The 51,384-nt window shown below is 40.1% G+C and carries 60 protein-coding genes, 1 pseudogene and 1 riboswitch (1 of these 62 cut by a window edge); of the genes and pseudogenes, 50 read left to right on the plus strand and 11 right to left on the minus strand.

Going from position 1 to position 51,384, the window contains the following annotated elements:
- The 5 genes in view from OVN23_RS02765 to thiE are tightly spaced (at most 10 nt apart) and all read left to right on the plus strand, a layout consistent with a single transcriptional unit that may run on beyond the window.
- Nucleotides 1-199, plus strand: the 3' portion of a protein-coding gene (locus OVN23_RS02765; RefSeq protein WP_173217684.1) for an energy-coupling factor transporter transmembrane component T. It extends 452 nt beyond the left edge of the window; the window shows 199 of its 651 coding nt (coding positions 453-651); its start codon lies off the left edge, out of view; it ends in the stop codon at nucleotides 197-199.
- Between the two features lie 10 nt (nucleotides 200-209).
- The gene (tenA, locus tag OVN23_RS02770; protein WP_023933983.1) at nucleotides 210-902 is read left to right on the plus strand and encodes a thiaminase II; all 693 of its coding nucleotides are present in this window, start codon (nucleotides 210-212) and stop codon (nucleotides 900-902) included.
- A 4-nt stretch (nucleotides 903-906) separates the two neighbouring features.
- Nucleotides 907-1,431 carry an energy coupling factor transporter S component ThiW gene (thiW, locus tag OVN23_RS02775; RefSeq protein WP_023933981.1) on the plus strand — a complete coding sequence of 175 codons (525 nt, stop codon included), beginning with the start codon at nucleotides 907-909 and terminating at the stop codon, nucleotides 1,429-1,431.
- Nucleotides 1,431-2,234, plus strand: a complete 804-nt coding sequence (locus OVN23_RS02780; RefSeq protein WP_173217682.1) for a hydroxyethylthiazole kinase — start codon at nucleotides 1,431-1,433, stop codon at nucleotides 2,232-2,234. The genes thiW and OVN23_RS02780 overlap by 1 nt, the downstream gene beginning before the upstream one ends.
- Complete coding sequence (thiE, locus tag OVN23_RS02785) at nucleotides 2,227-2,859, plus strand: thiamine phosphate synthase (protein ID WP_172923372.1); 633 nt, start codon at nucleotides 2,227-2,229, stop codon at nucleotides 2,857-2,859. Before OVN23_RS02780 ends, thiE begins: the two co-directional genes overlap by 8 nt.
- A 163-nt stretch (nucleotides 2,860-3,022) precedes the next feature.
- Here thiE and thiD read toward each other — a convergent pair whose 3' ends face one another.
- Nucleotides 3,023-3,814, minus strand: coding sequence for a bifunctional hydroxymethylpyrimidine kinase/phosphomethylpyrimidine kinase (thiD, locus tag OVN23_RS02790; RefSeq protein ID WP_173217680.1), 792 nt, complete (start codon nucleotides 3,812-3,814; stop codon nucleotides 3,023-3,025).
- Nucleotides 3,815-3,897: 83 nt separating this feature from the next.
- Nucleotides 3,898-3,995: riboswitch (TPP riboswitch) on the minus strand.
- A 184-nt stretch (nucleotides 3,996-4,179) separates the two neighbouring features.
- Here thiD and OVN23_RS02795 point away from each other — a divergent pair.
- The 8 genes from OVN23_RS02795 to manA all read left to right on the plus strand — a co-directional run bounded on the left by OVN23_RS02795 (nucleotide 4,180) and on the right by manA (nucleotide 11,874).
- On the plus strand, nucleotides 4,180-4,575 hold the full coding sequence (locus OVN23_RS02795) for a CopY/TcrY family copper transport repressor (RefSeq protein WP_173217778.1): 396 nt from the start codon (nucleotides 4,180-4,182) through the stop codon (nucleotides 4,573-4,575).
- A 10-nt stretch (nucleotides 4,576-4,585) separates the two neighbouring features.
- Nucleotides 4,586-4,957 (plus strand): cupredoxin domain-containing protein, encoded by a 372-nt coding sequence (locus OVN23_RS02800; RefSeq protein ID WP_173217678.1) that lies wholly within the window; start codon nucleotides 4,586-4,588, stop codon nucleotides 4,955-4,957.
- A gap of 9 nt (nucleotides 4,958-4,966) precedes the next feature.
- Nucleotides 4,967-7,210 (plus strand): heavy metal translocating P-type ATPase, encoded by a 2,244-nt coding sequence (locus OVN23_RS02805; protein WP_173217676.1) that lies wholly within the window; start codon nucleotides 4,967-4,969, stop codon nucleotides 7,208-7,210.
- 206 nt (nucleotides 7,211-7,416) lie between these two features.
- On the plus strand, nucleotides 7,417-9,192 hold the full coding sequence (gene spxB, locus OVN23_RS02810) for a pyruvate oxidase (protein ID WP_267240403.1): 1,776 nt from the start codon (nucleotides 7,417-7,419) through the stop codon (nucleotides 9,190-9,192).
- A 254-nt stretch (nucleotides 9,193-9,446) separates the two neighbouring features.
- On the plus strand, nucleotides 9,447-9,794 hold the full coding sequence (locus tag OVN23_RS02815; RefSeq protein ID WP_267240404.1) for a VOC family protein: 348 nt from the start codon (nucleotides 9,447-9,449) through the stop codon (nucleotides 9,792-9,794).
- A gap of 282 nt (nucleotides 9,795-10,076) precedes the next feature.
- Entirely contained in the window at nucleotides 10,077-10,232 is a 156-nt protein-coding gene (locus OVN23_RS02820; RefSeq protein ID WP_173233699.1) for a hypothetical protein, read from the plus strand.
- 178 nt (nucleotides 10,233-10,410) lie between these two features.
- Nucleotides 10,411-10,671 carry a SemiSWEET family transporter gene (locus OVN23_RS02825; protein WP_004261618.1) on the plus strand — a complete coding sequence of 87 codons (261 nt, stop codon included), beginning with the start codon at nucleotides 10,411-10,413 and terminating at the stop codon, nucleotides 10,669-10,671.
- Between the two features lie 258 nt (nucleotides 10,672-10,929).
- Nucleotides 10,930-11,874, plus strand: a complete 945-nt coding sequence (manA, locus tag OVN23_RS02830) for a mannose-6-phosphate isomerase, class I (RefSeq protein ID WP_267240405.1) — start codon at nucleotides 10,930-10,932, stop codon at nucleotides 11,872-11,874.
- A gap of 41 nt (nucleotides 11,875-11,915) precedes the next feature.
- Here the strand turns inward: manA and OVN23_RS02835 are convergent, their stop codons facing one another.
- Nucleotides 11,916-13,256: a sodium-dependent transporter gene (locus OVN23_RS02835; RefSeq protein WP_267240406.1), complete on the minus strand. Its 1,341-nt coding sequence runs from the start codon at nucleotides 13,254-13,256 to the stop codon at nucleotides 11,916-11,918.
- A gap of 385 nt (nucleotides 13,257-13,641) precedes the next feature.
- Here OVN23_RS02835 and OVN23_RS02840 point away from each other — a divergent pair, with 385 nt between their 5' ends.
- Nucleotides 13,642-14,382 carry a MerR family transcriptional regulator gene (locus OVN23_RS02840; RefSeq protein ID WP_267240407.1) on the plus strand — a complete coding sequence of 247 codons (741 nt, stop codon included), beginning with the start codon at nucleotides 13,642-13,644 and terminating at the stop codon, nucleotides 14,380-14,382.
- A 41-nt stretch (nucleotides 14,383-14,423) separates the two neighbouring features.
- Here OVN23_RS02840 and OVN23_RS02845 read toward each other — a convergent pair whose 3' ends face one another.
- Genes OVN23_RS02845 through OVN23_RS02855 form a run of 3 tightly spaced genes read right to left on the minus strand, consistent with a single transcriptional unit; the run spans nucleotide 14,424 to nucleotide 17,069 of the window.
- A complete protein-coding gene (locus OVN23_RS02845; RefSeq protein ID WP_000400053.1) occupies nucleotides 14,424-14,945 on the minus strand; it encodes a DUF1697 domain-containing protein in 522 nt (173 codons plus the stop codon).
- 48 nt (nucleotides 14,946-14,993) lie between these two features.
- Nucleotides 14,994-16,166: an NAD(P)/FAD-dependent oxidoreductase gene (locus OVN23_RS02850; protein ID WP_267240408.1), complete on the minus strand. Its 1,173-nt coding sequence runs from the start codon at nucleotides 16,164-16,166 to the stop codon at nucleotides 14,994-14,996.
- A gap of 57 nt (nucleotides 16,167-16,223) precedes the next feature.
- The gene (locus OVN23_RS02855) at nucleotides 16,224-17,069 is read right to left on the minus strand and encodes a DegV family protein (RefSeq protein WP_267240409.1); all 846 of its coding nucleotides are present in this window, start codon (nucleotides 17,067-17,069) and stop codon (nucleotides 16,224-16,226) included.
- 124 nt (nucleotides 17,070-17,193) lie between these two features.
- Here OVN23_RS02855 and OVN23_RS02860 point away from each other — a divergent pair, with 124 nt between their 5' ends.
- The 26 genes from OVN23_RS02860 (at nucleotide 17,194) to OVN23_RS02985 (ending at nucleotide 42,504) form a co-directional block, all read left to right on the plus strand.
- Nucleotides 17,194-17,751, plus strand: coding sequence for a TetR/AcrR family transcriptional regulator (locus OVN23_RS02860; protein WP_267240410.1), 558 nt, complete (start codon nucleotides 17,194-17,196; stop codon nucleotides 17,749-17,751).
- A gap of 18 nt (nucleotides 17,752-17,769) precedes the next feature.
- The gene (locus tag OVN23_RS02865; RefSeq protein WP_000136973.1) at nucleotides 17,770-18,237 is read left to right on the plus strand and encodes a deoxycytidylate deaminase; all 468 of its coding nucleotides are present in this window, start codon (nucleotides 17,770-17,772) and stop codon (nucleotides 18,235-18,237) included.
- An 88-nt stretch (nucleotides 18,238-18,325) separates the two neighbouring features.
- Nucleotides 18,326-18,955 carry a uracil phosphoribosyltransferase gene (upp, locus tag OVN23_RS02870; protein WP_000515974.1) on the plus strand — a complete coding sequence of 210 codons (630 nt, stop codon included), beginning with the start codon at nucleotides 18,326-18,328 and terminating at the stop codon, nucleotides 18,953-18,955.
- Between the two features lie 172 nt (nucleotides 18,956-19,127).
- Complete coding sequence (gene clpP, locus OVN23_RS02875; RefSeq protein WP_267240415.1) at nucleotides 19,128-19,718, plus strand: ATP-dependent Clp protease proteolytic subunit ClpP; 591 nt, start codon at nucleotides 19,128-19,130, stop codon at nucleotides 19,716-19,718.
- A 78-nt stretch (nucleotides 19,719-19,796) separates the two neighbouring features.
- On the plus strand, nucleotides 19,797-20,045 hold the full coding sequence (locus OVN23_RS02880; RefSeq protein ID WP_000462126.1) for a YlbG family protein: 249 nt from the start codon (nucleotides 19,797-19,799) through the stop codon (nucleotides 20,043-20,045).
- A 102-nt stretch (nucleotides 20,046-20,147) separates the two neighbouring features.
- On the plus strand, nucleotides 20,148-21,308 hold the full coding sequence (locus tag OVN23_RS02885; protein WP_050221575.1) for an ABC transporter substrate-binding protein: 1,161 nt from the start codon (nucleotides 20,148-20,150) through the stop codon (nucleotides 21,306-21,308).
- A 115-nt stretch (nucleotides 21,309-21,423) separates the two neighbouring features.
- Nucleotides 21,424-22,293, plus strand: a complete 870-nt coding sequence (locus tag OVN23_RS02890; protein WP_000941427.1) for a branched-chain amino acid ABC transporter permease — start codon at nucleotides 21,424-21,426, stop codon at nucleotides 22,291-22,293.
- 3 nt (nucleotides 22,294-22,296) lie between these two features.
- Nucleotides 22,297-23,253: a branched-chain amino acid ABC transporter permease gene (locus OVN23_RS02895; RefSeq protein WP_000662286.1), complete on the plus strand. Its 957-nt coding sequence runs from the start codon at nucleotides 22,297-22,299 to the stop codon at nucleotides 23,251-23,253.
- A complete protein-coding gene (locus OVN23_RS02900; protein WP_001185997.1) occupies nucleotides 23,253-24,017 on the plus strand; it encodes an ABC transporter ATP-binding protein in 765 nt (254 codons plus the stop codon). Before OVN23_RS02895 ends, OVN23_RS02900 begins: the two co-directional genes overlap by 1 nt.
- On the plus strand, nucleotides 24,017-24,727 hold the full coding sequence (locus OVN23_RS02905) for an ABC transporter ATP-binding protein (RefSeq protein WP_000062200.1): 711 nt from the start codon (nucleotides 24,017-24,019) through the stop codon (nucleotides 24,725-24,727). The genes OVN23_RS02900 and OVN23_RS02905 overlap by 1 nt, the downstream gene beginning before the upstream one ends.
- A gap of 418 nt (nucleotides 24,728-25,145) precedes the next feature.
- On the plus strand, nucleotides 25,146-25,802 hold the full coding sequence (locus tag OVN23_RS02910; protein ID WP_000268660.1) for a CBS domain-containing protein: 657 nt from the start codon (nucleotides 25,146-25,148) through the stop codon (nucleotides 25,800-25,802).
- A gap of 107 nt (nucleotides 25,803-25,909) precedes the next feature.
- Nucleotides 25,910-27,005 (plus strand): peptide chain release factor 2 gene (prfB, locus tag OVN23_RS02915; RefSeq protein WP_261053750.1). Its coding sequence is split into 2 segments (ribosomal slippage): nucleotides 25,910-25,981 and nucleotides 25,983-27,005, totalling 1,095 coding nucleotides; the frame shifts between segments, so codons are not numbered across the junction.
- 17 nt (nucleotides 27,006-27,022) lie between these two features.
- On the plus strand, nucleotides 27,023-27,715 hold the full coding sequence (gene ftsE / locus OVN23_RS02920; RefSeq protein WP_000022265.1) for a cell division ATP-binding protein FtsE: 693 nt from the start codon (nucleotides 27,023-27,025) through the stop codon (nucleotides 27,713-27,715).
- Entirely contained in the window at nucleotides 27,708-28,634 is a 927-nt protein-coding gene (ftsX, locus tag OVN23_RS02925; protein WP_000625550.1) for a permease-like cell division protein FtsX, read from the plus strand. Before ftsE ends, ftsX begins: the two co-directional genes overlap by 8 nt.
- 183 nt (nucleotides 28,635-28,817) lie before the next feature.
- Entirely contained in the window at nucleotides 28,818-30,998 is a 2,181-nt protein-coding gene (locus OVN23_RS02930) for a PTS transporter subunit IIBC (protein ID WP_267240430.1), read from the plus strand.
- Between the two features lie 51 nt (nucleotides 30,999-31,049).
- Nucleotides 31,050-31,865, plus strand: a complete 816-nt coding sequence (locus OVN23_RS02935; protein ID WP_267240431.1) for an endonuclease/exonuclease/phosphatase family protein — start codon at nucleotides 31,050-31,052, stop codon at nucleotides 31,863-31,865.
- Nucleotides 31,866-32,263: 398 nt separating this feature from the next.
- Complete coding sequence (locus tag OVN23_RS02940; RefSeq protein WP_267240432.1) at nucleotides 32,264-33,607, plus strand: DEAD/DEAH box helicase; 1,344 nt, start codon at nucleotides 32,264-32,266, stop codon at nucleotides 33,605-33,607.
- Between the two features lie 369 nt (nucleotides 33,608-33,976).
- On the plus strand, nucleotides 33,977-35,167 hold the full coding sequence (gene metK / locus OVN23_RS02945) for a methionine adenosyltransferase (protein ID WP_173253322.1): 1,191 nt from the start codon (nucleotides 33,977-33,979) through the stop codon (nucleotides 35,165-35,167).
- Between the two features lie 447 nt (nucleotides 35,168-35,614).
- Nucleotides 35,615-36,550: a dihydroorotate oxidase gene (locus OVN23_RS02950; RefSeq protein WP_267240433.1), complete on the plus strand. Its 936-nt coding sequence runs from the start codon at nucleotides 35,615-35,617 to the stop codon at nucleotides 36,548-36,550.
- 33 nt (nucleotides 36,551-36,583) lie between these two features.
- Nucleotides 36,584-37,621, plus strand: a complete 1,038-nt coding sequence (holA, locus tag OVN23_RS02955; RefSeq protein WP_112443482.1) for a DNA polymerase III subunit delta — start codon at nucleotides 36,584-36,586, stop codon at nucleotides 37,619-37,621.
- 57 nt (nucleotides 37,622-37,678) lie between these two features.
- The gene (locus OVN23_RS02960) at nucleotides 37,679-37,981 is read left to right on the plus strand and encodes a hypothetical protein (protein WP_267240434.1); all 303 of its coding nucleotides are present in this window, start codon (nucleotides 37,679-37,681) and stop codon (nucleotides 37,979-37,981) included.
- A 99-nt stretch (nucleotides 37,982-38,080) separates the two neighbouring features.
- A complete protein-coding gene (gene sodA, locus OVN23_RS02965; RefSeq protein ID WP_112443483.1) occupies nucleotides 38,081-38,686 on the plus strand; it encodes a superoxide dismutase SodA in 606 nt (201 codons plus the stop codon).
- Between the two features lie 156 nt (nucleotides 38,687-38,842).
- Nucleotides 38,843-39,373: a YutD family protein gene (locus OVN23_RS02970; RefSeq protein ID WP_112443484.1), complete on the plus strand. Its 531-nt coding sequence runs from the start codon at nucleotides 38,843-38,845 to the stop codon at nucleotides 39,371-39,373.
- A 20-nt stretch (nucleotides 39,374-39,393) separates the two neighbouring features.
- Complete coding sequence (rlmN, locus tag OVN23_RS02975) at nucleotides 39,394-40,479, plus strand: 23S rRNA (adenine(2503)-C(2))-methyltransferase RlmN (protein WP_000804760.1); 1,086 nt, start codon at nucleotides 39,394-39,396, stop codon at nucleotides 40,477-40,479.
- Complete coding sequence (locus OVN23_RS02980) at nucleotides 40,479-40,961, plus strand: VanZ family protein (RefSeq protein ID WP_112443485.1); 483 nt, start codon at nucleotides 40,479-40,481, stop codon at nucleotides 40,959-40,961. The genes rlmN and OVN23_RS02980 overlap by 1 nt, the downstream gene beginning before the upstream one ends.
- A 1-nt stretch (nucleotide 40,962) precedes the next feature.
- Nucleotides 40,963-42,504 carry an ABC-F family ATP-binding cassette domain-containing protein gene (locus OVN23_RS02985; protein WP_000025378.1) on the plus strand — a complete coding sequence of 514 codons (1,542 nt, stop codon included), beginning with the start codon at nucleotides 40,963-40,965 and terminating at the stop codon, nucleotides 42,502-42,504.
- 54 nt (nucleotides 42,505-42,558) lie between these two features.
- Here the strand turns inward: OVN23_RS02985 and OVN23_RS02990 are convergent, their stop codons facing one another.
- From OVN23_RS02990 to OVN23_RS03005, 4 genes are all read right to left on the minus strand, one after another.
- Complete coding sequence (locus OVN23_RS02990; RefSeq protein ID WP_000731911.1) at nucleotides 42,559-43,362, minus strand: peptidylprolyl isomerase; 804 nt, start codon at nucleotides 43,360-43,362, stop codon at nucleotides 42,559-42,561.
- 306 nt (nucleotides 43,363-43,668) lie between these two features.
- Nucleotides 43,669-43,893 carry a helix-turn-helix transcriptional regulator gene (locus OVN23_RS02995; protein ID WP_173253316.1) on the minus strand — a complete coding sequence of 75 codons (225 nt, stop codon included), beginning with the start codon at nucleotides 43,891-43,893 and terminating at the stop codon, nucleotides 43,669-43,671.
- Between the two features lie 2 nt (nucleotides 43,894-43,895).
- On the minus strand, nucleotides 43,896-44,474 hold the full coding sequence (locus tag OVN23_RS03000) for a DUF3796 domain-containing protein (protein ID WP_173253315.1): 579 nt from the start codon (nucleotides 44,472-44,474) through the stop codon (nucleotides 43,896-43,898).
- A gap of 380 nt (nucleotides 44,475-44,854) precedes the next feature.
- A complete protein-coding gene (locus OVN23_RS03005; RefSeq protein WP_267240441.1) occupies nucleotides 44,855-44,986 on the minus strand; it encodes a hypothetical protein in 132 nt (43 codons plus the stop codon).
- A 177-nt stretch (nucleotides 44,987-45,163) separates the two neighbouring features.
- On the opposite strand from OVN23_RS03005, the gene rpsP reads away from it, so the two are divergent.
- From rpsP to OVN23_RS03040, 7 genes are all read left to right on the plus strand, one after another.
- Nucleotides 45,164-45,436: a 30S ribosomal protein S16 gene (gene rpsP, locus OVN23_RS03010; RefSeq protein WP_000268760.1), complete on the plus strand. Its 273-nt coding sequence runs from the start codon at nucleotides 45,164-45,166 to the stop codon at nucleotides 45,434-45,436.
- A 19-nt stretch (nucleotides 45,437-45,455) separates the two neighbouring features.
- A complete protein-coding gene (gene kphA, locus OVN23_RS03015) occupies nucleotides 45,456-45,695 on the plus strand; it encodes an RNA-binding protein KphA (protein ID WP_000379617.1) in 240 nt (79 codons plus the stop codon).
- Nucleotides 45,696-45,739: 44 nt separating this feature from the next.
- Nucleotides 45,740-46,072 (plus strand): MazG nucleotide pyrophosphohydrolase domain-containing protein, encoded by a 333-nt coding sequence (locus tag OVN23_RS03020; protein WP_267240440.1) that lies wholly within the window; start codon nucleotides 45,740-45,742, stop codon nucleotides 46,070-46,072.
- 97 nt (nucleotides 46,073-46,169) lie between these two features.
- Nucleotides 46,170-46,958: an alpha/beta fold hydrolase gene (locus OVN23_RS03025; protein WP_267240435.1), complete on the plus strand. Its 789-nt coding sequence runs from the start codon at nucleotides 46,170-46,172 to the stop codon at nucleotides 46,956-46,958.
- A gap of 30 nt (nucleotides 46,959-46,988) precedes the next feature.
- On the plus strand, nucleotides 46,989-47,507 hold the full coding sequence (rimM, locus tag OVN23_RS03030; protein WP_112443489.1) for a ribosome maturation factor RimM: 519 nt from the start codon (nucleotides 46,989-46,991) through the stop codon (nucleotides 47,505-47,507).
- Nucleotides 47,497-48,216, plus strand: coding sequence for a tRNA (guanosine(37)-N1)-methyltransferase TrmD (trmD, locus tag OVN23_RS03035; RefSeq protein ID WP_112443778.1), 720 nt, complete (start codon nucleotides 47,497-47,499; stop codon nucleotides 48,214-48,216). The genes rimM and trmD overlap by 11 nt, the downstream gene beginning before the upstream one ends.
- Nucleotides 48,217-48,227: 11 nt before the next feature.
- The gene (locus OVN23_RS03040; RefSeq protein ID WP_001196041.1) at nucleotides 48,228-48,566 is read left to right on the plus strand and encodes an ATP cone domain-containing protein; all 339 of its coding nucleotides are present in this window, start codon (nucleotides 48,228-48,230) and stop codon (nucleotides 48,564-48,566) included.
- A 30-nt stretch (nucleotides 48,567-48,596) separates the two neighbouring features.
- Here OVN23_RS03040 and OVN23_RS03045 read toward each other — a convergent pair whose 3' ends face one another.
- The gene (locus tag OVN23_RS03045) at nucleotides 48,597-48,917 is read right to left on the minus strand and encodes a hypothetical protein (protein ID WP_001216100.1); all 321 of its coding nucleotides are present in this window, start codon (nucleotides 48,915-48,917) and stop codon (nucleotides 48,597-48,599) included.
- 98 nt (nucleotides 48,918-49,015) lie between these two features.
- Here OVN23_RS03045 and OVN23_RS03050 point away from each other — a divergent pair, with 98 nt between their 5' ends.
- Complete coding sequence (locus OVN23_RS03050; protein WP_000807422.1) at nucleotides 49,016-49,231, plus strand: YdbC family protein; 216 nt, start codon at nucleotides 49,016-49,018, stop codon at nucleotides 49,229-49,231.
- 53 nt (nucleotides 49,232-49,284) lie between these two features.
- Here the strand turns inward: OVN23_RS03050 and OVN23_RS03055 are convergent, their stop codons facing one another.
- Nucleotides 49,285-49,821, minus strand: a complete 537-nt coding sequence (locus OVN23_RS03055) for a biotin transporter BioY (protein WP_112443490.1) — start codon at nucleotides 49,819-49,821, stop codon at nucleotides 49,285-49,287.
- A 293-nt stretch (nucleotides 49,822-50,114) separates the two neighbouring features.
- Here OVN23_RS03055 and OVN23_RS03060 point away from each other — a divergent pair, with 293 nt between their 5' ends.
- The gene (locus OVN23_RS03060) at nucleotides 50,115-50,438 is read left to right on the plus strand and encodes a hypothetical protein (protein ID WP_234990537.1); all 324 of its coding nucleotides are present in this window, start codon (nucleotides 50,115-50,117) and stop codon (nucleotides 50,436-50,438) included.
- A 106-nt stretch (nucleotides 50,439-50,544) separates the two neighbouring features.
- Nucleotides 50,545-51,258, plus strand: a pseudogene (locus OVN23_RS03065) (ABC transporter permease); the annotation flags it as partial.
- Nucleotides 51,259-51,384 lie beyond the last annotated feature (126 nt).

A 51,384-nucleotide genomic window follows, 5' to 3' on the forward strand; every position in this document is an offset into this window, starting at 1 on the left:
TTGGTCGCCCTTGATTTACAGCAAGGTTCTGATGACAGTCTTTAGGTGGCGCCATCTTTACCTGAGAGCCCTGTCGGCGCATGGATATGACGAACATGCACAGTTGAAGAATAGCTATCGGACTTTTTATATTCCTAAAAAAACAAAATTAATCTACCTGCTTTTCTTTTTATTGCTTCAAACCAGTCTATTTTTATAAAGGAGTTATTATGGAATTTACAGATATTGCGATGGAATTATCCAAGGAAGCTTGGCAGGCTTCCTTTCATCATCCCTTTATTTTACAATTACAAGAGGGGGATTTAGAACCTGCCGTTTTCCGCTATTACCTGATTCAGGATGCCTACTATCTGAAGGCCTTCTCAGAAATCTATCACCTTTTGGCTGATAAGACTTCAAACCAAGAGATGAAAAGACTCTTGAAACAAAATGCTCAGAGTCTAGTGGAGGGTGAGTTATTTATCCGCCAACAATTTTTCAAGGAATTGGAAATCAGCGATCAGGAAATGGAGCAACATCCAATCGCTCCAACCTGCTATCATTACATTTCTCACATTTATCGGCAATTTGCAGAGCCAAACTTGGGCATTGCCTTTGCAAGTTTGCTGCCTTGTCCTTGGTTATACCATGATATAGGCAAATCACTTAATCTTAAACCATCACCAAATCCTCTCTACCAACAATGGATTGAAACTTATATTACGGATGAGTTAGAGCAACAGATCAGAGAGGAGGGAGAGCTAGTCAATCAACTCTATCGCGAAAGTAATGAGACAGACAAGAAAAAAATGCTAGATGCCTTCCACATCAGTGTTCACATGGAAGCTAAGTTTTGGCAAATGGCCTACCAACACCAGACATGGAAGAGTGATTTACACTCCTTAGAAAAAGGAGAAGAATAGAAATATGAGAAAGCACCAATTGCAAGTTCACAAATTAACCATTTTATCCATGATGATTGCCCTTGATGTAGTCCTTACGCCTATCTTTCGGATTGAGGGAATGGCACCGATGTCCAGTGTAGTCAATATTCTAGCAGGAATCATGATGGGACCTGTTTATGCCTTGGCTATGGCTACAGTCACAGCCTTTATCCGTATGACGACTCAAGGGATTCCGCCTTTAGCTCTCACAGGAGCGACTTTTGGAGCCCTCCTTGCAGGTCTCTTTTATAAGTATGGTCGAAAATTTCATTATTCCGCTCTAGGAGAGATTTTGGGAACAGGTATTATTGGTTCTATTGTTTCCTATCCTGTTATGGTACTCTTTACAGGATCGGCCGCTAAGCTTAGTTGGTTTATCTATACTCCTCGATTTTTTGGAGCAACCTTGATTGGTACAGCGATTTCCTTTATTGCCTTTCGATTTTTAATCAAGCAGGAATTCTTTAAAAAAGTGCAAGGATATTTCTTTGGTGAAAGGATAGACTGATGCAGGCATTGACAAATCCTTTTCCTCTGGAAATGACTTCCCTAATTCACTGTATTACCAATGAGATTTCTTGTGAGATGCTAGCAAATGGGATTTTGGCTTTGGGATGTAAACCAGTTATGGCAGATGATTCCCGTGAGGTTCTTGATTTTACTAAGCAAAGCCAGGCACTCTTCATCAATTTGGGGCATTTGTCAGCTGAGAAGGAAAAAGCAATCCGTATGGCAGCTTCTTATGCAGCTCAAGTTTGTCTCCCAATGGTAGTAGATGCGGTTGGCGTAACAGCTTCAGTCATTCGTAAGAGCTTAGTTAAAGACCTTTTAGACAATAGCCCTACGGTCCTTAAAGGAAATATGTCAGAAATCCGAAGTCTTGTTGGCTTAAAACACCACGGCGTTGGGGTCGATGCCAGTGCTAAAGATCAAGAAACGGAGGATTTGCTTCAAGTCTTGAAAGACTGGTGTCAGACCTATCCTGGTATGTCATTCTTAGTTACTGGTCCTAAGGACCTCATCGTTTCGAAGAATCAGGTCGCTGTACTGGGAAATGGCTGTACAGAATTAGACTGGATAACAGGGACAGGAGACTTGGTTGGAGCCTTGACAGCCGTTTTTCTCAGCCAAGGAAAGACTGGATTTGAAGCTTCGTGTTTAGCAGTCTCTTATCTTAATATCTCCGCTGAGAGAATAGTTGTTCAAGGAATGGGATTGGAAGAATTTCGTTACCAAGTACTCAATCAGTTTTCGCTTCTAAGGAGAGATAAAAACTGGTTAGATGCCATCAAAGGAGAGGTTTATGAATAGAGAAGCACTTAGACTATATCTGGTAACCAATCGCTACCAAGATTCCGTGGAAAGATTTCTTGAAAAGGTTGAGACGGCTTGCCGTTCAGGGGTTACCATAGTCCAATTACGAGAAAAAAATCTCACAACCAATCAATATTATCAACTAGCAAAACAAGTCAAGGAAATAACAGATGTTTATCAGGTACCCTTGATAATCGATGATCGTTTGGATGTTTGTCTTGCAGTCGATGCTGCAGGTCTGCATATCGGAGACGATGAATTACCAGTTTCGGTTGCCCGACAAGTCTTGGGACCTGAAAAAATCCTCGGTGTCACCGCTAAAACAATAAAAAGAGCTCTGGAAGCAGAAACATCAGGTGCAGATTACTTGGGGACAGGAGCCATTTTCCCAACCACCACCAAGGAAAATGCGCCCATTACTCTGATATCGACCTTGAAAACAATTTGCCAAACGGTTGACATTCCAGTAGTTGCTATTGGCGGCTTGACTTCAGAGAACATTGACCAGCTTATGGGCACTGGCATAGCTGGAGTAGCTGTAGTGCGTGATTTGATGCAGGCAGAAGATATTGAGGCAAAAACCCAAGCCTTTTTATCAAAGCTGGATGACATTATTTCCTAACTAATACTCAATGAAAATCAAAGAGCAAATTAGGAAGCTAGCTGCAGGTTACTCAAAGCACAGCTTTGAGGTTGCAGATGGAAGCTGACGTAGTTTGAAGAGATTTTCGAAGAGTATAAAAACTCTCTAATTCCCTTAAAGTAGGAACTAGAGAGTTTTTTTCTTAATCTTTAAAAGTTGTATGGTTGACTGGGCCAGAGCCATGACCGAGTTGAGGAGCGTCTTGGATGGCTTTTGTGATAAAGGCCTTGGCCTTATCGACTGCCTGATAGAGAGTCTTGCCCTTGGCTAGTTCAGCCGTAATCACTGCAGCAAAGGTACACCCAGTACCATGGGTGTGACAGGTTTGAATTCGTGGGCTTTCCCAGACAAATTGGTCATCCTTGGTAAAGAGGAAATCCTTGGCACCGCCTTCGAGATGCCCACCTTTGATTACCACAGACTGAGGACCAAATTCTTTTAAAATCAGGCGACCGGCACGCTGCATGTCTTCAGGATCATGGATTGAAAAACCAACAATCTCTTCTGCCTCAGGAAGATTGGGCGTGATAATGGTTGCAAGGGGAAGTAGGTTTGTTTTTAGGTAAGTTCTGGCACTGGTACCAATCAGGGTGTCACCGCTTGTTGCGACCATAACAGGGTCAAGGACGTAGGGACAGTCCAACTTTTTAAGATAGGGTTGGATGATTTCCATGATTTCGGTAGTTGCCAACATCCCAGTTTTTACAGCCTGAGGTGGAATATCAGAAAAGACACTGTCCAATTGGGCTTTCAACATTTGAGGAGAAACGTGCTCGATTAATTGAACACCTCTGGTATTTTGAGCGACAAGACTGGTTACAACAGCCATTCCATAGACATCTCTAGCTTGGAACGACTTTAAATCAGCCATAATGCCAGCACCACCACTGGGGTCAGTACCTGCAATGGTCAAAGCAACGGGTAAATAAGTCATCTAAAACCTCCCAACCAACTGAAGTTTGTATTCTCAAGAACAAGCAAGTCTGTTTTAGGAAGGTAATAGAAGACTGCTAGTCCCCATTATCATTTCCACTTCCATCAGCTAGCATTACCTAGATTGAGTCAAAGGGTCTAACAGTTGTTAATCTCAGCTTTACGCACCCCTAGTGGTTGTTTTCTTTTTTTCTTTAGTATAGCATATTTTTATTGTTTATATAGTAATATTTGACTGCAAATCGTTTTTTAAATGATTAAAATTCTATTTTTTAAAGAAAAGATTGATTTTATAATTGACAAATGTAGATTTTAAGAGTATACTATTTAACATAATTGACAAATGTAGATTTTGGAGGTGTGATGATGCAGATTTCAGATGCAGAATGGCAGGTAATGAAGATTATTTGGATGCAAGGAGAGCAGACTAGTACGGATTTGATTAGGGTTCTGGCGGAGCGGTTCGACTGGTCCAAGTCGACCATTCAGACTCTTTTGGCTCGTTTGGTTGAGAAAGAGTGTCTGACAAGGAAAAAAGAAGGCAAGTTCTTTGTCTATTCAGCCCTTTTAACTTTGGAACAAAGTCGGGATTTACTTGTCCAAGATATCAAGGACAAGGTTTGTTCTCGTAGGATTAAGAACTTGTTGGCTGATTTGATTACTGAATGTGATTTTACTCAGGCTGACTTGGAAGACTTGGAAGCTGTGATTTCTGAGAAGAAATCAAGCGCTGTAACAAAAGTAAAATGTAATTGTATGTAAAGGAGACGTCATGTTAAATAGTATTGTAACCATTATTTGTATTGCCCTTATCGCGTTTATCTTGTTCTGGTTTTTCAAAAAGCCTGAAAAATCTGGACAAAAGGCCCAGCAAAAAAAGGGCTACCAAGAGATTCGAGTGGAGGTCATGGGGGGCTATACGCCTGAGTTGATTATCCTCAAGAAATCAGTGCCAGCCCGCATTATCTTTGACCGCAAGGATCCTTCACCCTGTCTGGATCAAATTGTTTTTCCAGATTTTGGTGTCCATGCGGACCTACCTATGGGGGAAGAGTATGTAGTGGAAATCACGCCTGAGCAGGCTGGAGAGTATGGTTTCTCTTGTGGCATGAATATGATGCACGGTAAGATGATAGTAGAGTAGGAGGAGACTATGACTGAAATTGTAAAAGCAAGTCTTGAAAATGGTGTTCAAAAAATCCGTATCACGGCAGACAAAGGCTATCATCCAGCCCACATTCAACTGCAAAAAGGAGTTCCTGCTGAGATCACCTTTCACCGTGTGACACCTTCAAACTGTTATAAGGAGATTCTTTTTGAAGAAGAAGGCATCTTGGAACCAATCGGCGTAGACGAAGAGAAAACAATTCGTTTTACACCTCAAGAATTAGGCCAACATGAATTTTCTTGTGGTATGAAGATGCAAAAGGGAAGCTATACAGTCGTTGAGAAGACTCGAAAATCTCTGTCACTTTTACAGCGTTTTTGGATTACTAGTATCTTTACTGTGCCTCTTGTGATCCTCATGATTGGGATGTCGACAGGAGGAATTAGTCACCAAGTCATGCGTTGGGGCACCTTTTTAGCCACAACACCGATTATGCTAGTAGCAGGTGGTCCTTATATTCAAAGTGCTTGGGCTAGTTTTAAAAAGCACAATGCCAACATGGATACCTTGGTTGCTCTGGGAACCCTAGTGGCCTATTTCTATAGCTTAGTTGCCCTCTTCGCTGGCCTCCCCGTTTACTTTGAAAGTGCTGCATTTATCTTCTTCTTCGTTCTTATGGGAGCCGTTTTTGAGGAGAAAATGCGGAAAAATACTTCCCAAGCTGTGGAGAAATTACTTGACTTGCAGGCTAAAACTGCAGAAGTCTTGCGTGAGGATAACTATGTTCAAGTCCCTTTGGAGCAAGTCAAGGTAGGTGACCTGATTCGAGTGCGTCCCGGTGAAAAGATTGCGGTTGATGGTGTCGTAGTAGAAGGTATCTCTAGTATTGATGAGTCTATGGTGACAGGTGAGAGTCTACCTGTGGACAAGACAGTTGGAGATACTGTTATTGGCTCAACCATCAATAATAGTGGAACACTTGTTTTTAGAGCAGAAAAAGTTGGTTCAGAGACTGTTTTGGCTCAGATTGTGGATTTTGTGAAGAAAGCTCAGACAAGTCGTGCGCCGATTCAGGACTTGACGGATAAAATTTCAGGCATTTTTGTTCCAGCAGTTGTCATTTTAGGGATTGTGACCTTTTGGGTTTGGTTTGTCTTGCTCAGGGATAGTGTAGTCGTGCTTGGAGCGAGTTTTGTCTCTTCTCTTCTCTATGGGGTGGCTGTTTTGATTATTGCCTGCCCTTGTGCCTTGGGACTTGCAACACCGACAGCCCTTATGGTGGGGACAGGTCGCAGTGCCAAGATGGGAGTTCTCCTCAAAAATGGAACGGTTCTACAGGAAATCCAGAAAGTCCAAACTATTGTTTTTGATAAGACAGGAACTTTGACGGAAGGGAAACCTGTGGTCACAGATATCATCGGCGACGAAGTAGAAGTGCTTGGATTGGCAGCTTCCTTGGAAGAAGCTTCTCAACACCCACTGGCTGAGGCTATTGTTAAGCGAGCGACTGAAACTGGACTTGAGCTTCACACTGTGGAAAATTTCCAAGCCTTGCACGGAAAAGGTGTCTCAGGGCAAATCAATGGAAAACAAGTTCTGCTTGGAAATGCTAAAATGCTGGATGGCATGGATATTTCTAGCACTCATCAAGATAAACTAGAAGAACTGGAAAAAGAAGCTAAGACAGTTGTGTTCTTGGCTGTGGACAATGAAATCAAAGGCTTGCTAGCCTTGCAAGATATCCCCAAGGAAAATGCCAAGCTAGCCATCAGTCAGCTGAAAAAACGAGGTCTTAAAACAGTCATGCTGACAGGAGACAATGCAGGTGTGGCGCGTGCTATTGCCGATCAAATCGGAATCGAAGAGGTCATTGCAGGTGTCTTGCCAGAAGAAAAAGCCCATGAAATCCATAAACTACAAGCGACTGGAAAAGTAGCCTTTGTTGGGGACGGTATCAATGACGCTCCTGCCCTTAGTGTAGCAGATGTGGGGATTGCTATGGGAGCTGGAACAGATATTGCCATCGAGTCAGCAGATTTGGTGTTGACAACTAATAACCTCCTAGGAGTGGTTCGTGCCTTTGACATGAGTAAGAAAACCTTTAATCGAATTCTGCTCAATCTTTTCTGGGCCTTTATCTACAATGTCGCCGGAATTCCGATTGCAGCAGGAGTCTTTTCAGGTGTTGGACTGGCCCTCAATCCAGAACTGGCAGGTCTAGCTATGGCCTTTAGTTCTGTATCTGTTCTGACTAGTTCACTCTTACTAAACTTTAGTAAAATAGACTAAAAGTAATGACTGGATTTCTTTGTTATAAAACAGGAGTGACAGCACTTTCAAAACTGTATTAGAATAGAGAATAGAGAGTTTTGAGCAGATTTTTAGAAAAGTCAACATAAATATGATACAGTGGAATAGTAAAAGTTTGGAGAACGTTTCCAATTCTATGTAATCGTATTCTCCAAGTCTAAAAAAATTGAAGGAGAGTTATCACTATGACTCAAGGGAAAATTACTGCATCTGCAGCAATGCTTAACGTATTGAAAACATGGGGCGTAGACACAATCTACGGTATCCCATCAGGAACACTCAGCTCATTGATGGACGCTTTGGCTGAAGAAAAAGATATCCGCTTCTTGCAAGTTCGCCACGAAGAAACAGGTGCTCTTGCAGCGGTTATGCAAGCTAAATTCGGTGGCTCAATCGGGGTTGCAGTTGGTTCAGGTGGTCCAGGTGCGACTCACTTGATTAACGGTGTTTACGATGCAGCTATGGATAACACTCCATTCCTAGCGATCCTTGGATCACGTCCAGTTAACGAACTCAACATGGATGCTTTCCAAGAATTGAACCAAAACCCAATGTACAACGGTATCGCTGTATACAACAAACGTGTAGCTTACGCTGAGCAATTGCCAAAAGTAATCGACGAAGCTTGCCGTGCTGCAGTTTCTAAAAAAGGTCCAGCTGTTGTTGAAATCCCAGTAAACTTCGGTTTCCAAGAAATCGACGAAAACTCATACTACGGTTCAGGTTCATACGAACGTTCATTCATCGCTCCTGCTTTGAACGAAGTTGAAATCGACAAAGCTGTTGAAATCTTGAACAATGCTGAACGTCCAGTTATTTACGCTGGTTACGGTGGTGTGAAAGCTGGTGAAGTGATTACTGAATTGTCACGTAAAATCAAAGCACCAATCATCACAACTGGTAAAAACTTTGAAGCTTTCGAATGGAACTATGAAGGTTTGACAGGTTCTGCTTACCGTGTTGGTTGGAAGCCAGCCAACGAAGTGGTCTTTGAAGCAGACACAGTTCTTTTCCTTGGTTCAAACTTCCCATTTGCTGAAGTTTACGAAGCATTCAAGAACACTGAAAAATTCATCCAAGTCGATATCGACCCTTACAAACTTGGTAAACGTCACGCCCTTGACGCTTCAATCCTTGGTGACGCAGGTCAAGCAGCTAAAGCTATCCTTGACAAAGTAAACCCAGTTGAATCAACTCCATGGTGGCGTGCAAACGTTAAGAACAACCAAAACTGGCGTGATTACATGAACAAAATCGAAGGTAAAACTGAGGGTGAATTGCAATTGTATCAAGTTTACAATGCAATCAACAAACATGCTGATCAAGACGCTATCTATTCAATCGACGTAGGTGACACTACTCAAACATCTACTCGTCACCTTCACATGACACCTAAGAACATGTGGCGTACATCTCCACTCTTTGCGACAATGGGTATTGCCCTTCCTGGTGGTATCGCTGCTAAGAAAGACAATCCAGATCGCCAAGTATGGAACATCATGGGTGACGGTGCATTCAACATGTGCTACCCAGACGTTATCACAAACGTTCAATACGACATTCCAGTTATCAACGTTGTCTTCTCAAATGGTAAATATGCCTTCATCAAGGACAAATACGAAGACACAAACAAACACTTGTTTGGTTGTGACTTCCCTAATGCTGACTATGCGAAAATCGCTGAAGCTCAAGGAGCTGTTGGATTTACAGTTGACCGTATCGAAGACATCGATGCAGTTGTCGCAGAAGCTGTTAAATTGAACAAAGAAGGTAAAACTGTTGTGATCGATGCTCGCATCACTCCACACCGTCCACTTCCAGTAGAAGTACTTGAGTTGGATCCAAAACAACACTCAGAAGAAGCAATCAAAGCCTTCAAGGAAAAATACGAAGCAGAAGAACTCGTACCATTCCGTCTCTTCTTGGAAGAAGAAGGATTGCAATCACGCGCAATTAAATAATTCCTCTAGCCGAAAATCAAAGATAAATTTATAGACTTCTTTATTAGCTTACTGCCGACGATTCCATCATTGAAACCATAAATTTCAATGATGGAATCTAGTGTGGAGCCTAGAAAAAGTCCCAAAGGATTTTTCGTAGTTTGATGAGCAAATATTTGCCATCAAACTTGGTTTCACCTTGTTTATTCTTTGATTTTCATAGAGAGAAACATAAAAAGATCGGAGCAATCCGGTCTTTTTATGGAGGAGAGTAAATGAATTTAAATCAATTAGATATTATTGTTTCAGATGTTCCCCAAGTCTGTGCTGACTTGGAGCATATCTTGGATAAAAAGGCAGATTATGCTGATGATGGTTTTGCTCAGTTTACGATTGGCAGTCACTGTCTGATGTTGTCACAAAATCATTTGATTCCTTTGGAAGATTTTCAGTCAGGAATCATTCTTCATATCGAGGTTGAGGATGTAGACCAGAACTACAAACGGTTGAACGAGCTTGGTATCCAGGTTTTAAACGGTCCAACTGTAACCGATTGGGGAACAGAGTCCTTATTAGTTAAAGGTCCTGCTGGTCTAGTGATTGATTTTTATCGTATGAAATAAGGGGCTTAGTTATTTGAAGATAACCTTAATTATTCTTAAAACAGAATGTGAGAATATGAACTATTGAAAGATCGGAGCAATCCGGTCTTTTTAATATAAAGAAATTGCATATAAATAGTTGACAGCGCTTTCCTAAAATCTTATAATAAAAATATAACAGTAGAAAATGAAACTGATATGGAAAGGAGAAATATGATTAAACAGCAGTAGTAAGTGGATTTTCTTATTTCATTGGAACTTGGGATTGAAATATCTCCATGAATAGATAGTAGGAGGAAAGAGATGCAAAAAAAGGATATTTATCTAATCTGTGTGACCATGATTATCTGTTCAGTTATTATAGGACTGATTATAGGAAGTTTTATTTTGCATGGTCTTGAAGATATTGCAGCAATCATTAACCACGGCTTACTGACAATCAATCAGTCCATCCATTGATTGACAATAGCTATTCATTTTTACATTTTATGGATCAAACAGATCGGAGCAATCCGGTCTGTTTCTTATTACAAGACTGTGATAGTTTACATTTTTATAATAAAATTCTTAAAGTCTTGCTTGTTTTTGTATTAAATTATAAAATAGAAAGTATAAAAGAATAAAAGAGGTTTTGAAAATGTCTGAAAAACAAATGAAAGTGTTGGGCTGGGCAGCGACATTTATGTCTGTTATGATGTATGTGTCATATTTCCCACAAATCATGAATAATCTTGCCGGTCAAAAAGGCAACTTCATTCAACCCCTAGTCGCAGCTATCAACTGTAGTCTCTGGGTTTACTATGGTCTTTTCAAGAAGGAAAGAGATATTCCACTTGCAGCTGCTAATGCACCAGGTATCGTTTTTGGTTTAGTAACAGCTATTACGGCATTGATTTAAAAAGAAGACTGGTTTCAGTTTTGTTCGTTTATGAAAATAGATGCTTCATTAAAGTAATTTTTGAATGAGAGTTGAGGGAACAAGTCCAGTTACAGCTAGCTTTACGAGAGTCTTTTATGTTCGTCTCTATCAAAGAAAAAAGTATATCGTTACTATTTTTATAAAATCTTCTCCCTACTTTATAAGATGTTAAAAAGAGTTCAAATGGAACTCTTTTTTTGCTATAATGAAGGAAGAAAAATCAGACAGGAGATCAAGATGTCAGAACCGTTATTTTTACAATCAGTTATGCAAGAAAAGATCTGGGGTGGAACCAAGCTACGTGATGAGTTTGGCTACGATATCCCAAGTGAAAAAATCGGAGAATACTGGGCTATCTCAGCCCATCCAAATGGTGTCTCTAAAGTTGCCAATGGTCGTTTCGAGGGAACAGACCTGGCTACTTTATATGCAGAGCACCGTGAATTGTTTGGCAACCGTCCAGAGCCTGTATTTCCACTTTTGACCAAAATCCTCGATGCCAACGACTGGCTCAGTGTCCAAGTTCACCCAGACGATGCTTACGGACTCGAGCATGAAGGTGAACTCGGAAAAACAGAATGCTGGTACATCATAGCTGCGGATGAAGGTTCAGAGATTATCTACGGACACAATGCCAAGTCAAGAGAAGAACTCCGCCAGCAAATCGAAGCTAAAAACTGGGGTGACTTGTTGACTAAAGTCCCTGTTAAGGCTGGAGATTTCTTCTATGTACCAAGCGGCACCATGCATGCTATTGGAGCAGGTATCTTGATTCTTGAAACCCAACAATCTAGTGACACCACCTATCGCGTCTATGACTTTGACCGTAAGGATGATAATGGTAACTTGCGTGAACTTCACCTTGAAAAATCCATTGATGTATTAAACATTGGTGAGCCTGCAAATAGCCGTCCTGTAACTGTCAAAGCTGATGATTTATGCTCAACTCTCCTTGTATCCAATGATTTCTTTGCAGTTTACAAGTGGGAAATTACTGGAAAAGTTGACTTCGAAAAGACAGCTGACTACAGCTTATTTAGTGTCTTAGCTGGTCAAGGTCAACTGATTGTTGACGGAAAAAACTATCCAATCCAAAAAGGCAGCCACTTTATCCTACCAAGTGATGTTGAAGCTTGCACTCTAGAAGGGCAAGGTTTGGAATTGATTGTTAGCCATCCATAAAATAAGAAAGGGCCTGAGTTCATTACTCAAGTCCTTTTTGATTACATAAATTGGGCGATAAAGACCACGATGATGATGATTGGAATGATGAAACGAAGAAGGAAGAGCCAGACTTGGAACAGTCCCTGTTTCCATGCTCTTTCATCGAGATGGAGTTCCTCCATGGCAAGAGCTTTTTTAAAGATATAGCCTGTAAAAAGTGAAAGGCAGAGAGCTCCAAATGGCATGAGGAGATTGGAAACCAAGAAGTCCATAGCGTCAAAGAAGGTCTTCCCAAAGATGTGAACATCCGCCATGACACCGTAAGATAGGGCTGAAGGAATTCCAAAGACAAAGGTCAAAATTCCTAAAATGGCACTCCACATGGCACGCTTGCTGTTGTCCTGGTTGGTGATATTGCCTACATTGATTTCCAGCATAACAACGGAAGAAGTGACCGTCGCAAAGAGGAAGAGCAAGAGGAAGAGGATGTAGAAAATGGTTCCAAAAGGCATCTTGTCAAAGAGTTGAGGCAAGACGATAAAGAGCAGGCTCGGTCCCCCTTCAGACTGGATATTGAAGGCTGACATGGCTGGAAAAATAGCTAGCCCTGCCATGATGGATACTGAGATGTTCATGGCTACGATGGAGATTCCTGACTGGACCAGATTGGTTTTCTTGTCCAAGTAGGATGCATAGGTCAGCATGGCTGTAACCCCTAGTGAGAGGGCAAAGAAAGATTGTCCCAGAGCATAGAGGAGACCAGCACTGGTCAGTTTTGAAAAGTCTGGTTTGAGGAAGTAGAGAACGCCTTCCATGGCATTTGGCAAACTGAGGGAACGACCGATGATGACGACAAAGATGATAAAGAGCAGAGGCATCATGACTTTCGAAGCTCTTTCAATCCCTTTTTGAACCCCACGTGATACAATAAAGATATTCAATAGGATAAAGGCTGCTTGAGCTCCTAGAGCAATGGCTGGATTTGAAATGATTGAAGTAAATAACTGAGCATAATCACCAGTTCCGCTAAGTTGGAACAATTTTCCAAACTCAATGCCTAGATAGACTAAAATCCAGCCCCCAATAACACTGTAAAACGATAAAAGGATAAAGAGGGCAAAGGCACCAATCCAACCGATAAAGTTGTACTTGCTATTCTTGCCTAGTTTTCCAAAGGTTTTGATAGCTGAGACACCAGCACTTCGGCCGAGGGCAAATTCAGCTAGCAAAAGAGGGAAACCGATTAAAATAGTGGAGATGAGAAAGACTAGTAAAAAGCCACCTCCACCGTTAGCAGCAGTCATGTAAGGGAATTTCCAAACGGCACCAAGTCCGATAGCTGAACCAGCAGATGCTAGGATAAAGCCCAGTTTAGAACCCCATTGCGATTTTTCAGACATAGTTAAACTCCTAAAATTAGTATTACAAAAGAAAAAGCTACTGCCCTTGGCAAATAGCCTCATCAGTACTCAAAGTGAGCGTTTCTTTTGATTGATAGACTTGACTATCCTATCATGTTTTCTAAGGTCTGTCAAGAAAACCATTTTCATGTTATGATAAAGTAAAAAATTTCGCAAAATCGCTTGACTCTGACCTAAGGGGAGGGGTTATACTATCAATGTAATACTCTTCGAAAATCTCTTCAAACCACGTCAGCGTCGCCTTGGATTATATATGTGACTGACTTCGTCAGTCTTATCTACAACCTCAAAGCAGTGCTTTGAGCAACCCGCGGCTAGCTTCCTAGTTTGCTCTTTGATTTTCATTGAGTATAAGGAGGAAATCATGTACCATATAAAAGAAGCTGCGCAGCTTTCAGGTGTCTCCGTCAAGACCCTGCACCACTACGATAAGATAGGACTTTTGGTTCCTTTAAAGTCGGAAAACGGCTATCGAACCTACAGTCAGGAGGATTTGGAACGCCTTCAGGTCATTCTTTACTACAAATATCTAGGTTTTTCTTTAGAAAAAATAGCAGAGCTATTAAAGGAAGAAAGGACAGATTTATTGCCTCATTTGACCAGGCAGTTGGACTATTTGACTCGAGAAAGGGAACATCTGGATACCTTGATTTCAACCTTGCAAAAAACCATTCAAGAACAAAAAGGAGAAAGAGAAATGAGCATTCAAGAGAAATTTGCTGGATTTAACTACCAAGACCATCAAAAATACCACCAAGAGGCGGTAGAGAAATATGGACAAGAAGTCATGGACCAAGCGTTAGAGCGCCAAAAAGGTCACGAAGATGAGGCTACGGCTGCCTTCAACCAAGTTTTTCAAGCTTTGGCACAAAATCTTCAAGCTGGTATACCTGTAACAGCAACAGAAAACCAAGAAGAAGCTGCTAAACTATTGCAAGCCATCCGTACTTATGGATTCGACTGCTCTATTGAGGTATTCGGTCATATCGGTAAAGGCTACGTCTACAATCCAGAATTTAAGGAAAACATTGACAAATTTGGAACTGGAACAGCCCAGTATACATCAGATGTCATTGCCCACTATGTCCAAACTCAGACAAAATAAAATCGGAGGAGTATTCTTCCGATTTTTACTAAATTCAAGCACTACTTGCTTAATAATTTTTCTACTACATTTAGTTTTCGCATAGTCAAATCTACATTAAAAAGCTTTTCAAGATAGTTGGTATGGAGTTTCTTTTGTTTTGCAGTTCTAGGGAGATAGAGGTAAAGACAATGGTTACCGATACAAATTTCTTCTTCACCGTAATCAATTTTCAATTTTTCTAAAGGGAGACTTTGAATAGATTCTTGATAAAAAATCACGTGTATACGGTCATAAAGATAGTGTTCTCCAAACGGGTTTTCTTGGACAATGTTTTCAAAATCATCCTTATTCTTAATGATTATTTTGAGATTGGCTCCAATCTTTTCCTTTATTAGAGTATGAACCTGTTCTCGTATTTCTTCGAGAGCTAAGTTACTTTCAAGAATAATATTTCCACTTTGAATATAGGTTCGAACTTGTTGAAAACCGGCTTCTGTTAAGATATCTACTAGATAAGACATTTTAGGGATAGCATTTTTTCCATTAGGAGTAACTCCCCTTAACAAGATAATATGTTCCAAAGGACTTCCTTTCTTTTGGGGCTGATTTAGCCATTAAATAATTCAGATTTAGATTGGGTTTGATCCCGCCACCCAACCAGTACAGAGGGCAGAAGTGATGTTAAACCCACCCGTGTGGGCATTGATATCCAGTACCTCGCCAGCAAAGTGGAGTCCAGGTACCAGCTTACTTTCTAGAGTTTTGGGATTGATTTCCTTGAGACTGACGCCCCCTTTGGTAACAAAGGACTTGGCAAGGGACATTTTTCCGGTCACAGGGATTTTGAGTGCTTTGATAGACTGGAGAAGTTGTTCGCGTTCCTTTTCAGTCAGTTGTTTGACTTTTTCTGGATAGCCTTGCACAAAAAATTCTGCCAAGCGTTCTGGAAGCAAAGTTTTTAAAGCGTTTTTCAAGGATTTTTCACGATTTTCTTCTAGGAATGCAGCCAAGTCCTTCTCAGAAAGTTGAGGCAAAACATCCAGTGAAAGAACTTCCCCACCCTTGACAAAACTAGACATACGCAGGGCAGCAGGGCCTGACAAACCAAAGTGGGTAAAGAGCAAATCGTGAGTGATGACATGCTTACCATAGCTTAGGGTCACATCGTACAGCGAAATACCCTGCAAGACCTTGTGTGGAAAATCTGTTAATAATGGACTCTCAGCTGCCTCAAGCTCGGTAATGGTGTGTTTAAAATGACGGGCAATCTCGTGACCAAACCCAGTAGAACCAGTCGAAGGATAAGATTTACCACCAGTTGTGACAATGAGTTTATCACAAGTGAAAGTTTGGTCTGTGGATTTAAGGACAAACTGGTCATCCACCTTTTTAACCGAAACAATCTCCGTTTGAGTAGCAACTTGACCACCTAGATCAGTGATTTTCTTTTCCAAGGCCTCGATAATGGTACGAGACTTGTCACTAGCAGGAAAGACGCGGCCGTGGTCTTCGACTTTAAGTTTAACCCCATTTTCCGTAAAAAAGTTAATGATATCATGGTTATCAAATTGGGAGAAGACGCTGTAGAGAAAGCGCCCGTTCCCAGGAATTCCAGCTAGCAGGTCGTCCAAGCTACCATTATTGGTTACATTGCAACGTCCCCCACCAGTCCCAGCTAATTTTTTTCCAAGTTTCCGATTTTTTTCGATGAGGAGGGTTTTCTGACCATAAAAGCTACTGGAAATCGTAGCCATCATACCAGCAGGTCCCCCACCGATGACAATAGTATCAAAATGTTTCATAGCTCTATTGTACCACAAAAAAACAAGAGATGAAGTCACCTCTTGTCAAGAATGCAATTAATCAATTTCATATCCCATCAGCAAACCACCATCTTCTGCATAAAAACTGCAGAGACCAGATGTTGGGAGAATTTTAATATCCGCCTGTGGGAAATTTTCACGGATTCGGTCTGAAAGCTGTTGGCAACATTTCTCGTTATTGCGTTGGGCCATGACAATACGACCACCAGCATATCCAGCTTTTATCAACTCTTCATAGGCTGCTTGAACTGATTTCTTTGGTCCTCGTGCTTTTTGTAGCAATTCAAGGGTTCCAGTTTCACTAGCTTCTCCGACCATACGGATATTTAGAAGGCCAACGACCGTACCGATAAGCTTGCTCAAACGGCCGTTCTTCACCAAGTTATCGACTTTGGCTAGGACAAAAAGTAACTTGGTTTTTTCTTGATAGGCAGTGATAGCTTCAACCACTTCTTCAAAAGATAAGCCCTGGTCGATCAAGTCATTCAATTTTTCTACGAGCAAGTCAACTTCCCCACCAGCAGACAAACTATCAATTACATGAATTTTAGTATCAGGATGTTCTTCCAGATAAATATTTTTTGCTAGTTGAGCACTATTGTGGCTGCCAGAGAGAGTACCAGTGATGGTTACTAGGAAAATATTTTTGGCACCTTCAAATGCTCGCAAATAATCATCTGGGCTTGGACAAGCTGATTTTGAAGCTTCTGCGGTTGCATACATGGTTTCCATCATTTGGTCAATGTCAAGACTGGCATCATCAACAAAGACCTGATCAGCTACTTGAATGGTTAAAGGAACACTTACAAAGGTCGTGTCAATAGCTGGTGTTGCCAGCTGACGATAATCACAACCAGAGTCAGCAATAATCTTCCAAGTCATAGAAATTCTCCATCTTTGTCAGTTATACATTGACAAAGGTTCTGTCTTTTTTTACAATTATATCATGAAAGCCCTTGAAACAAAAGCCTCATCCGTCTGTTGTGACAAGTAGAAAGAAAATGTTATGTCTGAACGTAGAATCTCTGAAAAGTCTCTTGAAAATCTCAGAAAATCAAACCAAGAATCCAATTTATTAACTAGAGAATCCATCGAAACAGCCCTCTTGCAGCTCTTAGAAAAAAAGGACTTGACCAAGATTAGTATTTCTGAATTGGTCAAACGTGCAGGCGTTTCGCGTGCGGCCTTTTATCGCAATTATGATTCCAAAGAGGAAATTTTAGAGAGTGTCTTTAAACGGAGTGTCCACAATATTATGGAACAGTTGCATCATTATGATTTAAAGACAGACCTTTATCTGGTCTGGGTTCACCTTTTCCGAGAAGCAAGAAAGGAAGCCAGAGTGATTCAACTGGCCTTGGATTATCATCTGGAAAAAATCTTTGTCCAAGCCATGCAGGAATTTTTAGAAAAATACCATGGGAAATCAAAAGGTGTCAGCTCTTATCTTCATTCCTTCTGGAGCTCGGCCATCGTCTCTGTCCTCCTAAAATGGATCAAGGATGGCATGAAGGTACCTGCTGAAAAGATAGCGGATTTACGGTTACCATTTTTTAAAAAATAGAGAAAAAGGAGAAGAGATATGACTGAAAAAAGACTAGCATGGGATGAGTATTTTGCAGCCCAAGCCTTACTAATTGCCAATCGTTCCACTTGTAAACGTGCCAAAGTGGGTGCGATTCTGGTTAAGGATAATAAGGTTATTTCCACTGGTTATAATGGTTCGGTGTCAGGGACCGAACATTGTATTGACCACGAATGTTTGGTCATTGAAGGCCACTGTGTTCGCACCCTTCACGCTGAGGTCAATGCTATCCTTCAAGGTGCAGAACGTGGTGTTCCAAAAGGTTTTACAGCCTATGTAACCCATTTTCCTTGTCTGAACTGTACCAAACAATTGCTGCAGGTCGGTTGCAAGCGCGTGGTTTATATCAACCAGTACAGAATGGACGACTATGCCCAATACCTTTATCAAGAAAAGGGAACAGAATTGACCCATTTACCACTTGAGACAGTACAGGCAGCTCTTAAAGAGGCTGATCTAATGTAAAAATTATCAAAAATAAATGGTTTAGAAAGATTTTTAAACCGTTTTTTGGTATAATAAGAAGAATAAATTGAAAGAAGGAATTCCAAAAATGGGAAAAATTGAAGTTATTAATCACCCGCTGATTCAACACAAATTGTCAATCTTGCGTCGTACAGATACTTCTACAAAAGCTTTTCGTGAGCTAGTAGATGAGATTGCAATGTTGATGGGGTATGAAGTACTTCGTGATCTTCCACTAGAAGATGTGGAAATCGAAACACCAATTACAAAAACAGTTCAAAAACAATTGGCAGGTAAGAAATTGGCCATCGTTCCAATTTTGCGTGCAGGTATCGGGATGGTTGATGGTCTCTTGAGCTTGGTTCCAGCTGCTAAAGTTGGTCACATCGGTATGTACCGTGATGAAGAAACACTTCAACCAGTTGAGTACTTGGTAAAATTGCCTGAAGATATTGACCAACGTCAAATTTTTGTGGTAGACCCAATGTTGGCAACAGGTGGATCAGCAATCTTAGCTGTCGACTCACTTAAAAAACGTGGGGCATCAAATATCAAGTTTGTCTGCCTTGTATCTGCTCCAGAAGGTGTAAAAGCCCTTCAAGAAGCTCATCCAGATGTAGAAATCTTTACAGCAGCCTTGGATGAACGCTTGAACGAACACGGTTATATCGTTCCAGGTCTTGGAGATGCTGGAGACCGCTTGTTCGGTACGAAATAAAATTAAAAGAAGAATGACTTGGAAAAGGATTTCCAGTCACGAAAGGAGGTTGAATTTTTGTTTCTGTCTAATGAAAACAGAGCAAAAATTTGACCTTTTTTGACCAATATATTATAATAGTCTTATCTTTAGTCATTTGACCAACAAAAATAAAACTCAAAAGGAGAAATAAATGATTCCTGTAGTTATTGAACAAACAAGTCGTGGAGAACGTTCTTACGATATTTACTCACGTCTTCTCAAAGACCGCATCATTATGCTGACAGGCCCAGTTGAAGACAACATGGCCAACTCAGTTATTGCCCAGTTGCTTTTCTTGGATGCCCAAGATAGTACAAAAGATATTTACCTTTATGTCAATACACCTGGTGGTTCCGTTTCAGCTGGTTTGGCGATCGTTGACACCATGAACTTTATTAAGGCAGATGTCCAAACCATCGTTATGGGAATGGCTGCATCTATGGGGACTGTTATTGCATCAAGTGGAGCAAAAGGCAAACGTTTCATGCTTCCAAATGCTGAGTACATGATCCACCAACCAATGGGTGGTACAGGTGGTGGTACTCAACAAACCGATATGGCGATCGCTGCAGAACACTTGCTTAAAACTCGTAATACCTTGGAAAAAATCTTGGCTAAAAATTCAGGTCAGTCAATCGAAAAAGTCCATGCAGATGCAGAACGCGATAACTGGATGAGTGCCCAAGAAACACTTGAATATGGCTTTATTGATGAAATCATGGCCAACAATTCATTGAATTAATGATCAAAGAAGGCAAACTCGACTGGGTTTGCTTTTTTTGGTATAATAGGGAGAGATTTCTTAGAAAGAGGATTTATCATGTTTGAAAAAGTCAATCGATCTGGCTTGATTATCTATCTTTACTATAATCGTGATGCCAAAAAACTGCAGGATTATGGAGATATTACCTATCATTCCAAGAAACATCGTTACTTACAACTTTATGTTCCAACTCAAGAAGTGGAGCAATTGGTCGGGCGCTTGAGCAAGGAAAAATTTATAAAAAAAGTCAGAGTTTGTCATATCCAAGAGCTGGAAACACCCTTTGTGGGTAACCTTTACCGATAGGAAAACGTTATCAGATAAAAATTTAAAGAAAAGTGTTGACAATTTTCTGATAATTCGATATATTCTTAACAGACTATTTAAGAAATAAGGAGACAAAAAAAGATGAAGAAAAAATTTGCCCTATCGTTTGTGGCGCTTGCAAGTGTAGCACTTCTTGCAGCCTGTGGAGAAGTGAAGTCTGGAGCAGTCAACACTGCTGGTAACTCAGTAGAGGAAAAGACAATCAAAATCGGGTTTAACTTTGAGGAAACTGGTGCAGTAGCAGCCTACGGAACATCTGAACAAAAAGGTGCCCAACTTGCTGTTGATGAAATCAATGCAGCAGGTGGTATCGATGGAAAACAAATCGAAGTAGTTGATAAAGATAACAAGTCTGAAACAGCTGAGGCGGCTTCAGTAACAACTAACCTTGTAACTCAATCTAAAGTATCAGCAATCGTAGGACCTGCGACATCTGGTGCGACTGCAGCTGCGGTGGCTAACGCTACAAAAGCAGGTGTTCCATTGATTTCGCCAAGTGCGACTCAAGATGGATTGACTAAAGGTCAAGATTACCTCTTTATCGGAACTTTCCAAGATAGCTTCCAAGGAAAAATTATTGCAAACTATGTTACTGATAAATTGCAAGCTAAGAAAGTCGTTCTTTACACTGACAATGCCAGCGACTATGCTAAAGGTATTGCTAAATCTTTCCGCGAATCCTACAAGGGTGAGATCGTTGCAGATGAAACTTTCGTAGCAGGTGACACAGACTTCCAAGCAGCCCTTACAAAAATGAAAGGGAAAGATTTTGATGCTATCATCGTTCCTGGTTACTACACTGAAGCTGGTAAAATTGTAAACCAAGCGCGTGGTATGGGAATTGACAAACCAATCGTTGGTGGTGATGGATTTAACGGTGAGGAGTTTGTACAACAAGCAACTGCTGAAAAAGCATCAAACATCTACTTTATCTCAGGCTTCTCAACTACTGTAGAAGTTTCAGCTAAAGCAAAAGCCTTCCTTGACGCATACCGTGCTAAGTACAATGAAGAGCCTTCAACATTTGCAGCCTTGGCTTATGACTCAGTTCACCTTGTAGCAAACGCAGCAAAAGGTGCTAAAAACTCAGGTGAGATCAAGGATAACCTTGCTAAAACAAAAGATTTTGAAGGTGTAACTGGTCAAACAAGCTTTGATGCAGACCACAACACAGTCAAAACTGCTTACATGATGACCATGAACAATGGTAAGGTTGAAGCAGCAGAAGTTGTAAAACCATAATAGAAAATGTTGAAATAGGGAATGAGCCTCGGACTCACTCCCTGTTTCGATGTTTAAGAACCTATCAAAAAGTGAGGGAAAACCCTCCAAATTATAAATAGAAAGAGTGAATCTTATGCTCCAACAACTAGTAAATGGTTTGATTCTAGGTAGTGTTTACGCGCTGTTAGCCCTAGGATATACCATGGTTTACGGAATTATCAAGCTCATCAACTTTGCCCATGGTGATATTTATATGATGGGAGCCTTTATCGGTTATTTCTTGATTAATTCTTTCCAAATGAATTTCTTTGTAGCGCTTATTGTAGCCATGCTAGCGACAGCTATTCTTGGTGTCGTGATTGAGTTCCTTGCTTACCGACCTTTGCGTCACTCTACTCGTATTGCTGTTTTGATTACAGCTATTGGGGTTTCTTTCCTATTGGAGTATGGCATGGTCTATCTGGTTGGTGCCAATACTCGTGCCTTCCCTCAAGCGATTCAAACAGTTCGCTATGATTTGGGACCAGTTAGCCTAACAAACGTTCAGTTAATGATCTTGGCCATTTCCTTGATTTTGATGATTTTGTTACAAGTCATTGTCCAAAAGACTAAGATGGGGAAAGCCATGCGTGCGGTATCCGTAGATAGCGATGCGGCACAATTGATGGGGATCAATGTAAACCGTACGATCAGCTTTACCTTCGCTTTGGGCTCAGCTCTTGCGGGTGCGGCTGGTGTTCTGATTGCCCTTTATTATAACTCTCTTGAGCCTTTGATGGGGGTTACTCCAGGTCTTAAGTCTTTCGTTGCCGCAGTACTTGGTGGTATCGGAATTATTCCTGGTGCGGCTCTTGGTGGCTTTGTGATTGGTCTATTGGAAACCTTTGCGACAGCCTTTGGAATGTCAGACTTCCGTGATGCCATTGTTTATGGAATTTTGTTGTTGATCTTGATTGTCCGCCCAGCTGGTATCCTTGGTAAAAATGTGAAAGAGAAGGTGTAAACGATGAAGGAAAATTTAAAAGTTAATATTCTATGGTTACTTCTTTTGTTAGCTGGCTATGGCTTGATTAGTGTACTGGTTTCAGTCGGAGTACTCAATCTATTCTATGTACAGATTTTACAACAAATCGGAATTAATATTATTCTGGCTGTTGGTCTCAACTTAATCGTTGGTTTTTCAGGACAATTTTCACTTGGGCATGCTGGTTTTATGGCGATTGGTGCCTATGCAGCAGCTATTATTGGTTCTAAATCACCAACCTACGGTGCCTTCTTTGGAGCCATGCTGATAGGGGCTTTGCTTTCAGGGGCAGTTGCCTTGCTTGTCGGAATTCCAACCTTACGCTTGAAGGGGGACTATCTTGCGGTAGCGACTCTTGGTGTTTCTGAAATTATCCGTATCTTTATCATCAATGGTGGAAGCCTTACAAATGGTGCAGCAGGTATCTTGGGAATTCCAAACTTTACAACTTGGCAAATGGTTTACTTCTTTGTCGTGATTACAACCATTGCAACCTTGAACTTCTTGCGTAGTCCAATTGGTCGTTCAACCCTCTCCGTTCGTGAGGATGAGATTGCTGCTGAGTCAGTTGGGGTTAATACGACTAAAATTAAAATCATCGCCTTTGTCTTTGGTGCTATTACTGCAAGTATTGCAGGGTCACTTCAGGCAGGATTTATCGGGTCTGTTGTACCGAAAGATTATACTTTCATCAACTCAATCAACGTTTTGATCATTGTTGTATTTGGTGGACTAGGTTCCATTACAGGTGCCATCGTTTCAGCTATTGTTCTTGGAATTTTGAATATGCTTCTCCAAGATGTTGCCAGCGTGCGTATGATTATTTATGCTTTGGCCTTGGTATTGGTAATGATTTTCAGACCAGGTGGACTCCTTGGAACATGGGAATTGAGTCTATCACGTTTCTTTAAAAAATCTAAGAAGGAGGAACAAAACTAATGGCATTACTTGAAGTAAAACAGTTAACCAAACATTTTGGCGGTCTAACAGCTGTTGGAGATGTGACTCTTGAATTGAACGAAGGGGAATTGGTTGGACTAATCGGTCCAAACGGAGCTGGGAAAACTACTCTTTTCAATCTTTTGACCGGTGTTTATGAACCAAGCGAGGGAACAGTAACCCTAGATGGTCACCTTTTGAATGGAAAGTCACCTTATAAGATTGCTTCTTTGGGACTTGGACGTACATTCCAAAATATCCGTCTCTTTAAAGACTTAACAGTTTTGGACAATGTTTTGATTGCTTTTGGCAACCATCACAAACAACATGTTTTTGCTAGTTTCTTGCGCTTACCAGCTTTTTACAAGAGTGAAAAAGAATTAAAGGCTAAGGCTTTGGAATTGTTGAAAATCTTTGATTTGGATGGTGATGCAGAAACTCTTGCTAAAAATCTTGCCTACGGACAACAACGTCGTTTGGAAATTGTTCGTGCCCTTGCTACGGAACCTAAAATTCTCTTTTTAGATGAACCAGCCGCAGGTATGAACCCGCAGGAAACAGCTGAATTGACTGAGTTAATTCGTCGTATCAAAGATGAATTTAAGATTACGATCATGCTGATTGAACACGATATGAATCTGGTCATGGAAGTAACAGAACGTATCTACGTACTTGAATATGGTCGTTTGATTGCTCAGGGAACTCCAGACGAAATTAAGACCAATAAACGCGTTATCGAAGCTTATCTAGGAGGTGAAGCCTAATGTCTATGTTAAAAGTTGATAATCTTTCTGTGCATTACGGTATGATCCAAGCAGTCCGTGATGTAAGCTTTGAAGTTAATGAAGGAGAAGTAGTTTCCCTTATCGGTGCCAATGGTGCAGGTAAGACAACCATTCTCCGTACCTTGTCTGGTTTGGTTAGACCGAGTTCAGGAAAGATTGAATTTTTAGGTCAAGAAATCCAAAAAATGCCGGCTCAGAAAATCGTGGCAGGTGGTCTTTCGCAAGTTCCAGAAGGACGCCACGTCTTTCCTGGCTTGACTGTTATGGAAAATCTTGAAATGGGAGCTTTCTTAAAGAAAAATCGTGAAGAAAATCAAGCTAACTTGAAGAAGGTCTTTTCACGCTTCCCACGTCTTGAAGAACGCAAGAACCAGGACGCAGCCACTCTTTCAGGAGGAGAACAACAAATGCTTGCCATGGGACGCGCTCTTATGTCAACACCAAAACTTCTTCTTTTAGATGAACCATCAATGGGACTTGCCCCAATCTTTATCCAAGAGATTTTTGATATCATTCAAGATATCCAGAAGCAAGGGACAACTGTCCTCTTGATTGAACAAAATGCCAATAAGGCACTCGCAATCTCTGACCGAGGCTATGTATTGGAAACAGGGAAAATCGTCCTGTCCGGAACAGGAAAAGAACTCGCCTCATCAGAAGAAGTCAGAAAAGCATATCTGGGTGGCTAAAAAGGTCCGGGGGACCTTTTTAGTCGGCAGATGAAGATTACGAAGTAATAATCATTATAGTCCAGTGGACCTTTTTAGTCGGTAGATGGAGATTGCGAAGTAATCTTCGCATAGTCTGGGAGACTAGTTTAGGTTGCGGATGGAAATTGCGAAGCAATCATCATTATAGTCCGGGGGACCTTTTTAGTCGGCGGATGAAGATTGCGAAGCAATTCTCATCTGCACTGGAAGGTTAGCTTCTGATAATTGAAATAAAATCGAATGAAGCGTACCTATCCTTCATTCACAGAGCTCGATTTCAGAGCTCTTTTTGCTAGCTTATTCATACTTTTCTGAATTTTGAAAAAGAAATGTAAGCGTTTGATAGATTTACAAAAAGATTGTATAATAGAGATAAGAATAGAAAAGGAGAAGTCTCATGGCAGTTAAAGATTTTATGACCCGCAAGGTAGTTTATATTAGTCCAGATACAACAGTATCTCATGCAGCAGATTTGATGAGAGAGCAAGGGTTGCACCGCTTGCCTGTTATCGAAAATGATCAATTAGTTGGTTTGGTGACTGAGGGAACCATTGCCCAAGCAAGTCCATCAAAAGCAACCAGTCTTTCTATCTATGAGATGAATTATCTTCTGAATAAGACCAAAGTAAAAGATGTCATGATTCGCGATGTTGTCACTGTTTCAGGTTATGCTAGTCTAGAAGATGCAACTTATTTGATGTTGAAAAACAAGATTGGTATTCTTCCTGTCGTAGACAACCATCAAGTCTATGGGGTTATTACGGACCGTGACGTTTTCCAAGCCTTCCTTGAAATTGCTGGTTATGGAGAAGAAGGAATTCGTGTGCGCTTTGTTACAGAAGATGAAGTTGGTGTCCTCGGAAAGATTGTTTCTTTGATTGCAGAAGAAAATTTGAATATCTCTCATACAGTCAATATTCCGCGTAAAGATGGTAAGGTGATTATCGAAGTTCAAATCGATGGCTCAATTGATTTACCAGCCTTGAAAGAAAAATTTGAATCAGAGAATATTCAAGTAGAAGAAATTACTCGTACTTCAGCAAAAGTCTTGTAAGAAGGGAAGCCGAAAGGCTTCTTTTTTCATGAAAAGAGGAGTAGAGCAAAAGATGGAAAGAAATGATAAAATATGCTATAATGAAATGATGTAAAAAAGGAGTATTTATGGACATTTCAGTAATTCGTCAGAAAATTGACGCAAATCGTGAAAAATTAGCTTCTTTCAGGGGGTCTCTTTGACCTAGAAGGTTTAGAGGAAGAGATTGCCATCTTGGAAAACAAGATGACAGAACCTGATTTTTGGAACGATAATATCGCGGCCCAAAAAACGTCGCAAGAATTAAATGAATTAAAAAACACTTACAATACCTTCCATAAGATGGAAGAGTTGCAGGATGAAGTTGAAATTTTATTGGACTTTTTAGTAGAAGACGATTCAGTGCATGATGAACTGGTCGAACAGTTATCAGAACTTGATAAGATGATGACCAGTTACGAGATGACCCTTCTCTTGTCAGAACCTTATGACCATAATAATGCGATTTTGGAAATTCATCCAGGTTCGGGTGGTACTGAGGCGCAGGACTGGGGTGATATGTTGCTTCGTATGTATACTCGCTATGGAAATGCCAAAGGCTTTAAAGTGGAAGTATTGGATTACCAAGCAGGAGATGAAGCTGGTATTAAGTCGGTAACCTTATCATTTGAAGGACCTAATGCCTATGGTCTTCTAAAGTCAGAAATGGGAGTACACCGTTTGGTGCGAATTTCACCATTTGACTCTGCTAAACGTCGCCATACCTCTTTCACATCTGTAGAAGTGATGCCTGAGTTGGACGATACCATTGAAGTGGAAATCCGGGAAGATGACATCAAGATGGATACCTTCCGTTCAGGTGGTGCCGGTGGACAAAACGTCAATAAGGTTTCAACAGGTGTGCGTTTGACCCACATTCCAACTGGAATTGTTGTCCAATCAACAGTGGATCGTACCCAGTATGGAAATAGAGATCGAGCTATGAAGATGTTGCAGGCTAAGCTCTATCAAATGGAGCAAGAAAAGAAAGCTGCGGAGGTAGATTCCCTCAAGGGTGAGAAAAAAGAAATCACATGGGGAAGCCAAATCCGTTCTTATGTCTTCACGCCTTATACTATGGTAAAAGATCATCGAACTAGCTTTGAAGTTGCTCAGGTAGATAAGGTTATGGACGGAGACCTAGATGGTTTTATCGATGCCTACCTCAAGTGGCGAATCAGCTAAGATAGAAAGGAACTCACATGTCAATCATTGAAATGAGAGATGTCGTCAAAAAATACGACAACGGAACGACTGCCCTACGCGGTGTTTCGGTCAGCGTTCAACCGGGGGAATTTGCTTACATTGTAGGACCTTCAGGAGCAGGGAAGTCAACCTTCATTCGTTCTCTATATCGTGAAGTAAAAATCGATAAAGGAAGCCTATCAGTTGCTGGTTTTAATCTGGTTAAGATCAAAAAGAAAGACGTCCCGCTTCTACGTCGTAGTGTTGGGGTTGTCTTCCAGGATTATAAACTATTGCCAAAGAAAACGGTCTATGAAAATATTGCTTACGCTATGGAAGTAATCGGGGAAAATCGCCGTAATATCAAAAAACGTGTGATGGAAGTTTTAGACTTGGTTGGGTTGAAGCACAAGGTTCGCTCTTTCCCAAATGAGCTCTCAGGTGGAGAGCAACAGCGGATTGCGATTGCGCGTGCTATTGTAAATAATCCCAAAGTACTGATAGCCGATGAACCAACAGGAAACCTGGACCCGGATAATTCATGGGAAATTATGAATCTCTTGGAACGGATTAACCTACAAGGGACAACTATTTTGATGGCGACTCATAATAGCCAGATTGTAAATACCTTGCGCCACCGTGTCATTGCCATTGAAAATGGGCGTGTCGTTCGTGACGAATCAAAAGGAGAGTATGGATACGATGATTAGTAGATTTTTTCGCCATTTATTTGAATCACTAAAAAGTTTGAAACGAAATGGTTGGATGACAGTGGCTGCTGTCAGCTCAGTCATGATTACTTTGACCTTGGTTGCCATATTTGCTTCTGTTATTTTCAATACAGCGAAACTAGCTACAGATATTGAAAATAATGTTCGAGTAATGGTTTATATTCGCAAGGATGTAGCTGATAATAGCGAGACTATTGAAAAAGAAGGTCAAACTGTTACAAATAATGACTACCACAAGGTATACAATGCTTTGAAGGGGATGTCTACTGTTAAGAGTGTTACTTTTTCAAGTAAAGAAGAACAATATGAAAAATTAACCGAGACAATGGGTGATAACTGGAAAATTTTTGAAGGAGATGCCAACCCCCTCTATGATGCCTATATCGTTGATACAAATACGCCAAGTGATGTAAAAACTGTGGCTGAAGATGCTAAAAAAATTGAAGGTGTGTCTGAGGTTCAGGATGGTGGTGCCAATACAGAACGCCTATTCCAACTAGCATCATTTATCCGTGTTTGGGGATTAGTTATTGCAGGACTTTTGATTTTCATTGCAGTTTTCTTGATTTCAAATACCATTCGTATTACCATTATTTCTCGCAGTCGCGAAATTCAAATCATGCGCTTGGTTGGTGCTAAGAACAGTTATATCCGTGGACCTTTCTTACTTGAAGGTGCCTTCATTGGTTTGCTTGGAGCAACTGCGCCATCAGTGTTGGTCTTTATTGTTTATCGAATGGTTTACCAATCTGTCAATAAGTCATTGGTAGGTCAAAATCTTTCTATGATTGCGCCAGAGGTATTTACTCCTCTGATGATTGCCCTATTATTTGTGATTGGAATTTTCATCGGTTCACTGGGATCAGGAATTTCCATGCGCCGATTCTTGAAGATTTAGGTAAACTAGCTACTTTTATGAGGAGATTAAATGATCTCCTTTTTTGCTACAAAAATTTTAGAAAAAAGTGTAATTTTTTTTGTAAAAGCCTTTACAAAAAAAATTAAAGTGGTATAATTAAATCATAAAAGGTGCAAACGTTTTCGTAAAACGTTTACCTAAATAAAAATAAAGGAGATTTGAATGATGAAAGATACATTCAAAAATGTCTTGTCTTTCGAATTTTGGCAAAAATTCGGTAAGGCTTTGATGGTGGTTATCGCGGTTATGCCGGCTGCTGGTTTGATGATTTCAATCGGTAAGTCTATCGTGATGATTAACCCAACCTTTGCACCACTCGTTATTACTGGTGGTGTACTAGAGCAAATCGGTTGGGGAGTTATCGTTAACCTTCATATCTTGTTCGCCCTCGCTATTGGAGGAAGCTGGGCTAAAGAACGTGCTGGTGGTGCTTTCGCCGCTGGTCTTGCCTTCATCTTGATTAACCGTATCACTGGTACAATCTTTGGTGTATCAGGCGATATGTTGAAAAATCCAGATGCTATGGTAACTACTCTCTTTGGTGGTTCAATCAAAGTTGCTGATTACTTTATCAGTGTTCTTGAAGCTCCAGCCTTGAACATGGGTGTCTTCGTAGGGATTATTTCTGGTTTTATTGGAGCAACTGCTTACAATAAATACTATAACTTCCGTAAGCTTCCTGATGCACTTTCATTCTTTAACGGAAAACGTTTTGTACCATTTGTAGTTATTCTTCGTTCAATAATTGCTGCAATTGTACTTTCAGCTTTCTGGCCACTTGTGCAAACTGGTATCAATAGCTTTGGTATCTGGATTGCTAACTCACAACAAACTGCTCCAATCCTTGCACCATTCTTGTATGGTACATTGGAACGTTTGCTCTTGCCATTTGGTCTTCACCATATGTTGACTATCCCAATGAACTACACAGCTCTTGGTGGTACTTATGACATTTTAACTGGTGCAGCTAAAGGTACTCAAGTATTTGGTCAAGACCCACTATGGCTTGCATGGGTAACAGACCTTGTTAACCTCAAAGGTACTGATGCAAGTCACTACCAACAATTGTTAGATACTGTTCACCCAGCTCGTTTCAAAGTTGGACAAATGATCGGTTCATTCGGTATCTTGATGGGTGTGATCGTGGCTATCTACCGTAATGTTGATGCTGATAAGAAACATCAATATAAAGGTATGATGATTGCGACAGCTCTTGCAACATTCTTGACAGGGGTTACTGAACCAATCGAATACATGTTCATGTTTGTAGCAACACCTATGTATCTTGTTTACTCACTTGTTCAAGGTGCTGCCTTCGCTATGGCTGATGTAGTAAACCTACGTATGCACTCATTCGGTTCAATCGAGTTCTTGACTCGTACACCTATTGCGATTAGCGCTGGTATCGGTATGGATATTGTTAACTTTATCTGGGTAACTGTTCTCTTTGCCGTAATCATGTACTTTATCGCAAACTTCATGATTCAAAAATTCAACTACGCAACTCCAGGACGTAACGGAAATTACGAAACTGCTGAAGGTTCAGAAGAAGCTAGCAGCGAAGTGAAAGTTGCAGCAGGTTCTCAAGCTGTAAATATTATCAACCTTCTTGGTGGACGTGCAAACATCGTTGATGTTGATGCATGTATGACTCGTCTTCGTGTAACTGTAAAAGATGCTGACAAAGTCGGTGATGCAGAACAATGGAAAGCAGAAGGAGCTATGGGTCTTGTCATGAAAGGACAAGGGGTTCAAGCTATCTATGGACCAAAAGCTGACGTATTGAAATCTGATATCCAAGATATCCTTGATTCAGGTGAAATTATTCCTGAAACTCTTCCAAGTCAAATGACTGAAGCACAACAAAACACTGTTCACTTCAAAGGTCTTACTGAGGAAGTTTACTCAGTAGCTGACGGTCAAGTTCTTGCTTTGGAACAAGTAAAAGATCCAGTATTTGCTCAAAAAATGATGGGTGACGGATTTGCTGTAGAACCTGCAAATGGAAACATTGTATCTCCAGTTTCAGGTACTGTATCAAGCATCTTCCCTACAAAACATGCTCTTGGTCTTGTGACTGAAGCAGGTCTTGAAGTATTGGTTCACATTGGTTTGGACACAGTAAGTCTTGAAGGAAAACCATTTACAGTTCATGTAGCTGAAGGACAAAAAGTTGCAGCAGGTGATCTTCTTGTCACAGCTGACTTGGATGCTATCCGTGCAGCAGGTCGTGAAACTTCAACAGTAGTTGTCTTCACAAATGGTGATGCAATTAAATCAGTTAAATTAGAAAAAACAGGTTCTCTTGCAGCTAAAACAGCAGTTGCTAAAGTAGAATTGTAATATACTTGAGGTTGGAAGCTGTATTCCAACCTCTTATTTTGGGAGAAAAGAATGAAATTTTTAACACTCAATACTCACAGTTGGATGGAGAAAGAAGCTGAGGAAAAATTCCAGATTTTGCTTGAGGATATTCTTGAAAAGGACTATGATTTGATTTGTTTCCAAGAAATCAATCAGGAGATCACCTCTTCAGAGGTGGAGGTCAATGACCTTTATCAAGCTTTGCCAGCAGCTGAGCCTATTCACCAAGATCACTATGTTAGACTCTTGGTTGAAAAGTTGTCTGAGCAAGGGAAAAATTACTACTGGACTTGGGCCTATAATCATATCGGTTATGACCGCTACCATGAAGGTGTGGCTATCTTGTCTAAAACACCTATTGAAGCCAGAGAAATTTTGGTTTCAGATGTGGATGATCCAACAGACTATCATACTCGCCGTGTTGCCTTGGCTGAAACTGTAGTCGATGGTAAGGAGCTTGCAGTTGCAAGTGTCCACCTTTCTTGGTGGGATAAAGGTTTCCAAGAAGAATGGGCACGATTTGAAGCTGTCTTGAAAGAATTGAATAAGCCACTTTTGCTAGCTGGAGATTTCAACAACCCAGCCGGTAAGGAAGGCTACCAAGCTATTTTAGCTAGTCAATTGGGCTTACAAGACGCTTTTGAAGTTAGTCAAGAGAAAAGTGGTAGCTATACTGTTCCACCAGAAATAGATGGATGGAAAGGGAACACTGAACCCCTTCGAATCGACTATGTTTTTACTACCAAAGAGTTAGAGGTAGAAAATTTACATGTTGTATTTGATGGTAACAATAGTCCGCAAGTCAGTGATCACTATGGCTTGAGTGCTATTTTAAACTGGAAATAATAACTGATACTCTTCGAAAATCAAATTCAAACCACGTCAACGTCGCCTTGCCGTACTCAAGTACAGCCTGAGGCTAGTTTCCTAGTTTGCTCTTTGATTTTCATTGAGTATGAAAAGAGGTTGGGATTATAAAATTCCAGCCTTTTTCTGATTAGAAAAGCTACTGGAAATAGCCTAATACTCTTCGAAAATCAAATTCAAACCACGTCAGCTTCACCTTGCCGTATAGATGTTACTGACTTCGTCAGTTCTATCTGCAACCTCAAAACAGTGTTTTGAGCAACCTGCGGCTAGCTTCCTAGTTTGCTCTTTGATTTTCATTGAGTATAAATAAGTGAGACTACTGAAATGGAATAAAATGTGGTATAATTGATAAGATAGATAGAATCGAGGATAGTATGTCATTTACGAAATTTCAATTTAAAAATTATATTAGAGAAGCCTTGGAGGAGTTAAAATTTACAACTCCAACAGAGGTGCAAGATAAGTTGATTCCCATTGTTTTGGCAGGTCGTGACCTAGTAGGAGAATCAAAAACAGGTTCGGGTAAGACTCACACTTTCCTATTGCCGATTTTCCAGCAATTAGATGAAATCAGCGATAGTGTTCAAGCAGTCATTACTGCACCGAGCCGTGAATTAGCTACTCAAATTTACCAAGCAGCCCGTCAGATTGCTGCCCACTCAGAAGTGGAAGTTCGTGTGGTTAATTACGTGGGTGGTACTGATAAGGCTCGCCAGATTGAAAAATTGGCAAGCAATCAGCCTCATATTGTTATTGGAACACCAGGCCGTATCTACGACTTGGTTAAATCTGGTGATTTAGCTATTCACAAGGCCAAGACCTTTGTGGTTGATGAGGCAGATATGACCTTGGATATGGGATTCTTAGAAACTGTTGATAAGATTGCTAGCAGCCTTCCAAAAGACCTGCAATTCATGGTCTTCTCAGCGACTATTCCACAAAAATTGCAACCATTCTTGAAAAAATACTTATCAAATCCTGTCATGGAGAAAATCAAGACCAAAACGGTCATTTCTGACACTATTGATAATTGGTTGATTTCTACTAAGGGACGTGACAAGAATGCTCAAATTTATCAGTTGACTCAGTTGATGCAGCCTTATTTGGCAATGATTTTTGTTAATACTAAGACACGTGCTGATGAATTGCATTCATATCTGACTGCTCAAGGATTGAAGGTAGCGAAGATTCATGGAGATATTGCTCCTCGTGAACGTAAGCGAATCATGAATCAGGTGAAAAATCTGGATTTTGAGTACATTGTCGCAACAGACTTGGCAGCGCGTGGGATTGACATTGAAGGTGTCAGCCATGTCATCAATGATGCCATTCCGCAAGACTTATCTTTCTTTGTGCACCGTGTTGGTCGTACTGGACGCAATGGCCTACCAGGTACAGCCATTACCCTTTACCAACCAAGCGATGACTCGGATATCCGTGAGTTGGAGAAATTGGGAATCAAGTTTACTCCTAAGATGATCAAAGACGGGGAATTTCAAGATACTTATGACCGTGATCGTCGTGCCAACCGTGAGAAAAAACAAGATAAACTTGATATCGAAATGATTGGTTTGGTTAAAAAGAAAAAGAAAAAAGTCAAACCAGGTTATAAGAAGAAAATTCAATGGGCGGTTGATGAAAAGCGCCGTAAGACCAAGCGTGCAGAAAATCGCGCTCGAGGTCGTGCAGAGCGTAAAGCAAAACGCCAAACATTTTAATAGAAATTGTTGGAGTACGGAGCTCCAACTTTTTGCTTTATGAGAACGAACTATCTAAACCGAAACACTACATTAAAGACTGCAAATTGTGTTGAAAAATGGTATAATGATAAAGTTATATAGTCCCGATAAGATGGTAGGTATTTCTATTTTTTCTTGCGAGTCGCAACTCGCAAAGAATGACGGCTCCAAAGTAGTCGCTCGTCATTCTACGGTTGCCGCTATAATGCGGTCACCCTATGCGCCTTACTAGTTTCAGAAATAAAAAAGTATTGTTTTTATTTCTTTCGCGTCGCAACTCGTAGATGATAGGGATTTCTATCAGTACTTTGTAACTCTATAACACTATTTTTAAGGGGGGACATTTTTATGTCAGAACGTAAATTATTCACGTCTGAGTCTGTATCTGAGGGGCATCCAGATAAGATTGCAGACCAAATTTCAGATGCGATTTTGGATGCTATTTTAGAACAGGATCCAGAGGCGCACGTTGCTGCTGAGACAGCTGTATACACTGGATCTGTCCACGTTTTTGGTGAAATTTCTACAAATGCCTATGTAGATATTAACCGTGTGGTTCGTGATACCATTGCAGAGATTGGCTATACCAATACCGAGTATGGTTTTTCTGCTGAGACTGTAGGAGTACACCCATCTTTGGTGGAACAATCTCCTGACATTGCCCAAGGTGTTAACGAAGCCTTGGAGGTCCGTGGAAATGTTAATCAAGACCCACTTGACTTAATTGGTGCTGGAGACCAAGGGCTCATGTTTGGATTTGCAGTGGATGAAACAGAAGAGCTCATGCCGTTGCCAATTTCACTCAGTCATAAATTGGTTCGTCGTCTGGCAGAACTTCGCAAGTCTGGGGAAATCAGCTATCTTCGCCCAGATGCTAAATCACAAGTTACAGTTGAGTATGATGAAAATGACCGTCCAGTACGTGTGGACACAGTCGTTATTTCAACTCAGCACGATCCAGAAGTCAGCAACGAACAAATTCACAATGATGTCATTAGCAAGGTTATCAAAGAGGTTATTCCAGCCTCTTACTTGGATGAGCAAACAAAATTCTTCATCAATCCTACTGGTCGTTTTGTAATCGGTGGACCTCAAGGAGACTCAGGCTTGACTGGTCGTAAGATTATCGTGGATACCTATGGTGGCTACTCTCGTCACGGTGGTGGTGCCTTCTCTGGTAAGGATGCGACTAAGGTGGACCGTTCTGCGTCATATGCAGCTCGTTATATTGCAAAGAATATCGTTGCAGCAGGTCTTGCTAAGAAAGCAGAAGTGCAATTGGCTTACGCTATCGGTGTTGCCCAGCCTGTTTCTGTCCGTATCGATACCTTTGGTACAGGAACAGTAGCTGAAAGCAAACTTGAAAAAGCGGCTCGTCAAATCTTTGATCTTCGCCCTGCAGGAATTATCCAAATGCTGGATCTCAAGCGCCCAATTTACCGTCAAACAGCGGCTTATGGACACATGGGACGTACAGATATTGATCTTCCGTGGGAACGTTTGGACAAGGTAGAGGTTTTGAAAGAAGCAGTCAAATAAAATATTAAGAGGGGAACTTCCTCTCTTTTTTATAGTTTTTAACTATACTGGGATACTGTTCTGAAAATCCATTTTGTGAAAGTAGAGATTTACATGTATTTCTTTAAAAATGATAAAGGTTGAGATTTCTCCTCGTAATAGATAATCATGGGGATATTTCAATCCAAAGTTTTATTCGTTATCACTTGACTATTGCAAGGTTTTCTAGAGCAACAGAGTCATGGAATGGACTCATGGTTGAGATTTCTCCCTGTTGCTTGGACTTCATTCAAAAGTCTGTTACCCAAGTCTTGTTCAAACTTCCAATACACTAGCTGTTTCCATAGCATGACTTCTGCACTAGACTTTCTTTTCCGAATAAATAGATAGAACCATAGAATCTAGTAAACCTAGAATTAAAACTGTGGTATAATATTAGCAATAAAAGGAATCTGGAGGATTAGAATCATGGTATCAACGAAAACGCAAATTGCTGGTTTTGAGTTTGACAATTGCTTGATGAATGCAGCAGGTGTGGCTTGTATGACGATAGAAGAGCTGGAAGGGGTTAAAAACTCAGCGGCAGGAACCTTTGTCACTAAGACAGCGACCTTGGACTTTCGTCAGGGAAATCCTGAGCCACGTTATCAAGATGTTCCACTTGGTTCTATCAACTCTATGGGCTTGCCGAATAATGGCTTAGACTATTATTTGGACTATCTTTTGGACTTGCAGGAAAAAGAGACAAACCGAACTTTCTTCTTATCTCTAGTCGGCATGTCTCCAGAGGAAACCCATACTATCTTGAAAAAAGTCCAAGAGAGTGATTTTCGTGGTCTGACTGAGATAAACCTCTCTTGTCCAAATGTTCCAGGAAAACCTCAGATTGCCTATGATTTTGAGACAACAGACCGTATTTTGGCAGAGGTGTTTGCCTACTTCACTAAACCTCTTGGAATTAAATTGCCACCATATTTTGATATTGTTCACTTTGACCAAGCGGCAGCTATTTTCAACAAATATCCGCTCAAGTTTGTCAACTGCGTCAACTCTATCGGAAATGGCCTTTATATAGAAGACGAGTCTGTCGTTATCCGTCCTAAAAATGGTTTCGGTGGTATCGGTGGAGAGTATATCAAACCGACTGCTCTTGCTAATGTTCACGCATTTTATCAACGCTTAAACCCTCAAATCCAAATCATCGGAACAGGTGGCGTTCTGACTGGTCGTGATGCCTTTGAACATATCCTCTGTGGAGCGAGTATGGTGCAGGTGGGAACAACCCTTCACAAAGAAGGCGTCGGTGCTTTCGAACGTATTACCAATGAACTAAAAGCAATCATGGCGGAAAAAGGGTACGAGAGCCTAGAAGATTTCCGTGGGAAATTGCGCTATATTGACTAAATTAAATCGAAAAATCAGAAGAAAGGAGAGGAGATGCTAGCTATTGAAGAAAGCCAGAAGTTGACTTTATCAAATTTACCGAGCCTGAACCTTTTTACAGGGACAGATCAGGGTCAGTTTGAAATTATGAAGAGTCAAGTATTGAAACAGATTGGCTATGATTCTGCCGACCTCAACTTTGCCTACTTTGATATGAAAGAAGTGGTTTACAAGGATGTTGAACTGGAGCTGGTCAGCCTTCCTTTCTTTGCGGATGAGAAAATCGTGATATTAGACCATTTTGTCGATATGACAACAGCCAAGAAACGCTTTTTAACAGATGATGAACTCAAGTCGTTTGAGGAATACCTTGATAATCCTTCACCAACAACCAAGTTGTTAATCTTTGCAGAAGGAAAGCTGGATAGCAAAAGACGGTTGGTTAAATTACTGAAGCGTGATGCCAAGGTCTTTGATGCAGTAGAAGCCAAAGAACAAGAATTGCGTCAGTATTTCCAAAAGTGGAGTCAGAAACAAGGTCTGCAGTTTACCAATCATTCTTTTGAAAATCTCCTCATCAAGTCGGGTTTTCAATTTAGTGAAATTCAGAAAAATCTCCTCTTTTTACAGTCCTATAAAGAAGACTCTGTTATCGAGGAAGAGGATATTGTTAACGCAATTCCCAAGACCTTGCAGGACAATATTTTTGATTTAACTCAGTTTATTCTGACTAAAAAGATGGACCAGGCGCGTGACTTGGTTAGAGATTTGACCTTGCAAGGGGAAGACGAAATTAAGTTGATTGCTGTTATGCTAGGACAATTTCGGACTTTTACTCAGGTGAAGATTTTGGCGGAGTCTGGGCAAACAGAATCGCAGATTGCAAGTGGTTTAGGTAGTTATCTCGGACGTAATCCTAATCCCTATCAAATCAAGTTTGCGTTGAGAGATGCGCGAGGACTTTCCTTGAGCTTTTTGAAGCAAGCTATTTCTTATTTGATTGAGACAGACTATCAGATTAAGACAGGTCTTTATGAAAAGAGTTTCCTTTTTGAAAAGGTACTCCTACAGATTGCTAGTCAGGTCAATTGATATTTTTTGAAACTATAACCCGCGTCAACATTATCTTGTCGTGGGTTTCTTGCTAATTTGCTTGTTTTATACTCAAGGAAAATCAAAGAGCAAACTAGGAAACTAGCCGCAGGTTGCTCAAAGCACTGCTTTGAGGTTGTAGATAAGACTGACGAAGTCAGCTCAAAACATGTTTTTGAGGTTGCGGATGAAACTGACGAAGTCAGCTCAAAGCACTGCTTTGAGGTTGCGGATGAAACTGACGAAGTCAGCTCAAAACACTGTTTTGAGGTTGTGGATAGAACTGACGAAGTCAGTAACCATACGTACGGCAAGGCGACGTTGACGCGGTTTGAAGAGATTTTCGAAGAGTATTATTAGAAAGTATCTCAGTGATTTCCTTATCTATAAGCAAAAAACTTGAAAAAATTGAATGTTTGCGTTATCATTTTCATATAGAAAGAAAAAGAGGTATTACAGATGGCTATTATCTTACCAGATCTTCCATATGCATACGACGCTTTGGAACCATACATCGATGCGGAAACAATGCACTTGCACCATGACAAACACCATCAAACTTATGTCAACAATGCCAATGCAGCTCTTGAAAAACACCCTGAAATCGGTGAAGATCTTGAAGCCTTGCTTGCTGATGTAGAATCTATCCCAGCTGATATCCGTCAAGCACTTATCAACAACGGTGGCGGACACTTGAACCACGCTCTTTTCTGGGAATTGATGACGCCTGAGAAAACAGCTCCATCAGCAGAACTTGCAGCAGCAATCGATGCAACATTTGGTTCATTTGAAGAATTCCAAGCAGCCTTCACTGCAGTAGCAACAACTCGTTTTGGTTCTGGCTGGGCATGGTTGGTTGTCAACAAAGAAGGGAAACTTGAAGTGACTTCAACAGCAAACCAAGACACACCAATCTCAGAAGGTAAAAAACCAATCTTGGGCTTGGACGTTTGGGAACATGCTTACTATGTGAAATACCGCAACGTGCGTCCTGACTACATCAAAGCTTTCTTCTCAGTGATCAACTGGAACAAAGTAGATGAATTGTACGCAGCTGCTAAATAATGATAGTTGGAGGGAAGAATTGTTCTTCTCTTTTTAAGGTTATATTATTTTGGTCTGACAAAATCGTCAGACTTTTTTCATTTTTATGAGAAACGTGCTAACTGCTAGAAATTATGGTAGAATAAAGTATTAAGTAATCGTGAAAAAAGGATATCTATGCGAAAAGAAATTGCACCTGAATTATACAACTATAACAAGTTTCCTGGTCCTGAGTTTCATTTACACGGGGACAAGGTTGAAACGGAAGGGATAGCTTTTTCCTTGGTGGAAAACATCAAGGATGCCTTCGATGTGACGGCTTTTAATCAGCGTTTTTCAGAAGTCTTAACCAAGTTTGATTATATCGTGGGAGACTGGAGCAACGAACAGCTTCGTCTACGAGGTTTTTATAAGGATGATCGAACAGAAGAAAAACTTGAAAAAATCAGTCGTTTACAAGACTACCTTTTAGAGTATTGTAGTTATGGTTGTGCCTATTTTGTCTTAGAAAATGAAGCTCCTAAGCGAGCATCATTTGACAAGAAAATGCGTAAGAAGGAAGAAGAAACACCTTCGAAAAAAGGAAAGAAACCTACTCAAACCAAACGAAAACCGAATGCAGATAAGAAAAATAGACGTCGTCAGAAAGACCAGTATTCTCAGAAAGAGGACAAGGGACAACGTCATTTTGTCATTCGTCAGAAGTGAGTAGAGAATAAGGAGAAGAAATGAAACCGTCAATTTATAGTTTAACACGTCAAACCATGCAGGAATGGGTTTTGGAGCAGGGAGAAAAGAAATTCCGTGCAGATCAAATTTGGGAATGGCTTTACCGTAAACGTGTCCAGTCATTTGAAGAGATGACCAACCTTTCCAAGGATTTGATTGCTAAGCTTAATGACCAGTTTGTGGTCAATCCCTTGAAACAGCGTATCGTGCAAGAGTCTGCTGATGGGACAGTTAAATATCTTTTTGAATTGCCAGATGGTATGTTGATAGAGACTGTACTTATGCGTCAACACTATGGTTTGTCAGTCTGTGTGACCACTCAGGTCGGCTGTAATATCGGTTGTACCTTCTGTGCCTCTGGTTTGATTAAGAAACAACGTGACCTCAATAATGGGGAAATCGTAGCGCAAATCATGCTGGTTCAGAAATACTTTGATGAGCGTGGACAGGACGAACGCGTCAGCCATATTGTTGTCATGGGAATCGGTGAGCCCTTTGATAACTACAACAATGTCTTAAATTTCGTTCGTACTATCAATGATGACAAGGGAATGGCAATCGGTGCTCGTCACATTACGGTTTCAACCTCAGGTTTGGCCCATAAAATTCGTGATTTTGCTAATGAAGGGGTTCAGGTTAATCTTGCCGTTTCCCTTCACGCACCTAACAATGAATTGCGCTCAAGCATCATGAAGATTAACCGTGCCTTTCCGATTGAAAAACTCTTTGCGGCTATTGAGTACTACATTGAGACAACTAATCGTCGTGTGACCTTTGAGTATATCATGCTCAATGAAGTCAATGACGGTGTAGAACAAGCCTTGGAATTGGCTGAATTGCTCAAGAACATCAAGAAATTGTCTTATGTAAACTTGATTCCTTATAACCCAGTTAGTGAGCATGACCAATATAGCCGTAGTCCTAAAGAGCGCGTCCTGGCCTTCTATGATACGCTTAAGAAAAAAGGGGTTAACTGTGTTGTTCGTCAAGAGCATGGTACTGATATTGATGCAGCTTGTGGACAATTGCGTTCCAATACAATGAAACGTGACCGCCAGAAAGCAGTCGCAGCAGTCAATCCTTAATTATGAAGAAGACTTATAATCATATTTTGGTCTGGGGAGTTATTTTCTATAGCATTTGCATTGTCTATTTTTGCTTTACTCCTCAAGAACAATCTCCCGTGGGGGTGGAAACTCCAGGTATTCAGCATCTTGGACGCCTGGTTTTTCTTTTGACTCCTTTCAATTCTCTTTGGAAACTGGGCGAAGTGAGTGATGTAGGACAATTATCTTGGATTTTTTTACAAAATATCCTCAATGTCTTCTTACTTTTTCCTTTGATATTCCAACTCCTTTATCTCCTTCCAAACTTGCGAAAAACAAAAAAGGTGCTACTTTTTAGCTTTCTAGTGAGTCTTGGAATTGAGTGTACGCAGTTAGTCTTGGATTTTTTCTTTGATTTCAATCGCGTCTTTGAGATTGATGATTTGTGGACTAATACCTTGGGTGGCTATCTGGCTTGGTTTCTCTATAAACAATTACATAAAAACAAGATAAGGAATTAAAATGAGTATTTTAGAAGTTAAAAATCTGAGTCACGGTTTTGGTGACCGTGCAATTTTTGAAGATGTGTCCTTCCGTCTTCTCAAAGGAGAACATATCGGCCTGGTCGGTGCCAATGGTGAAGGAAAATCAACCTTTATGAGTATCGTGACTGGTAAAATGCTGCCAGATGAAGGGAAGGTTGAGTGGTCCAAATATGTGACTGCTGGTTACTTGGATCAGCACTCCGTCCTTGCTGAAGGGCAGTCGGTACGTGATGTTCTCCGTACAGCCTTTGATGAGCTTTTCAAAGCGGAAGCCCGTATCAATGACCTCTATATGGAAATGGCTGAAGACGGAGCGGATGTTGATGCTCTCATGGAAGAAGTGGGAGAACTTCAAGACCGTTTAGAGAGTCGTGATTTCTATACCTTGGATGCTAAGATTGACGAAGTAGCGCGTGCCCTTGGTGTCATGGACTTTGGCATGGATACAGATGTAACTTCTTTGTCAGGTGGGCAAAGAACCAAGGTGCTTTTGGCAAAACTTCTCCTTGAAAAGCCTGATATATTACTTTTGGATGAGCCGACCAACTATTTGGATGCTGAGCATATTGACTGGCTTAAGCGCTATCTCCAAAACTATGAGAATGCCTTTGTCCTCATTTCACACGACATTCCATTCCTAAATGACGTTATCAATATTGTCTATCATGTGGAAAATCAACAGCTGACGCGTTATTCTGGTGACTACTACCAGTTCCAAGAAGTCTATGCTATGAAGAAATCTCAGCTAGAGGCTGCCTACGAACGTCAGCAAAAAGAAATTGCGGATCTCAAGGACTTCGTGGCTCGAAACAAAGCGCGTGTTGCAACACGAAACATGGCCATGTCTCGTCAGAAGAAATTGGATAAGATGGATATTATCGAACTGCAAAGTGAGAAACCAAAGCCATCCTTTGATTTTAAACCAGCTCGTACACCAGGTCGCTTTATTTTCCAAGCTAAGGATTTGCAAATTGGTTATGATCGTCCTCTGACCAAGCCTTTAAATCTTACCTTTGAACGTAATCAAAAGGTTGCTATTATCGGGGCAAATGGTATCGGAAAAACAACTCTCTTGAAGTCTCTCTTGGGAATTATCCCGCCAATCGCTGGAGAAGTTGAACGTGGAGACTACCTAGAACTTGGCTACTTTGAACAGGAAGTAGAAGGCGGTAATCGCCAAACTCCTCTTGAAGCTGTCTGGAATGCCTTTCCAGCTCTCAACCAAGCAGAAGTTCGTGCAGCCCTTGCTCGTTGTGGTTTGACAACCAAGCATATTGAAAGTCAAATTCAGGTCTTGTCAGGTGGGGAACAAGCCAAGGTTCGTTTCTGTCTCTTGATGAATCGTGAAAACAACGTTTTAGTGCTGGACGAGCCAACCAACCACTTGGATGTGGATGCCAAGGATGAACTCAAACGCGCTCTCAAAGAATATAAGGGATCTATTCTTATGGTCTGCCACGAACCAGACTTTTATGAAGGCTGGATGGACCAAATCTGGGATTTTAATAATTTAACTTAAGAATGAGAGTAAAAGAAATACAGTACCGAATATGGATACTGTATTTTTTGGTTTTTATGATTTAAAATCGTAGTCTTTCACTACTTCGATACTATCGATAGTAATAGCAGTCGTTGGCTTGTCTTTTTCATCTTTTTCGGCTTTAGCAATTTTATCCACAACATCCATACCGTCAATCACTTGACCAAAAACTGGGTGTTTGCCATCTAAACTAGGGTTTCCACCTTCTTTGTAGGCTTCAATGATTTTCTTTGGATACTTGCTTGTAGGGAGTTTAGCAGAGGTATCTGTAGAGTTTTGGTTGATGAAGAACTGACTGCCATTGGTGTTTGGTTGACCAGTATTAGCCATAGCAAGAGCACCACGGATGTTATAGAGATAAGGAGTAATCTCGTTTTTGAAACCAGTTCCCTTATCTTTAGTCTTATCCTTGTCATGCCAGATGGACTGACCACCTGTACCGTCCCCTTTTGGATCTCCAGTTTGGACCATAAAGCCATCGATGACACGGTGGAAGGTAATGCCGTTATAGTAGCCTTCTTTGGCATGAGTGAGGAAGTTTTCAACCGCTAGAGGAGCGAGTTTAGGGAAGAGTTTAATGCGAATATCACCTTGGCTTGTGTGGAGAATCACTTCGGCTTCATCTTCAGCAACTTCCTTAGAAAGTTGTGGGAAATTGGCGTTTTCGTTTGTTAAAGCATCGTTTAACTCCTTGGCAGATTGTGCTGCTGCTTTGGAGCTTTCCTCAGCGGCAAGACTGGAATCAACATAGTCATCACCACGCAAACTGCGTTGGATGCTGCTACATCCAGCTAGGGCTACAGTTGATAGTAAAAGAAGGGTTGCTAGTTTTTTCATTCTGATCCTCTCAAAAATTCATTTCTACCATTGTACCCTAAAAGGAAGGGGATTTCAAATATTAGTGACAATACAGTTTAAGAGGAAGCCAACCAGAAAGTCGCTTGCTTAGGGGCATCAATGCCATAAGTATACTCAAAGTATTTTGGAAACCAGATCTTAAGAAAGCTCGTAAAGCATCACAATTTAGTAAAGGTTAATTCGAAAGAATTACTATATTTTAAAAGAGCACATTTTCAAAGGATTTTTTCTTTTGGCTTCAATTCCTAATCAATCAATGAACTTAATACTAGGTCTCGAAAAGAATTATGCTTCCTCTTTCTGTCTGAGTTCAAAGAGGTCTTCTACTTTCAGATTAAAAACTTGAGCAATTTTAAGAGCCATTTCCAGCGAAGGATTGTAACGGTTATTTTCCAAGTGCAGAATTGTCTCGCGTCGCATGCCGATGCGGTCGGCTAACTCCTGCTGGGTCATGCCTGTGGACTCACGAACAGATTTAAGCTTAGTAATAATATTGCTTTCTTTAGCCATGCTTATCCTCTACGTTCCAAGATAAAATAGACAACCGCAAAGATGCAAATCAAGGCAGCTATGCTAATAAATATCTGGCCTATGTAAAGAGTGAGAGCCCCCATATACCCAATGATAACTGATAGGATCATCAGTGCGCCTAGTATAAAAACAAACATCAAGCTAGCTGCCTTTGCTAAATTAGCATAAAAGCGTTCGTCCGGAGTTTCCTTGACATTTTTCAAAGAGAAAAAACCAAATACAATCACTTCAATAACGAGGCCAATTCCCAAAATCCATTCTTTAATACCAGAACTTACGCTTGGGGTCGCAATCCAAATTCCTACTGTATAAAAAATGCTTGCTGCAAATATAAGTATCGTGTAAAGCTTAGCAGACAAGTCAAAAATAATCTTTCCCTTACCTTTCTGACTCTTATGTAGCCAGCTCCAAATAGCTACAATTTGACCTGGTACTGAAATACCAGTAATAACTAACTTGGGTCCCCAACTAAGATTAGAACCAAATAAAACAATAAAATCAATAAAGAGAGCTACGGCAATCATTGCAATGAGGCCACGCATTTTTTGACTTTTTTTCATGATAGACTCCTTTTTTGTGTTATAAATATATAACACTTAAATTTTATGTTACAAATATATCATATTTGAATTTGGAAAGCAAGAATTTATGTACCAAGGTGGCAATTATTTGAAAAATTTTTTTAATAAAAACCCTCGCTAGTCAAATAACTAAAGAATTCTTTGAAGCAATGCATCGGATTTGGTTTGGATAGTTTCGTTAATAATATTTGATGATAAAGAATTTTTGAAAAATCTAGATACTGTATGAATATCTACTTTTTTTCTTAGACTGTTACAAAGTCTGTCAGAATAGGCGTTGTAGGTGTAGAAGTTAATTTTTATAGAACTAAATTATTCCCCTATTTAGAATCTATTGATTCATATTTTATAAACTAAAATTAGTAGATATCTTTCTTAAAATCCTTGATATTTCGCTTGGGATTTAGGAGCCAAGCATTCAAATCATGTTCAGGTGAGATGAAGGGCTTAACTTGGTGGTCTTTATCACATTTTTCTAAAATAGTATTCACTGATAGCCTCTTTCAAACATTTATTTCCTACTTCTAACAAATTTATAAATGGTTTAAAAATTTTATAGTCTGTCAAGTTTTTTTCTTGACACCTGTCAGAAATCTGCTATAATAGAACATGTGCTAAATAGCTCAGCTATTTCACTCAAATAAAAAATAAGAAAAGAGACTTTAAAAATGGCAGTTAAAATCCGTTTGACTCGTATGGGTTCTAAGAAAAAACCTTTCTACCGTATCAACGTAGCAGATTCACGTTCACCACGTGACGGACGTTTCATCGAAACAGTTGGAACTTACAACCCACTTGTTGCTGAAAACCAAGTAACTTTGAAAGAAGACCGCGTTCTTGCATGGTTGGCTGATGGAGCTCAACCTTCAGATACAGTTCGCAACATCCTTTCAAAAGAAGGTGTATTGAAGAAATTCCACGATTCTAAATTCTCAAAATAAGTTTAAAGTAGGTTGACAGATGGATACGATTGAAAATCTCATTATTGCGATTGTGAAACCCTTGATTTCACAACCAGATGCCTTAACTATCAAGATTGAAGATACACCAGAGTTTTTGGAATATCATTTGGATCTTGATCAAAGCGATGTGGGTCGTGTAATCGGTCGTAAGGGTCGCACTATTTCTGCGATAAGAACGATTGTCTACTCTGTCCCAACTGAAGACAAAAAAGTAAGAATCGTTATTGACGAAAAATAAGAAGGGCGGGACGGATGTCTCGCTTTTTTTGTGTGGAGCAGGATATGAAGGATTTAACGTTTAGACAATTACAAGACTATCTACTGGAACATTACCAGCAGTCTCGGACTGAGGAAGGTCTTTTTATCAAGCTAGTGGAGGAAGTCGGAGAAGTAGCTGAGGTTTTGAGTGGTCGTTCTGGTAGAAAAGAGGGCGTTCAGGATTCGAACGAGGAACTAGCAAAAGAACTGGCTGATATTATTCACTACACTGTCGCAATCGCTGCCATCAACCATATTGACCTTACCAAGACTATCTTTGAGAAAGACAAGACTGCAGCCATTAAGTACCAACATGAACGTGATTTGGAAGAATTTTTGAAGGTGAAGGAGAATTGATGTCCTCTTCCTCCAACTTGAGAAAATCCCTGGAACGTGATAGAATAAAAGATAAGGATTTTTAATAATTCATTATATAGAACGAGTGGATTTCTTTATGAAGAGGATTGAAGTATCTACAGAAATTGGTAGTCTCTCTGTTACTTATCAAAAGCAAAAGAAAATGCTAGTTTGTTTAAATGGAGCAGGTTTGCTACCAAGTTATGAAAATTTTTCACTTATACTCGAAAAACTTCCTCCTACAATTGGTTATTTGACAATTGATTTTCCGAACACAGGTAGGAGTCCGATTCATGACCAAGCTGGAAAAAATCTGGATAATCTTGTAGATGCAGTTTATGAAGTACTTGAAGAATTAGGGATTTCTGAATATATACTTTGTGTACATAGTTTGAGTGGAATTTTAGCTTGCAAATTACTCAAGAAACCAATTAAGTGTCAGGCTTTAGTAGCAGTGGAACCGACAACTAAAAAAGTCATGTTTGCTGATTTTTCAGAAAATCCTTATCCAGAAATGGAAGAACAGATGAGGCTGATTGACGAGTATGGACCTGAACTTTATTTGAAGAATTTAACTCAAGCAACATTTAGTCCTGAAACGAATAAAGAAATCTGGGAAATAATGCAAGAAAAAGGCTTAGAGTTGGAAAATCAAGATCCAGAGTTTCAGATATCTGGAGAGATTATTGAGGAAGATTTTGAGGATGTATCAATACCAGATTGTATCCCTGTATTTGTTTTTTGTCAGCCTTATAGAGAAAAAGAGTACAGAGAATCAGAATATTGGACTTCCAATACTAAACTCATTTTAGGAGGGAATCACCATTATTTACAATGGTCCGAAGCGGAAAAAATTGCGGCTATTATTCGAGAATTGTTAGAATAAGATGGAAAGAAGGAGACTACGGGAGACAAGATGAACTACTTTAATGTTGGGAAAATCGTCAATACGCAGGGGTTGCAGGGTGAGATGCGAGTCTTGTCTGTGACGGATTTTGCAGAAGAACGGTTTAAAAAAGGAGCTGAGCTGGCCTTGTTTGATGAAAAAGATCAGTTTATCCAAACAGTGACCATCGCTAGCCACCGTAAACAGAAGAACTTTGACATTATTAAATTCAAAGATATGTACCATATCAACGCTATCGAAAAGTATAAGGGATACAGTCTCAAGGTTGCTGAGGAAGATTTGAATGACCTAGACGATGGTGAATTCTACTATCACGAGATTATCGGTTTGGAAGTCTATGAGGGTGATAACTTGATTGGAACCATCAAGGAAATCCTGCAACCAGGTGCTAACGATGTCTGGGTGGTCAAGCGAAAAGGCAAACGTGACTTGCTCTTGCCTTATATTCCACCAGTGGTTCTCAATGTTGATATTCCGAATAACCGTGTCGATGTGGAAATTTTAGAAGGGTTAGATGATGAAGATTGATATTTTAACCCTCTTTCCAGAGATGTTTTCTCCGCTAGAGCACTCAATCGTTGGAAAGGCTCGAGAAAAAGGGCTTTTGGATATCCAGTATCATAATTTTCGAGAATATGCTGAAAAGGCCCGCCATGTAGATGATGAGCCCTACGGAGGCGGTCAGGGGATGTTGCTCCGAGCTCAACCCATTTTCGATGCCTTTGATGCTATTGAAAAGAAAAATCCGCGCGTGATTCTCCTCGATCCTGCTGGAAAGCAGTTTGATCAGGCTTATGCTGAGGATTTGGCCAAAGAAGATGAACTGATCTTTATCTGTGGTCACTACGAGGGGTATGACGAGCGCATTAAGACCTTGGTGACGGATGAGATTTCCCTGGGGGACTATGTCTTGACTGGTGGAGAGTTGGCAGCTATGACCATGATTGATGCTACGGTACGCCTGATTCCAGAAGTGATTGGCAAGGAGTCTAGCCACCAAGATGATAGTTTTTCTTCAGGCCTTCTTGAATACCCTCAGTACACACGTCCCTATGATTATCGAGGAATGGTCGTGCCAGATGTATTAATGAGCGGGCACCATGAAAAGATTCGTCAGTGGCGATTGTATGAGAGTTTGAAGAAAACCTACGAACGCAGACCGGATTTGCTTGAAGATTATCAACTGACAGTAGAAGAAGAAAAAATGCTGGCAGAAATCAAAGAAAACAAAGAATAAAGGAGAAACCTATGCAAGTAATCAAACGTGATGGAGAAATTGCTGAATTTAATCCAGATAAGATTTACCAAGCTATCTTAAAGGCAGCCCAGACTGTCTATGTATTGACAGATGATTTGCGTCAAAATCTTGCACAAGTCACTAAAAAAGTGGTTTTGGATTTGGAAGAGGCCAAGGTGGAACGTGCTACTATTAGCATGATTCAGTCTATGGTTGAACATCGTTTACTGGGTGCAGGTTACATTACCATTGCAGAACACTACATTTCCTATCGTCTGCAACGTGACTTGGAAAGAAGTGGTTATGGAGATCATATCGCGGTTCATTTACATTTTGAACAAGTTCGCTAAGAAAAAAGAGTGGGATGAAGTAACTACATCTCACTCTTTCTTAAATCTATTTTTTTGAGCTGTTTGGACAGTTGAAGGTACAAATCGCAGGCGTTGAATATCGCTTATGCGGATAATACGGCTTACATTTTTGGAAAAATTTTTCACGATAATTTGCTGGCCTTGTTGATCGTATTTGATGATGTCACCTGTAAAACTTGTCTCAGACAAGATAAGGTGAACAGCGGTTTGTTTCTGGATAGCCTCTTCAATAGTGGCTGTAAGGGAGTTGGTTTCAGTCTGGTCAGGTTGGTCATGTCCATTTAAAAAGTCATGTATTTTATCTAGAACTTGCTGGAATTTATGTCTCATATTGGCCTCCCTTCTTTTATATCAATATTATATAAAATTTTCCTAAAATCTACAAGATTTTACGAATAATCAAATGAAAGCTAAAAAAGGAGAAGAAAATGGCAGAATTTACATTTGAAATCGAAGAGCACTTGTTGACTCTTTCTGAAAACGAAAAAGGTTGGACTAAGGAAATCAACCGTGTGAGCTTTAATGGTGCCCCTGCAAAGTTTGATATTCGTGCTTGGAGTCCAGATCATACTAAAATGGGCAAGGGGATTACTCTCTCCAATGAAGAATTTCAAACCATGGTGGATGCTTTTAAAGGAAACTAAGTTTTCAAAATGAAAGAAAAGGATATTGAGTCATGGCAACTCGATATCCTTTTTTAGTTAGCGAAGTAAGCCTGATTTTTAAGGCGTTGAAGTAGTGGACGGCTAATAAAACTAATAGCTAGAAGTTTACCAAGGTCTGGAATGATAAAGGGAAATACCCCCACAACAAGAGCTTTTTCAAATGCCATTCCAGCTAGAAAATGCAAGCTGAGAATCCCTCCGACAAAGACAAGGGCATCACCCAAGAGGTTTGCAAGAAAAATATTGACAATCCCACTCTTGCTGTTAGTTAGGGAAGAAGTAAGTCCAGAGTAAACGAGATAAAACCAAAGATAGCCTGCAGTAGGGCCAACTAAAGCCTGAAATCCAGCTCCACCTCCTGCAAAGACAGGAAGACCGATTGCACCTAGAAGAAGATAGAGTGCAACAGAAAGTACAGCCTCTCTCGGTCTAAAGACAGTAGCAATCAAGCCGATTGCAAAGTTTTGCAGAGTGAAGGGAACAGGTCCAATTGGAAGACTGATTTGTGCCAAAACAGCAATGAGAGCAGCCCCAATAGCAGGGATAGCATAAACGTGAGCTTTTTTCAAAATAGTTAACCTCTTTTCTGATGTATAGTAACTATTATACTCGTAGGAGAATTATTGTCAACCTATTTTTGAAAACAAGGTAACAAAGACTGTAACGGCCGATTTGATTCACAAGAGAAGTTGGATAATTGTTTTTTATCGATTTGTAAATCGCCTTTATAGATAATCCCATTTTATCAATAAAAAATATACTATAAATACTTGACAAACTAAAATATTAGTATTAAATTAATATTGTAAACACTTACAAATAAATGTGTTCAATTTTAAAATAGAGAATTATTACTGAGTTTTTGTCAAATATTATAATTCAAGGAGAAGTAAAATACCAAAAATTTACTAAGAAGAAGTTCATTTTGCTGGCTACAAGTTTTTTCAGTTTTGGATTTGCTACTACAGCTAGTGTTGGTAGTGAAACTACAGCAATCCCAGTTCTATATCCGATTATTGATTTATGGAAGTATGGTGTAAGTGATAGCTATGGTTATTCGAATTACTTTGTTAGTTCTTCAAATAATATTAGTTCAGAGTCATCAGTAACGAATATTTTGGGAACGTTAAAGTTCACGATAAAAAAGATTATAGATGGACATTTTCAAGCAAAAAATTTGAAATGATGTTCGATTAAATGCACATTGGGATTATTATAGATTTTAAACAATAATTTATGAAAACAAGAGACCCAATTATAAAATAGAGTCTTTTGTCATATGGTAATTGCTTATGAAATTAAAATTATGTATCATTGGATTCTTCTTTTGTTTGATTGCTACAATTGGTCTGGTCACTATTAGTGATACCGAAATCCCCATACCTTTACCAATTGATGGTGCTTTTTCTATCCAAGGAAAAAGTAATCTTTCTAATAACGAAATATACGAAATGGTTCGTGACTTATCAAAAACGGAAAAGGTTACCATTTACAAGCCAATCGTTCAGAGTTCGGGTCAGTTGAAGTATGTAAACTTTGATGATGTAAATAATGAACAATTAAAGTCAGCACCAATAGTAGGGATGTATTACACACTTGGGAAAATAGATGTAGACAGTTTGAAACCACTTACGATGACTGGACTACAAACAGTATATATGGCTTATCCTTGGTATATAGGAGGAATATTACAATTTACTGGAACTTTAAGAATACTGTTAATGGGTTCAATTTACTTAACTTTATTAGTTGTTTTATTTGTTGTTAGGACGAGGCAGATCAAAGAAGGAGTGATACGACGTTCTTTGGGCTTGCCTGTATACGACCTTAGAAGAGAGTATGTCATTTCTCTTATTTTTGAACTGATTATGATGGCTTTATTGATGATTTCTTACAGTTCTTTTTTGGGTAATGGTTTCTTCACCTATAGTTCTAAGTTATTTTTCTCTCTGCTTTTAACGAATTTTATACTATTTCAAATCATTGATCTCATTACCTTTGTTTTATTATGTGACTATTAGTCTGTCTCGCTCCGTTAGGTGCGAGACAAAAAAACCACCCGCTATGCGGGTGCGCGTCGAAGGTTATACCAAAAAAACTCCGAACGCGATACAATAAAGGTGTTCAAGCCA

It is taken from the genome of Streptococcus sp. Marseille-Q6488 (assembly GCF_946902925.1).
GTDB lineage: Bacteria > Bacillota > Bacilli > Lactobacillales > Streptococcaceae > Streptococcus.

What these genes read in the sequence shown, in the direction of transcription:
- tenA (WP_023933983.1), top strand. Translation starts at nt 210, where the DNA reads ATGGAATTTACAGATATTGCGATGGAATTATCCAAGGAAGCTTGGCAG.
- thiW (WP_023933981.1), top strand. Translation starts at nt 907, where the DNA reads ATGAGAAAGCACCAATTGCAAGTTCACAAATTAACCATTTTATCCATG.
- OVN23_RS02780 (WP_173217682.1), top strand. Translation starts at nt 1,431, where the DNA reads ATGCAGGCATTGACAAATCCTTTTCCTCTGGAAATGACTTCCCTAATT.
- thiE (WP_172923372.1), top strand. Translation starts at nt 2,227, where the DNA reads ATGAATAGAGAAGCACTTAGACTATATCTGGTAACCAATCGCTACCAA.
- thiD (WP_173217680.1), bottom strand. Translation starts at nt 3,814, where the DNA reads ATGACTTATTTACCCGTTGCTTTGACCATTGCAGGTACTGACCCCAGT.
- OVN23_RS02795 (WP_173217778.1), top strand. Translation starts at nt 4,180, where the DNA reads ATGCAGATTTCAGATGCAGAATGGCAGGTAATGAAGATTATTTGGATG.
- OVN23_RS02800 (WP_173217678.1), top strand. Translation starts at nt 4,586, where the DNA reads ATGTTAAATAGTATTGTAACCATTATTTGTATTGCCCTTATCGCGTTT.
- OVN23_RS02805 (WP_173217676.1), top strand. Translation starts at nt 4,967, where the DNA reads ATGACTGAAATTGTAAAAGCAAGTCTTGAAAATGGTGTTCAAAAAATC.
- spxB (WP_267240403.1), top strand. Translation starts at nt 7,417, where the DNA reads ATGACTCAAGGGAAAATTACTGCATCTGCAGCAATGCTTAACGTATTG.
- OVN23_RS02815 (WP_267240404.1), top strand. Translation starts at nt 9,447, where the DNA reads ATGAATTTAAATCAATTAGATATTATTGTTTCAGATGTTCCCCAAGTC.
- OVN23_RS02820 (WP_173233699.1), top strand. Translation starts at nt 10,077, where the DNA reads ATGCAAAAAAAGGATATTTATCTAATCTGTGTGACCATGATTATCTGT.
- OVN23_RS02825 (WP_004261618.1), top strand. Translation starts at nt 10,411, where the DNA reads ATGTCTGAAAAACAAATGAAAGTGTTGGGCTGGGCAGCGACATTTATG.
- manA (WP_267240405.1), top strand. Translation starts at nt 10,930, where the DNA reads ATGTCAGAACCGTTATTTTTACAATCAGTTATGCAAGAAAAGATCTGG.
- OVN23_RS02835 (WP_267240406.1), bottom strand. Translation starts at nt 13,256, where the DNA reads ATGTCTGAAAAATCGCAATGGGGTTCTAAACTGGGCTTTATCCTAGCA.
- OVN23_RS02840 (WP_267240407.1), top strand. Translation starts at nt 13,642, where the DNA reads ATGTACCATATAAAAGAAGCTGCGCAGCTTTCAGGTGTCTCCGTCAAG.
- OVN23_RS02850 (WP_267240408.1), bottom strand. Translation starts at nt 16,166, where the DNA reads ATGAAACATTTTGATACTATTGTCATCGGTGGGGGACCTGCTGGTATG.
- OVN23_RS02855 (WP_267240409.1), bottom strand. Translation starts at nt 17,069, where the DNA reads ATGACTTGGAAGATTATTGCTGACTCTGGTTGTGATTATCGTCAGCTG.
- OVN23_RS02860 (WP_267240410.1), top strand. Translation starts at nt 17,194, where the DNA reads ATGTCTGAACGTAGAATCTCTGAAAAGTCTCTTGAAAATCTCAGAAAA.
- OVN23_RS02865 (WP_000136973.1), top strand. Translation starts at nt 17,770, where the DNA reads ATGACTGAAAAAAGACTAGCATGGGATGAGTATTTTGCAGCCCAAGCC.
- upp (WP_000515974.1), top strand. Translation starts at nt 18,326, where the DNA reads ATGGGAAAAATTGAAGTTATTAATCACCCGCTGATTCAACACAAATTG.
- clpP (WP_267240415.1), top strand. Translation starts at nt 19,128, where the DNA reads ATGATTCCTGTAGTTATTGAACAAACAAGTCGTGGAGAACGTTCTTAC.
- OVN23_RS02880 (WP_000462126.1), top strand. Translation starts at nt 19,797, where the DNA reads ATGTTTGAAAAAGTCAATCGATCTGGCTTGATTATCTATCTTTACTAT.
- OVN23_RS02885 (WP_050221575.1), top strand. Translation starts at nt 20,148, where the DNA reads ATGAAGAAAAAATTTGCCCTATCGTTTGTGGCGCTTGCAAGTGTAGCA.
- OVN23_RS02890 (WP_000941427.1), top strand. Translation starts at nt 21,424, where the DNA reads ATGCTCCAACAACTAGTAAATGGTTTGATTCTAGGTAGTGTTTACGCG.
- OVN23_RS02895 (WP_000662286.1), top strand. Translation starts at nt 22,297, where the DNA reads ATGAAGGAAAATTTAAAAGTTAATATTCTATGGTTACTTCTTTTGTTA.
- OVN23_RS02900 (WP_001185997.1), top strand. Translation starts at nt 23,253, where the DNA reads ATGGCATTACTTGAAGTAAAACAGTTAACCAAACATTTTGGCGGTCTA.
- OVN23_RS02905 (WP_000062200.1), top strand. Translation starts at nt 24,017, where the DNA reads ATGTCTATGTTAAAAGTTGATAATCTTTCTGTGCATTACGGTATGATC.
- OVN23_RS02910 (WP_000268660.1), top strand. Translation starts at nt 25,146, where the DNA reads ATGGCAGTTAAAGATTTTATGACCCGCAAGGTAGTTTATATTAGTCCA.
- ftsE (WP_000022265.1), top strand. Translation starts at nt 27,023, where the DNA reads ATGTCAATCATTGAAATGAGAGATGTCGTCAAAAAATACGACAACGGA.
- ftsX (WP_000625550.1), top strand. Translation starts at nt 27,708, where the DNA reads ATGATTAGTAGATTTTTTCGCCATTTATTTGAATCACTAAAAAGTTTG.
- OVN23_RS02930 (WP_267240430.1), top strand. Translation starts at nt 28,818, where the DNA reads ATGATGAAAGATACATTCAAAAATGTCTTGTCTTTCGAATTTTGGCAA.
- OVN23_RS02935 (WP_267240431.1), top strand. Translation starts at nt 31,050, where the DNA reads ATGAAATTTTTAACACTCAATACTCACAGTTGGATGGAGAAAGAAGCT.
- OVN23_RS02940 (WP_267240432.1), top strand. Translation starts at nt 32,264, where the DNA reads ATGTCATTTACGAAATTTCAATTTAAAAATTATATTAGAGAAGCCTTG.
- metK (WP_173253322.1), top strand. Translation starts at nt 33,977, where the DNA reads ATGTCAGAACGTAAATTATTCACGTCTGAGTCTGTATCTGAGGGGCAT.
- OVN23_RS02950 (WP_267240433.1), top strand. Translation starts at nt 35,615, where the DNA reads ATGGTATCAACGAAAACGCAAATTGCTGGTTTTGAGTTTGACAATTGC.
- holA (WP_112443482.1), top strand. Translation starts at nt 36,584, where the DNA reads ATGCTAGCTATTGAAGAAAGCCAGAAGTTGACTTTATCAAATTTACCG.
- sodA (WP_112443483.1), top strand. Translation starts at nt 38,081, where the DNA reads ATGGCTATTATCTTACCAGATCTTCCATATGCATACGACGCTTTGGAA.
- OVN23_RS02970 (WP_112443484.1), top strand. Translation starts at nt 38,843, where the DNA reads ATGCGAAAAGAAATTGCACCTGAATTATACAACTATAACAAGTTTCCT.
- rlmN (WP_000804760.1), top strand. Translation starts at nt 39,394, where the DNA reads ATGAAACCGTCAATTTATAGTTTAACACGTCAAACCATGCAGGAATGG.
- OVN23_RS02985 (WP_000025378.1), top strand. Translation starts at nt 40,963, where the DNA reads ATGAGTATTTTAGAAGTTAAAAATCTGAGTCACGGTTTTGGTGACCGT.
- OVN23_RS02990 (WP_000731911.1), bottom strand. Translation starts at nt 43,362, where the DNA reads ATGAAAAAACTAGCAACCCTTCTTTTACTATCAACTGTAGCCCTAGCT.
- OVN23_RS02995 (WP_173253316.1), bottom strand. Translation starts at nt 43,893, where the DNA reads ATGGCTAAAGAAAGCAATATTATTACTAAGCTTAAATCTGTTCGTGAG.
- OVN23_RS03000 (WP_173253315.1), bottom strand. Translation starts at nt 44,474, where the DNA reads ATGAAAAAAAGTCAAAAAATGCGTGGCCTCATTGCAATGATTGCCGTA.
- rpsP (WP_000268760.1), top strand. Translation starts at nt 45,164, where the DNA reads ATGGCAGTTAAAATCCGTTTGACTCGTATGGGTTCTAAGAAAAAACCT.
- kphA (WP_000379617.1), top strand. Translation starts at nt 45,456, where the DNA reads ATGGATACGATTGAAAATCTCATTATTGCGATTGTGAAACCCTTGATT.
- OVN23_RS03020 (WP_267240440.1), top strand. Translation starts at nt 45,740, where the DNA reads ATGAAGGATTTAACGTTTAGACAATTACAAGACTATCTACTGGAACAT.
- OVN23_RS03025 (WP_267240435.1), top strand. Translation starts at nt 46,170, where the DNA reads ATGAAGAGGATTGAAGTATCTACAGAAATTGGTAGTCTCTCTGTTACT.
- rimM (WP_112443489.1), top strand. Translation starts at nt 46,989, where the DNA reads ATGAACTACTTTAATGTTGGGAAAATCGTCAATACGCAGGGGTTGCAG.
- trmD (WP_112443778.1), top strand. Translation starts at nt 47,497, where the DNA reads ATGAAGATTGATATTTTAACCCTCTTTCCAGAGATGTTTTCTCCGCTA.
- OVN23_RS03040 (WP_001196041.1), top strand. Translation starts at nt 48,228, where the DNA reads ATGCAAGTAATCAAACGTGATGGAGAAATTGCTGAATTTAATCCAGAT.
- OVN23_RS03045 (WP_001216100.1), bottom strand. Translation starts at nt 48,917, where the DNA reads ATGAGACATAAATTCCAGCAAGTTCTAGATAAAATACATGACTTTTTA.
- OVN23_RS03050 (WP_000807422.1), top strand. Translation starts at nt 49,016, where the DNA reads ATGGCAGAATTTACATTTGAAATCGAAGAGCACTTGTTGACTCTTTCT.